The sequence below is a fragment of the Oceanicoccus sp. genome, assembly GCF_029238675.1.
In the GTDB taxonomy this organism is placed as follows: domain Bacteria; phylum Pseudomonadota; class Gammaproteobacteria; order Pseudomonadales; family Dasaniaceae; genus Oceanicoccus.
On sequence record NZ_JAQWFR010000002.1, the window covers coordinates 173,015 to 230,685 of the forward strand.

The following is a 57,671-nucleotide window of genomic DNA, read 5'->3' on the forward strand; positions in this document are numbered from 1 at the left end:
CGAATATCTCTAATTTGATGGGCGTCTTCGCCATTGGCAATACGGTGAGCAATGTCAATAATTGCACGCTCGGCATTGCCATAAACTAACAGATCGGCTTTGGAGTCCATTAATACCGAGCGACGGACTTTATCGCTCCAGTAATCGTAATGGGCAATACGGCGCAAGCTGGCTTCTATCGAACCGATAATTACCGGTACGCCTTTAAAAGCTTCCTTACAGCGTTGGGAGTAAACCGCCACAGCGCGGTCAGGGCGCCTGCCACCTTCATCATTGGGAGAGTAGGCATCGTCATGGCGCAGTTTACGGTCAGCCGTATAGCGGTTGATCATAGAATCCATATTACCGGCGGCTACACCAAAGAAGAGATTGGGTTTACCGAGGCTTTGAAAGGCATCTTTAGAGCGCCAGTCTGGCTGGGAGATAATACCCACCCGAAAGCCTTGCGCTTCTAACGTTCTACCTATAACTGCCATGCCAAAGCTGGGATGGTCCACATAGGCATCGCCGGTCACAATGATAATATCGCAGCTATCCCAGCCCAGTTCGTCCATCTCCGCCCGTGACATGGGTAAAAAGGGCGCGGGCCCATAGCATTCCGCCCAGTATTTGCGGTAGGAGAAAAGGGGTTTGGCGGTTTGCTGGTTTTGCTTCATTGGCAGGTAGGGCTAAATGATCGATTGCGGCGCAGTATACGCGATTTGTGCATTATTTGCGCCTTTAGTCCAACTTTGTCATATTGTTGTCATAAAACCTGTTTCTAATAAGTAGAAATTGTTAAAGAAGGTCAGCAGTACAATGCAAGATAAAACGATACTCATAGTTGATGATGAGGCGGCGATTCGCGAGATGATCCGTATGTCGCTGGAAATGGCTGGTTACGACTGCAGTGAGGCAGGGGATATCCAGCAGGCCTATAGCGCTATTGTTGATGATATTCCCGATTTGGTACTGCTGGATTGGATGCTTCCGGGAGGCAGTGGTGTTGAGCTACTGCGTCGCCTGCGTAAACATGAAATGACTGCCGACCTACCAGTTATTATGCTGACCGCCAAAACCGAAGAAGACAATAAAATCCAGGGCCTGGACGTAGGCGCTGATGACTATGTCACCAAACCTTTTGCCCCCAGGGAGCTGCTTTCAAGAATTAAAGCGGTGATGCGCAGGGCAGGCCACAGCGAGCAGGAAAAGCCGATTGAAGTGCTGGGCTTAAAACTGGACCCATCCAGCCACCGTGTTTATGTTAATCAACAGCCTGTTAATATGGGGCCAACTGAATTTAAATTGCTGCGCTTTTTTATGACCCACCAAGAGCGAGCCTATAGCCGTGGGCAGTTGCTTGACCAGGTCTGGGGCGGTAATGTGTATGTTGAAGAGCGTACGGTCGATGTCCATATTCGTCGTTTGCGTAAAGCTTTGGAAACAGAGGCTGCGGACTACGGCAATTTAGTGCAAACTGTACGCGGTACGGGTTATCGCTTTTCTGCAGATGGTTATTCTGCTGAGGCGGCAACTAACCCTTGATCCCTGGTCTTTGACCAGCAACATCTTGAAACCGCTGAGTAAACTAACGCATGCACAATGTCGATTGGAAAATCGAATGCCGTAATTTGGGTCTTATACTGCTGCTGGCAGGGCTCGTAGGTTGGGCTGTTGGTTTACTGCCGTGGTTGTTGTTCTTTTCTTCCCTTGCCTATATTGGCTGGACACTGTTTCAATTACAGCGTATTCAATCCTGGCTGTCCCAAAAAGCGGATACTTACCCCCCCGAAAGCAAAGGCCTTTGGGGCGATGTATTAGATGGTATTTATCGACTGCAACGGCAGGGCCAGGAAGAGCGCTTACGCTTACAGGCCGCAGTAGACTATTTACAGGATTCTTTCGCCTCGCTGGATGATGGTGCCGTGATGATTGATAAGCGCGGTAATATTGAATGGAGCAATGTAGCGGCGGAGAAATTATTAGGCCTGCGTTACCCCGATGACCAATCCCAGCAATTAGTAAATTTAATTCGCTCCCCTGAGTTTATTCGTTATTTTGAAGGGGATGAATACAGCAACTCGTTATTGATCGACTCTCCCCACAATAGCCACTATCAATTGCAGATCAGTATTTCTTACTTTGGCCGTGGCAGCCGGCTATTGTTTGCCCGTGATGTGACTGAAAATAATCGCCTGCAACAAATGCGTAAGGATTTTGTGGCCAATGTTTCTCATGAGTTGCGTACACCATTGACGGTGATAAATGGTTATCTTGAAACCCTGTCGGAGAATATCGGCAACCAGGGCAATGTACAAAGTATCGATATTACCCCCAATGAATTGCGTTGGCGGCGGGCGGTAGACCAGATGCTTAACCAGTCCCGCCGAATGGAGGGCCTGATTAAAGATTTAATAGCGCTATCAAAACTGGAGTCTATACCGGAAGATAGCAAAGATATGCCGCTAGAGGTTGAGCCCATGCTGCAGGCTATTAGAGAGGAAGTGCTTACGGCCTTTAAAGGCAAGCGAGAGATTAATCTCGAATGTGACTCTAGCCTGCGCTTGGTAGGCAATAGCGATGAGTTGCGCAGTGCTTTTGCCAATTTGGTGATGAATGCTGCCAAATACAGCTATGGTGGTGGTGTCATAACCATACGCTGGTATGGCGATACCCGACACTGTTATTTAGAGGTTGAAGATAACGGGGAAGGGATTGATGATATCCATTTACCGCGCTTAACCGAGCGTTTTTACCGGGTTGATAAAAGTCGTTCCATTGAAACCGGCGGCACCGGTCTTGGCCTGGCCATCGTAAAACATATTTTACTGCGTCATCAGGCTGAACTTAAGATAAGAAGTACTTTAGGTGAAGGTAGTACCTTTACTTGTGAATTTCCCAGCATGCGTGCACTTGCGCAGCCCCATACGGCATAAGCCCGAATATTTCACTTCCTTCCAAAAAAATGTCATACAAATGTAACAATTCATTTATATAGTCACCCCATCGATGACGAGCTATTACTTTTAAATCATGGGAGAGACTGATGAAATTAAATAAACAACTAAGAACTACAGCACTTGCAGTGGCTATGGCCGGTGCAAGCCTTTTATCCGTTAATGCGACAGCGGCTGCCAAAGTCGATGCTGACTTGCCGGTTTATGAAAAGGCCAGCGGTGTATCAGGCAACCTGTCTAGCGTTGGTTCAGATACTCTGGCTAACCTGATGACGTTATGGGCGGAAGGTTTTAAGCGTTTTTACCCAAACGTTAACATTCAGATTCAGGCTGCCGGTTCTTCAACAGCGCCACCAGCATTGACTGAGGGTACTTCAAATATCGGCCCTATGAGCCGTAAGATGAAAGATAAAGAGCTGGCTGCTTTTGAAACCAGATACGGTTATAAGCCAACAGCGGTTCCAGTAGCGATTGATGCTTTGGCGGTTTATGTACACAAAGATAATCCAGTAAAAGGTATGTCTATCCAGGACGTTGATGCGGTTTTCTCTTCAACTCGCAAGTGTGGCGGCGCTACCGATATCGACACTTGGGGCAAGGCTGGCCTAACCGGTGCCTGGACTAACCGCGACGTTCAGTTATTTGGTCGTAACTCTGTATCGGGTACTTACGGTTACTTTAAGAAGAAAGCTTTATGTAAAGGCGACTTCAAAAACACTGTAAACGAGCAGCCAGGTTCTGCTTCTGTAGTTCAGTCTGTAGCGACTTCTATTAACGGTATCGGTTACTCGGGTATTGGCTACAAAACTTCAAGTGTTCGCGCTGTGCCATTAAGTAAAAAGCCTGGCCAGACACCTATTGCCGCGACTCCAGAGAACGCCGTTACCGGTGAGTACCCTCTATCTCGTTACCTGTACGTTTATATCAACAAAGCGCCTAATAAGCCTTTATCGCCTTTAGATCGCGAGTTTATCAAGCTGGTATTGTCTAAAGCCGGTCAGGAAGTTGTGGTAAAAGATGGTTATATCCCGCTTCCAGCAAAGGTTGTTGCAAAGCAATCGGCTAAGTTAGGTCTTTAAGCAGGTCTCTTGTTCTAACCCCTCCAGGCTTGTATTAACCACGGTATTTACCGTGGTTTTTTTTGCCCTCCTATACGTCATTCCCGCCCCCGACAAATAAACTGCCCTCCCTAATACTTAACTCCAGAAGTCCGTATGACATTTGTAGTAAATAGGGGGTTGTCACATAACTGTAATATTTCTTACATACAATACGCTCCATGCCAAATACAGATACCCTACAGCCCCAATCCGCAGCCAAGAGCAGCATCTTTGACGACAGCCTTGGTGGCTGGCGTAAAGCCAAAGATAGACTGGCCAACTTCACCATTACAGCAGGTGGAATGGCGGTTTTGCTCGCTATCTTATTGATTTTCTTCTACTTATTGTATGAGATTATACCGCTATTCAAGAGCGCCAGCCTGAAGCCGGTGAGCAGTTATAGTCTGGAAGACAGTAGGGGAGCAGGTTCAGAGCCCCTCTATCTGGCGATGGAAGAGCAGGCCGAAGTAGCGGTTCAGCTTAGGTCTAATGGCCAGATAGACTTCTTTGCTGCCAATAGCGGTAAAACAGTCAAACAATTTCAGCTGCCATTGACCGCTGAATTAACCGCTTTTAGCCTCCATTCTGAACAACAACCCCTATTAGCGATGGCCACCGGCGGCGATGTCCTGCTGGCCAAGCCAGTCTACAAAATCAGCTACCCCAATGATAAGCGTTTGATCACCCCGCAGATTGAGTACCCCTATGGCGAAGAAGGGATTTCAGTCAGTGAGGGCACCATTAATAAAATCGCCGTTCGCGATACCGAAGAGCAGCTATTGTTGCTGGCAGAAGTGGATGGCCAGCTGGAAGGTATACGTTTAGTTAAAGAAGAAGATTTTCTTACCGAAGAAATCCTGCTGGAAGAAGAGATTCTTAATCTGCCTGAAATTGATATCAATATTGAATGGCTGTTAGTAGGCCCGGACCAGCGCTGGGGTTATGTTGTTAGCAAGCGGGGCGACTATCGGGTTATCAACCTGAATAGCGAAGAGATTGTTGATAGCGGCCGTTTAATTGCTAAAGGCCAAGTCACCAATGTACGTTTTCTACTAGGTGAAATCTCCCTAATGATTTCCAGCGACCAGGGTGAAATCCAACAGTGGTTTATGGTGCGCGCTGATGGTGAGCCACCACGCTTGCAAAATATTCGCAGCTTCCAGGGTAGTGACAGTGCGATTAAGTTAACCGCTCCTGAACACCGTCGCAAAGGCTTTTTAGCGGTTGATAGCGACAATACCTTAGCCGTTTACCATACGACTTCTGGCCGCCAGTTACTTTCACAATCTATTGCCGATGCCTCATCCAATATTACTCAGCTAGCTATTTCCCCTCGTGCCAAAGCCTTGCTAACACAAAATGAAAAAGGCGAGTTTAGCTACTGGAAACTGGATAACGAGCACCCTGAAGTTTCCTGGCAAGCCCTATGGGAAAAAGTCTGGTACGAAAGCTATCCTGAGCCAGATTATATTTGGCAGTCCTCCGCATCCAATAACGACTTTGAAGCCAAGTACAGTTTTACGCCCTTAGCCTTTGGTACCTTAAAAGCTGCTTTTTATGCAATGTTAATTGCAACACCGTTGGCCTTATGTGGTGCTATCTACACGGCTTACTTTATGACTCCAGTGGTTCGCCGCAAAGTTAAACCGCTGATTGAATTAATGGAAGCACTACCCACCGTTATTTTAGGTTTCCTTGCGGGTTTATGGTTGGCGCCGTTTATTGAAAAAAATCTTCCCGGTGTGTTTAGTATCTTTTTACTCATGCCCGTTGGTGTTTTGTTGTTTGGTTTTTGCTGGAGCCGGCTGCCGGACAGCTTAAGGTTGCGAGTTCCCGATGGCTGGCATGCCGTGTTACTGATTCCTGTGGTAATGTTTATCGCCTGGGCCTGCGTGGCCGCCAGTGGCAATCTGGAACTGTTGTTTTTTGGTGGCGATATGCGTGCCTGGCTAACCTATGACCTGGGCGTTTCCTATGACCAGCGTAATGCGATGGTAGTCGGTGTAGCGATGGGCTTTGCCGTAGTGCCAACTATCTTCTCTATTGCAGAAGACGCTATTTTCTCTGTGCCCAAATCATTGAGCTATGGCTCATTGGCATTAGGCGCAACCCCTTGGCAAACACTGGTAGGTGTGGTTATTCCTACCGCCAGTCCCGGTATCTTTTCCGCCTTAATGATTGGTATGGGCCGAGCCGTAGGTGAAACCATGATTGTATTAATGGCCACGGGTAATACACCGGTAATGGATGCCAATATCTTTGAGGGTATGCGTACCCTGGCGGCCAATATTGCGGTTGAAATTGGTGAAACAGAAGTAGATAGCTCCCATTATCGGGTTCTATTCCTGGCCGCGTTTGTCTTATTCCTGTTTACCTTTGTTGTAAACACCATTGCAGAAATTGTGCGTCAAAGTTTACGCAAGAAGTATGGTTCTTTATAAATGACTTTAGATAAAGATAAAAAATTGTCCGTTAGAGATTGGGTTCGCAATGGCGACCCCTTTATCTGGATTAATGCCGCCGCAGTCAGTATTAGTGTTGTTGCTGTTATCGGTATTCTGGTGCTATTGGCGGTACGTGGCTTTGGTCACTTTTGGCCCTCCAATGTATTGGAAGCCAACTATGCCCAGCCGGGCTTGGCTGCCCAAAGAATTATGGGTGAAATTGTTGAAACCGAAAGTATCCCCCTTGAGCAATTACTATCGGCCGGTGTAAAAATCGAAACCGATAAAGCTTTTGTTGACCGCACCCTGATAAAGCAAGGTAATCGCGACGTAACCGGTACAGATTTTGTTTGGGTGATCGAAGATTTTATTGGCGATAGAAAATACCCTGAAGCCATTATGACCATTGAGCGCCGTGAGTGGGGTAACTTTTACGGTTATTTACTCGGTGTTAAAGAACAAGGGCAGCCTGTTCAGACCGATGATAATTGGGCTGAATTTCAGCGCCGCATTGAGCGCGCTTTAGATTTACATGGACAAATAGAAGGGATTGAAAAAGGCGCTATTGGCGCGATTAACTACGAGTTAGAGCGCTTGCGTTTAAGTGAGCGGGGCCTGGACCTGAATAAAGGTTTAAGCTCAGCTGAGCGGGCCACCCGTATGGCGGACATTAATGCTGATCGCGCGGTACTGGATCAAGAATACAGTGTGCTGCAAAAGCAATTGGCTGAGTTATACCAGCAAATTAACCGCGATAGCATTACTGCCAAAGCTATAAATGGTGCCGAGGTAGAAATCCAATTAGCTATGGTGGTTCACGCGAACCAACCGAATGGGATGGGCTTGGGTGAAAAAGCGTTTGCCTATCTTCTCAAGTTTTGGGAATTCCTAACCGACGAACCCCGTGAAGCTAATACCGAAGGGGGTATCTTCCCGGCAATTTTCGGTACCGTGATGATGGTGTTGTTAATGTCGGTAATGGTGACGCCCTTTGGTGTCGTCGCGGCGGTCTATTTAAGAGAGTACGCCAAACAAGGTGTACTGACCCGTACTGTAAGAATCGCAGTCAATAACCTCGCTGGTGTTCCCTCGATTGTTTACGGTGTATTTGGTTTGGGTTTCTTTATTTACTTTCTTGGTGCAGAGATTGACCGGGTCTTATTTGAAGCGGCTTTACCGGCCCCTACCTTTGGTACTCCCGGTTTATTGTGGGCTTCATTAACTTTGGCCTTACTAACCCTACCTGTTGTTATTGTGGCAACAGAAGAAGGTTTGGCCCGTATTCCCCGCGCACTACGTGAAGGCAGCCTGGCACTGGGTGCCACAAAAGCTGAAACACTTTGGCGAGTGGTTTTACCAATGGCCAGCCCCGCGATGATGACCGGTTTGATTTTGGCTGTAGCCCGCGCCGCCGGTGAAGTAGCGCCGTTAATGTTAGTGGGTGTTGTAAAACTCGCCCCGTCATTACCCGTTGATGCCAATTACCCTTATTTACACTTAGACCAGAAATTTATGCATCTGGGCTTCCATATTTACGATGTGGGTTTCCAAAGCCCCAATGTTGAAGCGGCCAGGCCACTGGTTTACGCCACAGCCTTATTGTTAGTGGTTATTATTGCCTTATTGAACTTTAGCGCGGTAGCCTTACGTAACCATCTGCGTGAAAAGTACAAATCACTGGAAATGTAGCCTGGAAATGTAGCCGCTGGAAATATAATAGAATTTAAACGATTGATGACAAGAGATAAGACTACCGTGAAAACGCATGCAATAGATTTAGAGACCATGGGACGTTCTGGCCAGGCGCTGGATATTGCCAATGAAGAAATCAGCCTATCAGTAGAAAACCTGAACCTGTTTTATGAAGGTGGCAAGCAGGCACTTCACGATATCAGCCTGGATATTCCCAAGCAGCGTGTAACTGCATTTATCGGCCCTAGTGGTTGTGGTAAATCTACGCTATTGCGTTGCTTTAACCGCATGAACGATTTGGTTGATGGTTGTGAGATCGATGGAAAGATCCTGTTGGACCGTGAAGATATTTATCAGCGCGGTGTCGATGCTGCGTCATTGCGTCGTCGCATTGGTATGGTGTTTCAAAAGCCAAACCCTTTTCCAAAAACTATTTATGAAAATGTGGCCTACGGTTTACGTATTCAGGGCATTAATAAAAAGCGTGTATTAGATGAAGCGGTAGAGAAGTCTCTGCGTCAGGCAGCGTTATGGGATGAGGTTAAAGATCGCCTGCACGACAGTGCATTAGGTATGTCAGGCGGTCAGCAGCAGCGTTTGGTGATTGCCCGTACCGTGGCTATTGAACCGGAAGTGCTATTATTAGATGAGCCTGCATCAGCACTGGACCCCATTTCGACATTAAAAATCGAAGAGCTGATCAATGAGCTAAAATCGAAATACACCATTGTGATTGTCACCCACAATATGCAGCAGGCGGCACGGGTTTCCGATTACACTGCCTTTTTATATATGGGCAAGCTGATTGAGTTTGATAGTACGGATACATTATTTACTAACCCAGCCCAGAAACAAACCGAAGACTATATAACCGGCCGTTACGGTTAACGACTAAGGATAAAACCATGATCGATAAAGACGTACATAGCCATCATATCTCGCAGCAGTTTAATGCCGAGCTGGATACCGTCAAAACCCATATGCTGGAAATGGGTGGGCTGGTAGAGCAGCAGGTTCGCGATGCGATTACCGCCCTGATCGAAGGTGATAGCCAGTCGGCGGAAACGGTTAAGGTGAACGATAAGCAAATCAATTCCATGGAAGTGTCGATTGATGAAGAGTGCACCCGTATTCTTGCCAGACGGCAGCCGGCTGCCAGTGATTTACGTCTGGTTATTGCTATCAGTAAAGCGGTTATCGATCTTGAGCGTATTGGTGATGAGGCCGGTAAAATTGCTACCCAGGCCATTCAGTTATCAGAGAGTGGTGAATCCCCACGGGGCTATAAAGAAATTCGCCATATTGGTAACCATGTAGGCTTTATGGTGCGCGATGCCCTGGATGCGTTTGCCCGCTTTGATGTGGATATGGCCTTGGCCGTAGCCAAAGAAGATAAGTTGGTTGATGAAGAGTACGGTACAGCGGTAAGAAGTATTATTACCTTTATGATGGAAGACCCCCGTACCATCAGCCAAATGATGAATGTGATTTGGGCACTGCGCTCACTGGAACGAGTGGGTGATCATGCCCGCAATATTGCCGAGCATGTGATTTATTTGGTGAAGGGTAGGGATGTTCGTCATTTCGGTATTAAGGAAATGACCGCAGAAGTGCAGGATAATCAATAGTAGCTATTGAGGAATAAAGATTCCTGCCCCCGGCCCTAGCGGCCAGTCCATCACAATCCAGACTAGTAGTAATAGCGACCAGCTTAGTAAAAACGCCAGCGAGTAGGGCAGCATGGTCGCTATAATCGTTCCAATCCCAGCCTCCTTGTCATAGCGTTGCACAAAGGCAACGACCACCCCAAAGTAAGGCATTAACGGCGTAATAATATTGGTGGTGCTATCGCCAATTCTAAAAGCCATTTGCGTTGCTTCCGGGCTAATCCCCAGTAATAAAAACATCGGTACAAAAATAGGCGCAAACAGTGCCCATTTAGCGGATGCGCTACCAATCAGCAGATTAATCATTGCCGCCATCACAATAAAACTCACCAATAAGGTGGGCGCGCCTAAGCTTAATGATTTTAAAAAGCCTGCGCCGTTAATAGCGGCAATAGCCCCTAGCTGGCTCCAGCTAAAATAACTGACAAACTGTGCGGCAAAAAACATTAACACTAAATAGCTAGCCATGGTCACCATGCTCGATTCCATGCCTTTAATAACATCATTCTTATGGCTAAAGCTGCCGCTGACCTTGCCGTAGATATAACCGGCAATAGCTGCGTAACTGGCAATAATAATGACGATACCTGTGATAAAGGGTGAGCGTAGGATGGTATTGTCCGCGTCTCGTAGCAAACCGTGGTCGGGTAATAAGCCCCAAAGTAATAAGCCGATAACAATCAGGCTAAACCAGCCGGTTGCACGCAAGGCGGCCTTTTCTTGCGGGAGTAGGGTAGTACTAACAGATGAGTCATGGTTTGTTGTGTAACTGCCAAGACGGGGTTCAACAATTTTTTCTGTAACCCAGGTGCCGACCAGACTAATGACAACGGTTGAGATAATAAGAAAATAATAATTACCTGCCGCGTTTACTTCGTAATCACTTTGAATTAAGGCCGCCGCCTCGGTGGATATGCCAGCTAATATGGCATCGACAGGGCCGATAAGAATATTGGCACTGAAGCCCCCGGATACCCCGGCAAAAGCGGCAGCAATACCGGCCAGGGGATGACGTCCTGCTGAGACAAACACCAAAGCTGCTAAAGGTATTATTACGACATAGCCAGTATCCATCGCCAAACTGGAAAGCACGCTGGTTAACACCACAAATAAACTGAGCAACTGTCTGGGAGCTTTTAATACCGTAGCTTTTAACACGGCCCCAATTAACCCGGAATGTTCAGCAACGCCAATACCCATAATAGCGACTAACACACTGCCTACCGGGGCAAAATGGGTAAAGTTGGTGACGGTTTTAGTGAGGATAAGGTGCAAGCCTTCTTTGCTCAGCAAGTTCACGCTATTGATCGTGTCACCGCTAATTGGGTGTACGGCCGATAGGTCCAGCCAGCTACTGATGGCGGAGATCACTAGAATGATCGCGCATAAAGCCATAAATAAAATGGTGGGGTTGGGCAGTTTATTACCTGCCTGTTCAACACGCTGCAGCAAAGAGTTAAGTAGCATGGGTAGGGCTCAGTGGTGTGTTTTGATGAAGTGGATTCCCGTCTTCGCGGGAATGACGAAATAGTTGGTTATCTTGAATAATGCCTTAAGTAATGAGGCTCTTCTTCGATGCCCAATAGGTCGCGGCGGATTAAATCCAGCGTTGTCGCCATCACCATTTTTTGAAACCATTGCCGGGAGGCGTTAAAGCGCAGTCTGCGGGTATTAAGTTTGTACCTGTTGCCCCATGCGATCCATACGGTGCCTACGGGTTTTTCTTCGCTGCCGCCATCGGGGCCTGCTATACCGGATACGGCAATTGCATAATCAGCGCCGCTGTTTACCATCGCGCCATTCGCCATGGCAACTACTACCGGCTCACTGACAGCGCCTTGCTCAAGCAATACTGCGTTATCAACGCCGACCATAACGGCTTTCATGGAGTTGGAGTAGGTAACAAAGCCGGCTTCAAATACTGACGATGCGCCTGCAATTTCCGTAATCGACGCAGCGATTAAGCCACCGGTGCAGGACTCTGCTGTAGTTATTTGAGCGTTTTTCTCTTTTAACAGCAGAATAACAGCCTCAGCCAGAGTGGTGCTTTGCGGCCCGATAATATAATCGCCTATCAGTGCGCTTAAGCGTAGATAGCATTGCTGTTGCAGTTGTGAGTGGTTGGCATCGTGAATAGTTAATTTGATTTCCAGTAAAGGCATACCGGACCTAAAGCCCAGTTCCACTTCTTCGGGCCAATCACTCAATTGATTATTAACCAGTTGCTGCAAAGTAGACTCACCAAGACCGAAGGTCTGGAAACGGATGGTAGATGGCTCTTTATTGTTAGGGAAGCGCTGGCAGATCATATCGACTATGGTCTGCTCCATCATAGGCTTTAGTTCGTTGGGTACGCCGGGGGTGCAAATAATTAAGCAGTCGTTGTGGTTAATTGAAAAACCAACCGCACTGCCAACAGGGTTGGGGATGACTTCAACGCCAGCGGGCAACAGGGCTTGTTTAAGGTTGGCATCATTGAGTGCCAGCCTGTGCCGCTGGCACCAGTTAATCAGGTGCTCTTTGGCAATAATATTTTCTTCTATCACCTGCCCTGTCAGTTCACTGAGGATTTGTGCCGTAAGATCATCAATGGTGGGCCCTAAACCGCCATTTACAATAAGCACATCGCTGGCTTGAGATTGTTGCTTCATTTCTGCCAATAATTCAGCGCTGTCATCGCCAACGGTAACCTTTCTGGCAATGCCATAGCCTTTGGCGGCTAATTGTTGGGCAATCATGGCCGAGTTAGAGTCAACTGTATGGCCTGACATTAGTTCATTGCCGGTGAGGAGTAATTGTATTTTCATAAGAGACTTCTGGAATTTTAGTTGTTGTCTGTTTGCAGCGTTGTTAATCTAGTGTCTTATTGAGCATCGCCACTGATTGCCGATAATACACCATAAACAGGATAGCTTATGACTGATATTTCCGAGCTGGATTTCCATGATTTCCACCTTCAGGAATTGCCACGCCGGCTGGCGGCAGGCCATGGTCAGTTAGCAGCTGTGGCTGCCCGCGAACTCCCTGCTATTTGTTTCCGAATTAAAGACACCGATAATGCTTATACCTTACAGCCCCAGCCTGACACTATTGCGATAGTGGCTGGCACCGAGGCTGAAACAGTGGTTGAGCTTGATGACTCTGAATGGCAAGGGTTGATAAGGGGTGGACCTATACCGGCTGTGTTAGGTGATGCGGACCTGTCTATACGATGGGAGTCAGTATTAAAAGCGATGGTTTACGGAGAAGATGTCATTCCCGCCCCCCACCGTCATTCCCGCCCCCCCCCGTCATTCCCGCGAAGGCGGGAATCCAATGCTGTAGATTTCCGCTTTAGCGGAAATAACAGCATAAGCGTGCAGGCTGGATTCCCGCCTTCGCGGGAATGACGGGGGGGGGCGGGAATTGACGGTGAGGGGGGCGGGAATGACGAGAGGGGTTCGGGAATGAGATATTATTTAACCAGGGGTTTATAGCAATGAAATTAATGAAAGTCTTATCGGTTCTACTAATCGTGATTGCGGTGGGTGTTTTTTATGTCGTGAGTAATATTAACACCGTAGTTAAGGATGCCATCGTACAGGTGGGTTCTGATACGTTAAAAACAACGGTGACCCTGGACAGTGTAGATATTCTATTATTAAGTAGCCGGGCTCGGCTTTCCGGTTTGGTGATTGCCAACCCTGCTGGCTTTAGCGCACCGTCATTATTTGAAATGGATAATATAGTGGTCGACCTGGATGTGATGTCACTGCTGGATAGAGTGATTGATATCCAGGAAATAAGCATCGATGGCGCCAGGGTAACGGCGGAGCAAAAGGGCGCAACAACCAATGTACAAGCCTTACTGAAAAGCCTTGAGAGTGGGGCTTCTCCCTCGACACCCGTACCGGAACAGCCTGCCGAAGAACCTTCAGCTCCAGTTGATGTGCTGATCAAGGTAGGGCAATTTGACTTTGTTAATAGCGCCACTGAATTGGTGACGGAGAAGTGGGGAGCGAAAGACGTATCGATACCGGCTATTAAGTTAAGCAATATTGGTGGCGAATCCGGTGTACCTCCTGAGGGTCTGGCCAATGCCATTATCAAACCCTTGCTGAAGCAATTAAATAAAGCACTTAAGGATCGGCTGCAGGAATTACTGGAAGATGAAGCCAAAGCTAAAGCGAAAGAAAAGCTGAAAGAAAAGGAAGACGAGCTAAAAGCAAAAATAGATAAGAAGCTGGAGGAAAAAATAGGCGACAAGGATACCGTTGATGCTCTTAAGTCACTATTTTCTAAATAACAACTTTAACGCTTCTATAGAGGCTCGGGGCAGTAGTAATGTAGCGCTGCCTTGCTACCTTTGTTGCAAAATCTTGCTGTAAATAGCTGAATAAGGGAGAGTGATATGGGTGAAATCAGACGTGTCGTGCAACCAATTGAAGTCAACTATATTTGCGACCAGTGCGAGCACGGCATGATGCATAAAGTAGGCGAGATGGATGAAAGCACCGGTGATATTCCACATAAGTGTGTGATCTGCGGCCACCAGCAAACTTTTCAGTGGGTCAGTTACCCCCGTATCGATTATACCGATGAAGGCGCCAGCCTTTAATCACTGCTAACCGCCATAAAGCCAGCGGTCTGTTCATGATAAGTTTAAAGGCAAAAAAAAACCGCATATTTCAATGCGGTTTTTGTCAGCCATTTGGTTGCTAGCGCTTGCTGAGTTCAGTGAAATCACGCTGCGTAGGCCCAGTGTAAAGCTGGCGAGGTCGACCGATACGAGAGTTATCGGCAATCATTTCATTCCAGTGTGCAATCCAGCCTGGTGTTCTACCAAGGGCAAAAATCACAGTAAACATGCTGGTGGGAATGCCCATAGCTTTGAGGATAATACCTGAGTAGAAATCAACATTCGGGTAAAGCTTCTTGGAGATAAAGTAATCATCTTCCAGGGCAATCTGCTCTAAACGCTTGGCAATCTTAAGTAGAGGGTCATTATCCAGACCTAGTTCACTCAGTACTTCATCAGCGGTTTGTTTCATAACTTTGGCGCGAGGATCAAAGTTTTTATAAACACGGTGACCAAAGCCCATTAAACGGAAAGGATCGTTCTTGTCCTTGGCTTTAGCAACAAACTCATCAATACGACTTTCATCGCCGATTTCGTTGAGCATATCCAATACCGCTTCATTAGCACCACCGTGTGATGGCCCCCAAAGGGCAGAAATACCAGCGGCAATAGCGGCAAATGGGTTAGTGCCTGTTGAGCCGGCCAAACGAACAGTAGAAGTAGAAGCATTTTGCTCGTGATCAGCGTGAAGGATAAAGATCTTATCCATGGCCTTGGCCAGGGTCGGGCTGATTTTGTACTCTTCACAAGGGGTGCTGAACATCATGCTCAGGAAGTTTTCTGAATAGTTCAGGTCGTTGCGAGGGTAAACAAAAGGTTGACCGATAGAGAATTTATAGGCCATTGCTGCCAGGGTTGGCATTTTGGCGATCAGGCGAATAGCAGAGATATTGCGGTGCTTTTCGTTAGTGATATCCAGTGAGTCATGGTAGAAAGCTGACAGCGCGCCAACAACACCACAGAGAATAGCCATTGGGTGTGCGTCGCGGCGAAAACCTTTAAAGAACGAGGTCATCTGGTCGTGAACCATGGTGTGCATGGTGATCTTTTCTACAAAATCTGCTTTTTCAGCTGGGGTTGGTAATTCGCCATTCCACAATAGCCAGCAGGTTTCTAAAAAGTCAGATTCGTTGGCCAGTTGCTCAATAGGGTAGCCGCCGTGTAGTAATACCCCTTTACCACCATCTATATAAGTGATCTTGGATTCACAGGCTGCAGTAGAAACAAAACCCGGGTCATACGTAAACATGCCTTGCCCTGTCAGTGCGCCAACATCGACTACGTCGGGGCCGATACTGCCGGAATAGATAGGGAGGTCAATGGCGTCTTTGCCTGGGATGGCCAGAGTCGCTTTTTTATCAGACATGTAAAACTCCTAACGTTTTGATTTTCTGAGTGATTCCAGTACTGGTCGCCGGCATTGCGTTATGCTGGCCGCCGTTTTGCATTTTGCTGTATAGAGGGTGGACAATCATAGAGTTTTGGTGGTTTTTGTCAATGGGGAATTTAGCTCCTGATCTTATAATATGCTGTTAAATCAAAGCTTTTCGAGATTTTTAGCAGCCGATCGGACGGTATTACAATTTTTCTTCTTTTAAATAGCGTAATAAAGTGGATTTATTCTTGAGGGGGGGTGTTAGCGTTTGTAATCTTATATCGATATGCCTATAATTCGCCGCGGATTCCAAGGGCTGTCTGTGGGGCTAAGTCTAACGCTGGCTTAGTTTTTTTCTCAAATTGCTCTCTTGATCCCAAGCGCTTCGCTAACCTTTAACCGCCTGCTTACCTGGTCGCCGATTATAGTCGCCGAATAGATAAGGGGCCTGACAAGTGTGATAAAACCGTGACTGATAAACGACCTGTAAATCTTGATATCGGCACCATAGACCTGCCGTTACCTGCATTGGCGTCGATTACCCACCGTATTACCGGTGTGATTCTCGTAGCTGGTGCCGCCGTTCTGCTTTGGCTATTGGATGAATCCCTGGCCAGTGAAGAGGGCTTTAACACCGTTAAAACCCTGGCTGATTCCTTTTTAGTAAAACTGATTGTGTGGGGCGTTTTGTCTGCACTGATTTATCACTCTGTAGCGGGTATCAAACACCTGATTATGGATCTGGGCATTGGTGAGACCCTTGAGGGCGGCCAGACTGGAGCCAAACTGGTTTTAATCGTCTCTGCTGTGTTAATTATTCTGGCGGGAGCGATGGTATGGTAACTTCAGTAACGAATTTTGGTCGCAGCGGCCTCTCAGACTGGTTAATGCAGCGTGTCACCGGTGTGATTCTGTTAGCTTATACCGTCGTAATCGCTGGTGTTTTATTGCTGTGCTCCCCTGACTACGCTCAGTGGAAGGCTTTGTTCGATGAGACCTGGATGAAGACCTTTACCCTGGCGGCAATTCTCTCTATTGCTTCTCATGCCTGGATTGGATTGTGGTCTGTTTCTACCGATTATCTCGTAAGACATGTACTGACTATTAAATTAGGGCCCGCCGTTGGTGCTCAAGCTAACCTATTGCGTTGGGCCTTTCAGGCTGCCAGTGCGGTTGTCCTGTTCACTTATGTTGTCTGGGGCATCCAGATCCTTTGGGGTTAATCAATAATGACTATTAGAACTATTTCATTTGACGGTGTAATCGTCGGTGGTGGCGGTGCAGGTATGCGCGCCGCATTGCAACTTTCCCAGTCTGGTTACAAGACTGCGGTTATCTCTAAAGTATTTCCTACTCGCTCACACACAGTGTCCGCCCAAGGCGGTATTACCTGTGCAATTGCGTCTAACGATCCCAATGATGATTGGCGCTGGCATATGTATGACACCGTAAAAGGGTCAGACTATATTGGTGACCAGGACGCTATCGAATATATGTGTAGCGTGGGCCCGGAAGCGGTTTACGAATTAGACCATATGGGTATGCCGTTCTCTCGTACTGAAGAAGGCCGTATCTACCAGCGTCCTTTTGGTGGTCAATCTAAAGGACCTGACAATCCAACTCAGGCTGCTCGTACTTGTGCTGCGGCTGACCGTACTGGTCACGCGCTATTGCACACCCTTTACCAGGGCAATATGAAGAACGAAACGGTGTTCTTTAACGAGTGGTACGCAACCGACCTGGTTAAAAATGAAGATGGCGCTGTAACCGGTGTTATCGCTATCTGCATCGAGACTGGCGAAGTTGTTCATATCAAATCAAAAGCGACCGTATTAGCCACAGGTGGTGCCGGTCGTATTTATGCTTCTACGACTAATGCGCACATTAATACTGGTGACGGTATTGGTATGGCATTGCGTGCCGGTGTGCCGGTTCAGGATATTGAAATGTGGCAGTTCCACCCAACCGGTATTGCCGGCGCGGGTGTGCTTGTGACTGAAGGTTGTCGCGGTGAAGGTGGCTATCTGGTCAATAAAGACGGCGAGCGCTTTATGGAGCGTTATGCACCTAACGCAAAAGACCTGGCGGGCCGTGATGTTGTTGCCCGTTCTATGACTTTAGAAATCCTTGAAGGCCGCGGTTGTGGTCCTGATGGCGATCACGTTTACCTGAAGCTTGATCACTTGGGTGAAGAAGTACTTGAAAGTCGTCTGCCTGGTATCTGTGAATTATCACGTACCTTCGCACACGCTGACCCGGTTAAAGAGCCGGTGCCAGTAATACCAACCTGCCACTATATGATGGGTGGTATTCCAACTAACGTTGATGGTCAGGCGATTACCGTTGATGCTGATGGCAACGACCAAATTATTCCAGGTCTGTATGCCTGTGGTGAGGTTGCTTGTGTATCGGTGCACGGTGCTAACCGTTTGGGTGGTAACTCACTGCTTGACCTGGTTGTATTTGGCCGATCTTCGGGTCTGCATATTGAGAAGTCGCTTCGCGAAGGTATCGATATGAAAGATGCTACCGAAGCAGAAATTGCCAAAGCAGCTTCACGCTTAACCAGCCTGAACAATACGACTGGCGGCGAAGGCGTTGCCGCCTTGCGTAAAGAGCTACAAACCATTATGCAGAACTACTTCGGTGTATTCCGTCGCGGTGACTATATGAAGGAAGGTATTAAAAAGCTGGCTGAATTACGTCCTCGTATTGAAAATGCGCATCTTGCAGATAAGAGTAATGCTTATAACACGGCTCGCATCGAAATTTTGGAACTTCATAACTTGTTTGAGGTTGCAGAAGCCACAGCGATTGCCGCTGAAGAGCGCAAAGAAAGCCGCGGCGCTCACGCCCGTGAAGATTTTGAAGATCGTGACGATGAGAATTGGCTGTGTCACTCCATGTACTTCCCTGGCGACAAGAGTGTCGGTAAGCGCGGTGTAAACTTTACCCCGAAAACCGTTGATACTTTCCAGCCGAAAATACGTACCTATTAACAGTGAAATGAAGTAACAGCAAAATCAAAAACAGCCAGTTGAGCCAAAGATTAAGAGGCTAGAAAAATATGTTGAATGTTAGTATTTATCGTTACAACCCGGAAACAGACGCCGAGCCGTATATGCAGGACCTGGAAGTTGATACCGCTGGTAAAGACTTAATGGTACTGGATGTCCTTGAGCTGATTAAGGCCGAAGACACAACTACTTCTTACCGTCGTTCATGCCGTGAAGGTGTGTGTGGTTCTGATGGTATGAATATCAATGGTAAAAACGGCCTGGCCTGTATTATGCCATTATCTGAAGCCATGAAAGGCGGCAATAAGCTGGTTCTGCGCCCGTTACCGGGCCTGCCTGTTATCCGTGACCTGGTTGTGGATATGAGCTTATTCTACAAGCAGTATGAAAAGGTTAAGCCATTCCTCATTAATGATACCCCGGCGCCAGCCATTGAACGTCTACAGTCACCTGAAGAGCGTGAGAAGTTAGACGGTCTTTATGAGTGTATCCTGTGTGCTTGTTGTTCTACCGCTTGTCCTTCATTCTGGTGGAACCCGGATCGCTTTATCGGTCCTTCGGGTCTGTTACAGGCTTACCGTTTCCTGGCGGACAGTCGTGATACATCAACTGAACAGCGCTTGGCTGATCTGGATGATCCATTCAGTGTTTTCCGTTGCCACGGTATCCAAAACTGTGTCAGTGTTTGTCCTAAGGGCTTGAACCCTACCAAAGCTATCGGGCATATTCGCAATATGCTTTTAACTAGCGCAACATAAGCGTTAGGCATAGCAGCAAAAATAAGCCAAAAGCTTGTTTTTTTTGTTGTTTGAATACGGTGTAAGTGTCAGATTCGTCTACACTTACACAGTGTTCCAGGCATTACATTTTTTATATTCAATTATCGTGATGCGGGATATGGTGATGGCACTTACCAGTGCATCTTATTAACTGCTATATCCAACAAGTATAAGCTCTGTCACTACCATGGCAGGTCTTCGTTATCTCAGGGTTTAAGCAAAGCCTTGCGTAATGTTAACGCGCTTGTTGCAGAGGCCCAAAGACATGCAAAAAGACTCAATGGAGTTGTTATGGGGTAGCTCCCATATTTCAGGTGGCAATGCCACCTATGTAGAAGACCTCTACGAAACCTATCTACAGGACCCTAATAATGTGCCGGAAGAGTGGCGCACCTACTTTGAAAAACTACCCCAGGTCAATGGCAATGTGCGGCAGGATATTCCGCACTCTACGATTCGCGACCACTTTACCCAATTAGCCAAAGCTAAAATTAAACCGCTATCTGTTGAAAGTGATAGTGGTATTACCGAGCATGAAAGAAAACAGGTTCGGGTTATCCAGCTTTGTAGTGCCTATCGTCAACGTGGCCACCAGCAAACCAAACTGGATCCGTTAGGCCTGGAGGTTCGCGCGCCTGTTCCCGATCTCGACCTTCACTACCATAAATTATCCGCTGCTGATCTCGATACCGTCTTTCAAACCGGCAGTCTGTTTATTGGTAAAGACCAGGCCACCTTAAAAGAAATTGTTGATTCGTTAGAGCAAACCTACTGCAACACTATCGGTGCTGAGTTTATGCATATTGTTGCCACCGAAGAGCGACAGTGGATTCAGCAGCGGATGGAAAGTGTTCGCTCTAAACCCTCTTATGGCGATGATGTGTTATTGCATTTGCATGAGCGTCTTACAGCCGCAGAAGGCTTGGGTAAAGTACTGGCTTCAAAATACCCCGGTGTGAAACGCTTTGGTCTGGAAGGGGGGGAAAGCCTGATTCCGATGATGGATGCGATGATTCAACGCATCGGTTCATACTCTGCCAAAGAAGTGGTTATCAGTATGGCCCACCGTGGCCGGTTAAATGTACTGGTCAATGTATTGGGTAAAAATCCCTCGGAATTATTTGATGAGTTTGAAGGCCGAGCCGAATATCAAGGCTCCGCTGATGTGAAATACCATCAGGGCTTTTCTTCTACTGTTGAAACTCCAGGTGGCGAAATGCACTTGGCCTTAGCCTTTAATCCGTCCCACCTCGAAATTGGTGCGCCGGTTGTAGAGGGCTCAGTACGTGCCCGCCAGGATCGCCGTGAAGATCCTGTGGGTAAAAAGGTTGTACCTTTGATTCTACATGGTGATGCGGCATTTGCAGGACAGGGTGTGGTGATGGAAACCTTCCAGATGTCACAGACCCGCGCCTATAAAACCGGCGGTACCATTCATCTTGTTATTAACAACCAGGTTGGTTTTACCACTAGTAAGCGAGAAGATTCTCGTTCAACAGAATACTGTACCGATGTGGCCAAAATGGTACAGGCCCCTATCTTCCATGTTAATGCTGATGATCCTGAAGCGGTTTTATTTGTTAGCCAAATGGCCGTCGATTATCGCCAGCAATTTAATAAAGATATTGTTATTGATTTGGTATGTTACCGTCGCCGTGGTCACAATGAAGCGGATGAACCCTCTGGTACCCAGCCATTAATGTATCAACAAATCAAAAAGCAGCGGACTACCCGTGATTTATATGCGGATAAGCTGATTGCCCAGTCTTTAATCACTAAAGATTACGACACTGAAGTGATTGAAAGTTATCGTCGCGCTTTAGAGAGCGGCGAGCATGTGGCCAAGAGTTTAGTCCATGAGCCCAACGAAAAGCTGTTTGTCGATTGGAATCCTTACCTGGGTCACGATTGGGATTGCCCCTGTGATACCCGTATCGACCTGAAAAAATTACAGGAAGTGGCGGCAAAAATTAATGCTATCCCTGAAGGCTTTCCTATCCAGCGTCAAGTTGGGAAAATCTATGAAGACCGTCATAAAATGGCCGCCGGTGCGACGCCGATTAACTGGGGGTTTGCTGAAACTCTCGCCTACGGCACTTTGTTAGATGCAGGCAACCCGATTCGTTTAACTGGCCAGGATGTTGGTCGCGGAACCTTTTCCCACCGCCATGCGGTTTTGCATAGTCAAAACGATGCTTCTATTCATGTGCCTTTACAGCATATTGCAGAAGATCAGCCAACCTTTACTATCCACGATTCCCTATTATCAGAGGAAGCGGTATTGGCTTTTGAATATGGTTATGCCACTACCATGCCGAATGTGATGGTGATTTGGGAGGCGCAATTTGGTGATTTTGCTAACGGTGCCCAAGTGGTTATCGATCAGTTTATTACCAGCGGTGAACATAAGTGGCAGCGTTTATGTGGTTTAACGATGTTGCTGCCCCATGGTTATGAAGGGCAGGGGCCAGAACACTCCTCGGCTCGTCTTGAGCGCTTTTTACAGCTATCGGCTGAACATAATATCCAGGTTTGTGTGCCAACCACTCCGGCACAGGTCTTCCATATGTTGCGCAGGCAGTCTTTGCGCCCCTTGCGTAAACCATTGATTGTTATGTCACCGAAAAGCTTACTGCGTCATAAAGAAGCGGTTTCAACTCTTGAGGAATTGGCGGATGGCCAGTTCCAAAATGTACTTGGTGAAACCGATCAGCTCGATCCGAAAAAAGTAACGCGCGCTGTAGTTTGTAGCGGTAAGGTCTATTACGATTTACGTGAAACTCGCCGCGAAAAAGCAATAGACAATGTTGTTATTATTCGTTTGGAGCAACTCTATCCATTCCCTGAGCAAGGGCTGGAAGAGGCATTAGCTCCTTTCACCGAGTTACAAGAAATCGTCTGGTGTCAGGAAGAGCCAATGAACCAGGGCGCCTGGTACTCCAGTCAGCACCATATGCGTCGTGTAATTCATAAACATAAGAGTGCCTTGTATCTTGAGTATGCGGGGCGTGATGCTTCGGCTTCACCTGCGGCGGGTTATATGGCTCTGCATGTTGCGCAGCAACAAAAACTGATTGCCGAAGCATTGGGTTTGGAATAAGACTTTACTAAGAATTAATTGTTCGTTCTGTTTGAATTTGAATGAAAGGAAAAACTATGACCATCGAAATAAAAGCACCGACTTTTCCCGAATCTGTTGCCGACGGCACCGTTGCCACCTGGCATAAACAGCCCGGTGAAGCGGTTTCTCGCGATGAATTATTGGTAGATATAGAAACCGATAAAGTCGTGCTGGAAATTGTAGCGCCTGCCGATGGTGCTATTAGTGAAATTATTAAAGCGGAAGGAGATACCGTTTTAAGTGATGAGCTAATCGGTCATTTTGAAGAGGGTGCCGGTGCTGCACCTGCTCCAGAAGCTGCACCTGCCGCTGCGGCAGAACCCGCTGCTGCGAGTGCTGAGATAAAACTAAGCCCAGCGGCCCGTAAAATGGTTGATGAAAATAATCTGACCGGTGTTGCCATTGTCGCTACGGGTAAAGGTGGGTTGGTAACAAAAGAAGATGTGGTCAAACATTTAAGTCATGCAGCACCAGCAGCTCCGGCTGCAGCCGCACCTGCTGCCCCAGCGCCTATTATGGAAATGGATACCGGTGACAAGATTGAAAAGCGTGTGCCTATGACGCGTTTACGTAAGCGCATTGCTGAGCGTTTGCTGGAAGCCACATCAACTACCGCCATGTTAACCACCTTTAACGAAGTGAATATGGAACCGGTAATGACGCTGCGTAAGCAGTATAAAGACCTTTTCGAGAAAACCCATAACGGCGTACGTCTTGGTTTTATGGGTTTCTTTGTTAAAGCTGCCTGTGAAGCCTTAAAGCGTTACCCGGCGGTCAACGCTTCTATTGATGGTGACGATATTGTTTATCACGGCTACCAGGATATCGGCGTTGCCGTATCGTCAGATAAAGGTTTGGTGGTACCGGTGTTACGCGATGTCGAAAATATGGGCTTGGCAACAGTTGAAGATACTATTCGCAGCTATGGCTCACGCGCCCGTGATGGCAAATTAGGTTTGGAAGAAATGCAGGGCGGTACTTTCACTATTACCAATGGTGGAGTATTTGGTTCTTTGCTTTCAACGCCAATTTTAAATCCACCACAAACCGCTATTTTAGGTATGCATAAGATTCAGGAACGCCCCATGGCGGTGAATGGTGAAGTGAAGATTCTGCCAATGATGTATCTGGCGCTATCTTATGATCACCGTTTAATTGATGGCAAAGAAGCAGTGCAGTTTTTGGTCTGTATTAAAGAGTTATTAGAAGATCCCGCACGTATTCTTCTTGAAATATAAGAGATTGATTAGGAAATTTTTATGTCTAAGTATGACGTCGTAGTTATTGGTTCTGGCCCCGCTGGTTATGTTGCAGCTATTCGTGCGGCCCAGTTAGGTTTAAATGTTGCCTGTTTGGAAAGAAGCACGAATAAGCTGGGTAAAACCGGTTTTGGTGGTACCTGCCTGAACGTAGGTTGTATTCCTTCAAAGGCTTTATTGGATAGTACGCACAAGTTTGCTGAAGCGCGGGATGATTTTTCTATTCATGGTATTTCTGCCAAAGAGCTTTCGATTGATATTCCACAGATGATTGCCCGTAAAGACCAAATTGTTGGCCAGTTAACCGGCGGTATTGGTCAGCTATTTAAGGCTAATGGTGTTACGGCGATTAAAGGCTCCGGTAAAGTATTGGCGGGTAAAAAAGTCGAAGTGACTGCCGATGATGGCAGTGTTGAAACGCTTGATGCCGATAATATTATTATTGCGGCCGGTTCGTTGCCGATTAATATTCCCCCTGCACCTATTGATCAGGATGTGATTGTTGATTCAACCGGTGCATTAGAGTTTTTAGAAACTCCCAAGCGCTTAGGTGTTATCGGTGCCGGTGTTATTGGTCTTGAGTTAGGTAGTGTCTGGGGTCGTTTGGGTGCTGAAGTGGTTGTGCTTGAAGCTATGGAAGATTTTCTTCCCAATGTGGATAAGCAAATTGCCAAAGAAGCGAAAAAAATCTTTACTAAAAAGCAGGGTATGGATATTCGCCTCGGTGCGAGAGTTACTGGCTCTGAAGTCAAAGATGGTCAGGTAACCGTAACCTATGCCGATAGCGATGGTGAAAAGCAGGAAGTGTTTGATAAGTTGATTGTCGCCGTTGGTCGTCGTCCGCAGAGCGAAGGCTTATTGGCCGGTGATTGTGGCGTCACTATGGATGAACGTGGTTTTGTTTACGTTAATGATTATTGTGAAACCGATGCGCCGGGTATTTATGCGGTGGGCGATATTGTTCGTGGTCCTATGTTAGCCCATAAAGGCTCTGAAGAAGGGGTGATGGTAGCTGAGCGTATTGTTGGCCAAAAAGCCGCAATGAATTACGACACAATCCCCAATATTATTTATACCCACCCTGAAATTGCAGCAGTCGGTCAAACCGAAGAGCAGCTTAAGGCAGATGGTGTTGATTACAAAGTAGGGGTGTTCCCTTTTGCGGCCAGTGGCCGTGCCATGGCTGCTAATGATACCGCCGGTATGGTGAAGATGATTGCCGATGCGGAAACCGACCGTATTCTGGGCTGCCATATTATCGGCCCAAGCGCTGCGGATTTAGTGCAACAGGTGGTTATAGCTATGGAGTTTGGTTCCAGCGCCGAAGATATTGGTTTGACCGTATTTGGTCATCCAACCTTGTCAGAAGCGGTGCATGAAGCAGCACTGGCGGTTGAAGGTCATGCAATCCATATCGCCAACAAGAAAAAGCGTAAATAAAATCCCCCACGCTACACCAGCCCGGATTGGCATTCCCGCCCGGCTTGTCATTCCCGCGAGGGCGGGAATCCAGACTCCCGCCCTCGCGGGAGTAACCCGTTTTTTGTATAAATTATAAGCACCCTATAGCCTTCAAGTCTCTATTTGGTGCGGCGTGTAACATCCTGGTGAGGCAATTTGGGCCACCCGCTATTTAATCGAATAATTTCCGCTATTTGGCCCATTTATATTTGCGGTTCTGCCCGAAATTCGGGAAAATACGCCACCGAATTTAGCCATAAACAGGTTTCCAATGTTTTCAAGCCTGACAGCTAGCAACGGCCAAATCGAAACGGTAATCAACCTCTTCCAAACTGATTACCATGACCTTCACAGACCAAGACGGTATACAACATGAACCTTCACGAGTATCAGGGCAAACAGCTGTTTGCTGAATACGGGTTACCTGTGTCAAAAGGCTATGCCTGTGATACACCCGAAGAAGCAGCGCAAGCTGCTGATCGTATCGGCGGCGACAAGTGGGTCGTTAAAGCTCAAGTACACGCTGGCGGCCGGGGTAAAGCGGGCGGTGTTAAGCTGGTAGAGAACAAAGAAGATATCAAAGCCTTTGCCCAAAACTGGCTAGGTAAAAACCTGGTGACTTACCAGACTGACGAAAACGGTCAGCCTGTTGCCAAGATCCTGGTTGAGTCCTGTACTGATATTGATCAGGAACTTTACCTGGGTGCTGTCGTCGATCGTTCAACTCGCCGCATCGTGTTTATGGCTTCAACTGAAGGTGGTGTTGAAATCGAGAAGGTGGCTGAAGAGACGCCTGAAAAAATTCTTAAAGCTGAAATTGATCCTATGGCAGGTGCACAGCCTTACCAGGGTCGTGAGTTGGCTTTCAAACTGGGTCTGGAAGGTGTTCAGATCAAGCAGTTTGTAAATATCTTTTTAGGTTTGGCTAAATTATTCCAGGACCTGGATTTGGCGTTAATCGAAATTAACCCTCTGGTAATCACTGATGAAGGCAACCTTCACTGTCTGGATGCCAAGTTAGGTGTTGATAGCAATGCAATGTACCGTCAGCCTAAGCTAAAAGAAATGCACGATCCTTCACAGGAAGATGCTCGCGAAGCACAAGCTGCCCAGTGGGAATTAAACTATGTAGCACTGGATGGCAACATCGGCTGTATGGTTAACGGTGCTGGTCTGGCGATGGGTACTATGGATATCGTTAAGCTACACGGCGGCTCTCCGGCTAACTTCCTTGATGTTGGTGGTGGTGCGACTAAAGAGCGTGTATCTGAAGCGTTTAAAATTATTTTGTCAGACGACACCGTACAGGCCGTATTGGTCAATATCTTCGGTGGTATCGTACGTTGTGACTTGATCGCGGAAGGTATTATCGGCGCGGTTGAAGAAGTCGGCGTTGAAGTCCCTGTTGTTGTTCGTCTTGAAGGCAACAACGCTGAGCTGGGTTCCAAGATTCTAGCCGAGAGTGGCTTAAACATTATTGCCGCCACCAGTTTGAAAGAAGCTGCCGATGCAGTGGTTAAAGCAGCGGAGGGCAAATAATGAGTATTTTAATCAATAAAGATACTAAGGTAATCTGTCAGGGTTTTACCGGTTCTCAAGGTACTTTTCACTCTGAGCAGGCGATTGCTTACGGCACTAAGATGGTAGGTGGTGTTACTCCGGGTAAAGGCGGTCAAGAGCATTTAGGTTTACCGGTATTTAATACGGTTGCTGACGCTGTTGAAGCGACGAATGCTGAAGCTTCTGTTATTTATGTCCCCGCGCCTTTCTGTAAAGACTCTATTCTTGAAGCAGCTAACGGTGGCATTAAGCTGATTGTTTGTATTACTGAAGGTATTCCTACCTTGGATATGCTGGAGTGTAAGGTTCGCTGTGATGAGTTGGGTGTTCGTTTAATTGGCCCTAACTGTCCAGGTGTTATCACTCCGGGTGAATGTAAGATCGGTATTATGCCGGGTCACATTCACTTGCCAGGTAAAGTCGGTATCGTTTCTCGTTCTGGTACTTTGACTTATGAAGCGGTTAAGCAGACTACTGATTCCGGTTTTGGTCAGTCTACTTGTGTAGGTATCGGTGGTGACCCAATTCCCGGTTCTAACTTTATCGACGTTTTGGAAATGTTCCAAAATGATCCTGCTACTGAAGCAATTGTAATGATCGGTGAGATTGGTGGTACTGCGGAAGAAGAGGCGGCTGCCTTTATCAAAGCGAATGTTACCAAGCCGGTTGTCTCTTATATTGCGGGTGTGACTGCACCTCCAGGTAAGCGTATGGGTCACGCTGGTGCGATTATCTCTGGTGGTAAAGGTACGGCTGATGAGAAGTTCGCTGCGCTGCAGGATGCAGGTGTTAAGACGGTTCGCTCCCTGGCTGATATTGGTGAAGCTTTGGCTGAGCTTACTGGTTGGTAGGTTTAAGTGAGTTTGTTAAAAAGGAGATGCTTTTTGCATCTCCTTTTTTTGTCTGCATTTTGACGGCCCCGGAAAGACCACCCCACCTCTGCTCTTGGCATCACGTTTAAGCTGTTTTTCTATTGTTTTATGGGGGCTTGTTAGGTTTTAGTCCTTGAATGACTGCGAAAACTTGCAGCGTCCCCTAAAAACCAACCCCTCGCTTACCCCGCACCCATACTACTTGGCTGTTAAAACCTCCCCCTCAAACTCAATCCCACCCCAACCAAATTCCATAAACGCCCGAATATTCCCATGATTATCGGCATCCGGCTGCCCCAAGACTTCTTCACGATAAAATTTACCAAAGCAAGCCAGTGTCGTAGCTTCATCCAGTCCCATTAACTTCGCAAAGGCAAAGATCTTACAAGACCCTTCATTAGTCCCAGCTTCATTACGAACATTAGGCCCATTAGTAAAAGCACTGGGTGTGTAATCAAAATACTGCCCAATCACATTCATAGTTTGATCAAACTCAATGCTGTTAGGGTGTTGTTTAACTTGCTCAGTAAAATGTTCGATGTTCATTGTTTCACTCTTAAATATTAAGTTGATTGGTTTTGTCGTAAAACTAATAGGCCGCCGCTAACTACCAGCAAAATACCAAGGATGGTAATGCCAGTAATACACCCATTGCTATACCTTTGATTAAATTTTGTTCAGGGGGCTGCGTGGGGCCTTGTCGCCATAAGAAGAAGGCGGCAATTGTACCCAGAGGGTGAAGAAAAAGCCCTTGAAATGTCATTACCAGCCCCCATATCCCGTATATCTTTTAGACCTATCCATAAAATAGGCCATTCAACGTCCAAATTCAGGAGCTTGTACACGATGACCACAGCAACGGATAAAGAAACTCTAGGCTTTCAGACAGAGGCCAAGCAACTGCTGCAACTGATGATCCACTCTCTTTATAGTAATAAAGAGATCTTCCTGCGTGAGCTGATTTCAAACGCCTCGGATGCCGCCGATAAGCTGCGCTTTGAGGCTCTGTCAGATGGGACTTTGTATGAAGATGACCCTGAGCTCAGAATCGCTATCGATTTTGATAAGGATGCCAAAACCATCACCATCGCCGATAACGGTATTGGTATGTCGAAAGAAGACGTGATTAACCACTTGGGCACCATCGCCAAGTCTGGCACCGCGGAGTTTATGAGTAAGTTAAGTGGTGACCAACAAAAAGATTCACAACTTATCGGTCAGTTCGGTGTAGGTTTCTACTCCGCCTTTATCGTCGCTGATCGCGTCGAAGTTAAAACTCGTCGTGCTGGTCTTGATGCCTCTGAAGGTGTTCACTGGGAGTCAGAAGGCGAAGCAGAATTCAGTGTTGAGTCGATTGAAAAAGAAGGTCGTGGTACCACCATTATCTTGCACCTGAGAGAAGATAGTGCCGATTTTGCCGATGATTTTCGAATTCGTTCAGTTGTTAAAAAATACTCAGACCATATCTCTCTACCTGTGATGATGGAAAAGCAAATCACTCCAGAATATGACGAAGAAGGTAAAGAGAAGCCAATAGAAGAAAACCTTGAGCCAGAGTTTGAGGCCGTCAATGACGCCACAGCTCTTTGGACCCGTTCGCGTAGCGAAGTAGAAGATGACGAGTACAAAGAATTCTACAAACACGTCTCCCACGATTTTCAGGATCCACTAACCTGGAGCCATAACAAGGTTGAAGGCAAGTTGGAATACAATAGTTTATTGTATGTACCGGCTAAGGCGCCTTTCGATATGTGGAATCGCGATGCCACAAGAGGTTTAAAACTCTACGTACAGAGCACCTTTATTATGGATGATGCTGAACAGTTCTTGCCATTGTATCTACGCTTTATAAAAGGTGTAGTTGATTCCAACGATTTATCACTCAACGTATCCCGTGAAATCCTTCAGCAAGACCCCGCTGTTGATTCCATGAAAAGTGCCTTAACCAAGCGTGTATTAGATATGTTGTCAAAAATGGCGAAGAAAGATGCCGAGCAGTATCAAGCCTTCTGGGATGAATTTGGTCAGGTATTAAAAGAAGGTCCCGCCGAAGATTTTTCGAACAAAGAAAAAATCGCCAAGCTGTTCCGTTTTGCTTCTACCCATAGCAATAGTGAAGTGCAAGACCAATCGCTAGAAGACTATATTAGCCGGATGAAAGAAGGTCAGGAAAAAATCTACTATGTGGCTGCAGAAAACTACACCACTGGTAGCAATAGCCCGCACTTAGAAGTTTTCCGTAAGAAAGGTATCGAAGTACTAGTATTATTTGATCGCGTTGACGAGTGGCTAATGGGCCATATGATGGACTTCGACGGCAAAGGTTTCCAGGATGTTGGTAAAGGAGAGCTCGACCTTGGCGACCTGGAAGACGAAGCCGACAAACAAGAGAAAGAAAAGCTGGAAACCGAAAACAAAGACTTGGTTGAGCGTGTTAAAACAGTACTGGAAGCCAAAGTGGAAGAAGTGCGTGTGACTAACCGCTTAACCGATTCACCAGCGTGTTTGGTGGTAGGTGATGGCGATATGGGTGCCCAGATGCGTCGTATTCTGGAGCAGGCTGGTCAAGCCATGCCAGAAAGCAAGCCGATTCTGGAGCTTAACCCAGAGCATTCTCTAGTGCAGAAGCTTGACCAGGAAAGTGATGAAGATCGTTTCTCTGATTTAGTTGAAATCTTGTTTGATCAGTCAACATTGGCAGAAGGTGGTCAGCTAGAAGACCCCGCTGCTTATGTTCACCGCTTAAACAAGTTGCTATTAGAACTAAGCAAGTAAACGTAGGGTGGATTAAAATCCACCATCCCATACTGCAAAGGTGGATTACGCTAAGCTAATCCACCCTACAGTATGCTACAATTTCGGCCAGTTTTACTTCTATAATTATAAGGCGGTCTCTATGACTCAGCGCCACCAAATAGCAGTATTAGGCGGAGGTAGTTTTGGTACTGCCATCGCAAATATTATGGCGGATAATAACCATGAGGTTTGCCTGTGGCTTCGCAACCAGCAACGTGCGGATGAAATAAACCGCGACCATATAAATAGCGCCTATCTTCCCGATTACCCCTTAAATCCGGCACTAAGAGCCAGCACTGATTTAGTCGAATCCGTGACTGGTTGCGATATAGTCTTTATGGCTGTTCCCAGCTCTTCTTCTCGCGAAGTGGCGGCGGAGGTCTCGCAACATATCAACAATAATGTCATTGTGGTTAGTACTACCAAGGGAATTGAGCACGACGGCTTTAAGTTAATGAGTGAAGTGCTCGCTGAAGAAATGCCACAGGCACGTATTGGTGTTTTAAGTGGGCCTAATCTCGCCAAGGAAATTGCCGCCAAACAAATTACCGCTACCGTTGTTGCCAGCAAAGACGAAGACCTTAATGAAATTGTGCAGGCTTTGTTGCACTGCGGTAATTTCCGGGTTTATGCCAGCTCCGATGTGCTAGGGGTTGAGTTAGGCGGGGCCTTAAAAAATGTCTATGCGATTATAGCGGGTATGGCTGCCGCCCTGGGTATCGGCCAAAATACCATTAGTATGTTAATGACTCGGAGTCTGGCAGAAATGAGTCGTTTCGCCGTGCAAAAAGGCGCAGACCCGATGACTTTTTTAGGTTTGTCGGGAGTAGGTGACTTAATTGCGACCTGTTCCTCACCCTTAAGCCGTAACTATCGTGTTGGCTATGAATTAGGTCATGGTAAAAATCTGGATGAAATCGTTACCGAGTTGGGGCAGGTGGCAGAAGGAGTAAATACCTTAAAACTACTTAAACAACAGGCTGAAGAGCTGGGCATTTATATGCCTTTGGTTAACGGTCTTTACGATATTATCTATACCCCTAAAAGCATTAACGATGTTGTGGGTACTTTGATGTTTGCGGAACAAAGCCGTGATGTTGAGTTTGCGGTTAAATAGGCCGCTATGAAGATTGTAATTCTACGCCATGGTGAAGCAGAGATTTATGCAGATAGTGATGCGCAGAGAAACCTTAGCGATTATGGTCATGAGCAAGCGAAGTCAGCGGGTTTATGCCTTAAGAACCTTGCTATAGAGTTCGAGCAGGTATGGGTGAGCCCTTATTTACGCGCACAACAAACCGCCGATGGGGTGCTCTCTGAACTGGGCGATATACCCCGGGAAACACTGGATGGCCTAACCCCGGAAAGCTCGCCAAGCCAGTTAGCGGAGGCATTGGCAACTTATCGTGGTGGCGATTTATTACTGGTTAGCCACCAACCCCTGGTAAGCGCCTTAGTTGGTTTGTTAGCCAATGCCGATCACCGTGCTGGCCCTCCTATGTCACCGGCAAGCATGGCAATGCTGAGTGCAGATACTTTATTAGCCGGCTGCTGTCAGCTGCGTTGGTTGCGCCATGCGCCAACCTTTGAGGCGACAGTCTAATGCAGGAACGCACATTTTTTGTTAACGGCTATCAGTTGGCGGCTAAAGAATGGAATCAAGACGCTCCCATAAAAGTGATTGCCTGTCATGGCTGGTTGGATAACGCCGCCAGTTTTGATGTGTTGGCACCGCTGCTTGGCCACTGCCATATTATTGCTCTCGATATGCCCGGTCATGGTTTAAGCGACCATAAATCTCCGCAAGCCAGTTACAATATCTGGGACGACTTATTAGACCTGTTAGCGGTAGCTGATGAAATGGCTTGGCAATCGTTTAATCTCCTGGGTCACTCCCGTGGTGCTATCATCAGCTTGATATTATCCGCTTCAATGCCAGAGCGTATTAATGCCTTAGTTATGCTGGATGCGGTATTGCCCATGCCAGTCGATATTTCTGAGACGCCAAAACAACTGAATAGGTTTTTAGTGGAGCGGCGTAGAGCTTTGCACAAAAGACTGCCCAGATATTCCTCGGTTGATGAGGCAGTAGAGGCTCGTTGCAAGGCTGCTTCGATGAATGAGGACAGTGCCCGCCCGATTGTTGAGCGTGGTTTATATACTAAGGGCGATAGCTATCATTGGACAAGCGATGTCCGTCTAACAACAGCTTCTGCCTTTAAGTTATCGGCGGAGCATAATAAGGCGATTATAGAGTCGATAACCATGCCGAGTCTTTTATTATTAGCAGAAGGTGGTATGGGGGAGAGAAAGGAGTTTCTTAATTTCGCAGAAAACCATTCGACACTAAATTGCCAAATGCTGCCGGGCAGTCATCATTTTCATATGGAAGAACAGGCAGGGGACATTGCAAAAATTGTAGAGAGGTTTTTTAGAAAATAACTATCGTCATTCCCGCCTTCGCGGGAATGACGATAGTTAGAGTGTTTTAGTCGGGGGCGGGAATGACAGAGTTATCTGGGATTAACCAAAGATAAAAATTCCGCACGGGTTTTATCATTATCCCTAAACGATCCCATCAAAGACGATGTTCTCATCACGGAGTTTTGTTTTTCAACACCACGCATCATCATGCACATATGCTTGGCTTCAATAATTACACCCACCCCGGCAGCACCGGTCACGTCCATAATAGCCTGGCCAATTTGAGTGGTCAGGCTTTCCTGTATTTGTAAGCGACGGGCAAACATATCCACAATACGCGCGATTTTAGATAGTCCCACAACTTTACCGTTAGGAATGTAAGCTACATGGCACTTGCCAATAAATGGCAACATATGATGCTCACACATGGAATAAAGCTCAATATCAGAAACCAATACCATTTCACTGGCATCTGACTCAAACAGCGCACCGTTAACAATCCCTTCAACGGTTTGGTCATAGCCTTTGGTCAAAAACTGCATGGCTTTCGCTGCACGTTTAGGGGTATCCAACAAACCGTCCCGGCTTAGATCTTCTCCTACACCATCAATAATCTGCGCAAAGGCAGTTTTCATAGTTTCAAGAGTGTCTTCAGGGTTGGTGGTTGTCGCTTTTTTAATAGGTTGGCCCACAATGGCTCCAGGCGGTTGTTTATAGGACGCTATAGTTGCTTGCATGTTATCAATCACCTCGTTTAAAAGAAAGTGTACGGCGGTGATTTAATTTTTGCTGATAACAGGTAACATGTTTGTTTTCAGAAGGTTAGTGTTAATAACCTTATTGCTTACAGGGAGATGCTCTATCTCCAGAGATTATGATCTACAGGTTTGTTATGGAATCCGGGGAATCAGTCGCACAACAATTAACGACCATCAGGGATTATATTCGCTGGGCGGTAACACGTTTTAATAAGGCGGATATCTACTTTGGCCATGGTACTGATAACGCTATGGATGAGGCCTTGCGCCTGGTGTTATTTGCTGTCGGTATCCCTTTAGGCAGCCAGGCTGATTTTCTCGATGCAAAACTGACTGGGCAAGAACGTTTAGCGGTATTAGCGCTAATTGACCAGCGTGTTGAGCAACGTATGCCATTGCCTTATTTGCTTGGCGAAGCCTGGTTTGCGGGTCTGTCCTTTAAGGTTGATAGTAGAGTGCTTATCCCGCGTTCACCGGTTGCGGAGCTTATTCAACAGGGTTTTGAACCCTGGTTACCTTATCAGGCGGTCGGCCGTATATTAGATCTATGCACTGGTGGTGGTTGTATTGGTATTGCCTGTGCTCATTATTTTGCAGAGGCCAGCGTCGATTTAGCTGATCTCTCGGAAGGAGCGTTAGAGGTTGCCAATGAGAATATTACTAGCTACGAATTAAACCATAGGGTCAAGACAGTTCAGTCCGACCTGTTTAACGGTTTGGCAGGGCAGCAATATCAGCTGATTGTCAGCAATCCTCCCTATGTCGATAGTGAAGACCTGGCCGCGATGCCAGCAGAGTATCAGCATGAGCCTGCAATGGCGCTGGGTTCCGGCGATGATGGCTTGGATATTACTCGCCGTATCCTCAAGCAAGCTGCTAATTACTTAACGGATAAAGGTCTTCTTGTGGTGGAGGTGGGCAATAGCGGTATCGCCCTTGAGCAAGCCTACCCCGATGTGCCTTTTACCTGGATAGAGTTTGAACAGGGTGGCCATGGTGTCTTTATATTCTCAAAAGCAGAGTTGTTAGAGTACTTCAGAACAGACGTCATTCCCGCGAAGGCGGGAAACTAGATTCCCGCCTTCGCGGGAATGACGTATAATCACCGGCTATTAACACAGATAATCATTATTGGGACCCTCCATGTCAGGAAATACCATCGGCAAGCTTTTCACAGTCACCAGCTTTGGCGAAAGCCACGGTAAAGCCCTGGGCGCTATCGTTGATGGCTGCCCTCCGGGGTTGGCTATCTCTGAGGAAGACTTACAAGTTGATCTGGATCGGCGTAAGCCCGGGACCTCAAGATATACTACCCAGCGTCGTGAAGGGGATGAAGTTAAAATTCTATCGGGTGTGTTTGAAGGTAAAACGACGGGTACCTCAATCGGTTTGTTGATTGAAAATACCGACCAGCGTTCCAAAGACTACTCCAAAATTAAAGACCGTTTTCGACCCATGCATGCGGACTACACCTATGCCCAAAAATACGGTGATCGCGATTATCGCGGCGGCGGTCGCTCTTCGGCCCGTGAAACGGCTATGCGCGTTGCTGCCGGTGCTATTGCCAAGAAATATTTAAAACAACAGGGCATAGAAGTGCGGGGCTACTTATCTCAACTTGGCCCAATCAAAGCTGAAAACTTTGATTGGAGTGTGGTAGAAACCAATCCATTCTTCTGCCCCGATGCCGACAAAATCCCGGAAATGGAAACCTATATGAATGCACTGCGTAAAAGTGGTGATTCGGTAGGGGCCAAAATTACGGTAGTCGCAACCGGTATGCCACCGGGTTTAGGTGAGCCAGTGTTTGATCGCCTGGATGCGGATATTGCTCATGCCTTAATGGGAATTAATGCTGTTAAAGGCGTAGAGGTCGGTGCAGGTTTTGACTGTGTTGATGCACTGGGAAGTGAACATCGTGATGCGCTAACCCCCCAGGGCTTTAGCTCTAATAATGCGGGCGGTGTACTAGGTGGCATTTCCAGCGGCCAGGATATTGTGGCGCATATGGCGCTTAAGCCAACCTCCAGTGTGTTGATCCCGGGAGAAACCATTGATGTTGAGGGTAACTCAACGGAAGTGATTACCACGGGGCGTCACGATCCTTGTGTCGGAATTCGTGCAACACCGATTGCTGAAGCTATGTTGGCCATTACCTTAATGGACCACCTATTACGCAACCGTGGCCAAAATGCCGATGTACAGTGTTCTACCCCGGTCATTCCAGCTAGCGCACCTTAGCGTCATCGTTAGTGATGTTTAGCAGTAGCGCGTCAGTCCCTTACTGGCGCCTTTCCAGTTTCTACTTTTTCTACTTTGCCTTAGTCGGTGCATGGATGCCGTTCTGGCCCTTGTATTTACAGGACAGCGGTTTTAATCCCGCGGATATTGGTTACCTTGCCGGTATTTTGATGGCCACAAAAATTGTGGCACCGAATATCTGGAGTTGGTTGGCCGATAAAACCGGGCAGCGAATGACTATTATTCGCTCGGGCTGCCTGATCGCCTTAGTGATTTTCTTAGGTTTATTCTGGAATCTGGATAGCTTCTGGTGGATGGCTATCATTGTTGCGGGCTATAGTTTTTTCTGGAATGCTGTGCTGGCGCAGTTTGAAGTGGTGACCCTGTCTCATTTAGGCGCTCGTTATCAGCGTTATGGCCAAATAAGAGTTTGGGGCTCGATAGGTTTTATTATTGCTGTGACCCTGCTTGGCTATAGTTTTGATGTTATTTCTATCGTCTGGTTACCCTGGGTAGTTGTGTTTTTATTGCTGGGTATTTGGTTGAGTAGCTTAACGGTTAATGAAAAACATGATTGGCAAACTCATCAGCGTGAACGTCGCTCTTTAAAGGGTGTTATCAAACAACCTGCTGTTATCGCCTTTTTTGTTGCCTGCTTTTTATTACAAGTTTCCCATGGCCCTTATTACACATTCTTTAGTGTTTACCTTGAAGATTATGGTTATAGCCGAACAGTTACCGGTTTACTGTGGTCCTTAGGTGTTGTCGCTGAGGTTTTCGTTTTTATTGTTATGTATAAATTGCTGCAGCGATTTAGTTTGCGGCAGATTATGTTTACCAGTTTAATTTTTTCCGTTATTCGCTGGTTGTTATTGGGTTTCTATGTAGACGACTGGTTAATTGTGGTTATCGCCCAAATTCTGCATGCGGCTTCATTTGGCAGTTATCATGCCTTTGCCGTTGAAATGGTAAGACGCTTTTTTAACGGCGGTCTTGAAGGGCAGGGTATGGCGATGTACAGCAGCCTTAGTTTTGGTGCCGGAGGTGCTGTAGGGGCGGTGTTAAGCGGTTGGGTGTGGGAGATAAATCCAACCATTACCTTTGTAGCTGCAGCTCTGGCCTGCGTGCTGGCAACAATTATTTCATACTGGGTAACCGAGTAGGGTGGATTATAATCCACCTTTCCATCTATCATGCCCAAAGGTGGATTATAATCCCCCCCTACGCGTTATAAGCTTAAGGAGCAGGAATGTCCCAATTAACCCATATCAATCAATCCGGCCAGGCCGAGATGGTGGATGTTACGGAAAAATCGGTAACCCAGCGTGAAGCCACCGCTGAATCCACTATTACCATGCTGCCGGAAACTTTACGGTTGATTGTTGATGGCGGCCATAAAAAGGGTGATGTCTTTGCCGTGGCCAGATTGGCAGGCGTGCAAGCGGCTAAAAAATGCTCCGACCTTATCCCGCTATGCCATCCATTGATGCTGACGTCTATAAAGCTGGACTTAGAAGCCGATGAAGCCAAAAGCCGAGTCATTATCCGCGCCACGTGCAAACTGGCCGGCCAGACTGGTGTAGAAATGGAAGCGTTAACCGCCGCTTCAGTTGCTGCCCTGACCATTTACGATATGTGTAAGGCCGTGGACAAAGGTATGACTATTGGCGATATTCGCTTGCTGGAAAAAACCGGCGGTAAGTCTGGCCACTGGCAGGCGCAATCTGTGAGTGAGGCAGAATAAAGCGATGGTTACCGTATTATTCTTTGCCCGAATTCGAGAGCAGCTAGGCATTGATCGCCTGTCTCTTATTTTACCTCAAGAACCAATGACCGTAAGCCGGCTTAAGCAGCACATAGTGGATATCCATAACCCCGATTGGTCAGATATTCTAATGGCTGACAATGTGATAAAAGCCGTTAACCAGGAAGTGGTTGATGATAACCACAGCCTAAAAGAGGGGGATGAGATTGCTTTTTTCCCTCCGGTTACCGGTGGTTGAGATGACCGCAAATTTCTCAGTCAGTGTCCAGCAGCAAGACTTTGATGTCAGCGCTGAATTGACATTGCTACGAGAGCAAAGCTCGCAAGTGGGGGCTATAGCCAATTTTGTTGGTGTGGTGCGGGATATTAACGATCAACAAAACGTCGCCACATTAGAGCTGGAACACTATCCGGGTATGACCGAGAAGAGCATCAGCGATATTATGGCCCAGGCTGCTGAACGCTGGCAGCTACTGGGTGGAAGAGTTATTCACCGTATCGGCAAGCTATCCCCCGGGGACCAGATTGTACTGGTCGCGGTAAGCAGTCTACATCGTGGTGAAGCTTTTGCCGCCTGTGAGTTTATTATGGACTATCTCAAAACTCGCGCCCCGTTCTGGAAAAAAGAGCTAACCCCGGATGGGGAGCGTTGGGTGGATGCCCGCGATTCAGATCACTCAGCGGCGGAGCGGTGGAATTATTCTTTTTAAGCGGTTCAAGTGTATAATGCGCCGCTTGTACCTTTCTATAATGAGTCACAACGTTTATAACAAACAAGGTCGTTTTATGAGTCTTGGTAGTGTTAGCAGTTTTGATAGCCTCGAATTTCGCAATGCCCTGGGAACATTTGCCACAGGGGTTTGTGTGGTTACAGCCAACCCTGAAGGGTATGAGCCTTTTGGCATGACGGTAAATTCTTTTGCCTCTGTCTCTTTAGATCCTGCACTGGTGCTTTGGAGTTTGCAGAATAATTCCGAGTGCTTTTCTGTTTTCGAAAAGGCCGACAAGTTTGCTGTAAATATTTTGGCATCCGACCAGATAGATCTATCCAATCTATATGCCCAAAAAAATAATCATGTACTGGCGCCTAAGCACTTCCGTATTGGCAAGTCCGGTTTGCCAGTTGTGCGTGGTGTTGTGACTAGCTTTGAATGTAATGTCTGGGCCCGCTACCCGGGTGGCGATCACGTTATTTTGGTGGGTGAAGTCACCGAGATGGAAAATAACAGCAATAAAGAGCCTCTGTTATTTAATGCCGGCCAATACCGCGAACTGCGCTAAGGGCTACAATGAAATATTGCAGTGAATGTGGGCAGGCCGTCAGCAAAAAAATTCCCGAAGGGGATGACCGGCTGCGTTATATCTGTACTAGCTGCGATACCATTCATTATCAAAATCCCCGTGTTATTGTTGGCACATTGCCTGTCTATGGCGAGCAGGTTTTGCTCTGCAAACGAGCCATAGAACCCCGCAAAGGTTTCTGGACCTTACCGGCGGGTTTTATGGAAAATGGCGAAACCACATTGGAGGGTGCAGCGAGAGAAAGCTGGGAAGAAGCCCGTGCCACACTCACTCATGAAAACCTCTACCGCTTATTCGATCTACCCTATATTAATCAGGTCTATATGTTTTATTTGGCTGATTTGGTGGACGGGAGCTTCTCCGCAGGCCCCGAAAGCCTGGATGTAAAACTCTATGATGAAGCGGATATCCCATGGGATGAAATTGCCTTCGCTGTTGTTGCAGATACTTTGAGAGAGTATTTTGAGGATAGAAAGAAGGGTGTTTTCCCTATCAGAATTTCCAGTACCGAACCTGTTCGGCATAAATAGAGGAACTGTTAGTGGAAATGTCACCGCCCATCATGATGTCGATTATTGCCGTTGCCAGTTTGGTGCTCGGTGTCGTTGTAAGCCTGCTAGTTAGCAAAAACCGACAGCAGCACTCCCTTGCTGTGCAACAGGCGGTACATCAACAGGCCTTGCAGCAGTTGCGGCAGCAAATAGCCGAGCTTCAGGCCCAGCAGCTTGTATTGGAAAACCAGAACCAGAATAAAGCTGAGCAGCTGGCCAAACTTGAGGCTGAGCTAAGTGTCAGGGATCAATCCCTTACAGCATCTCAACATCGTGCTACTGAGCAGGCGGCTCAAGTAGCTGCCTTAGGTACCGAGTTGGAGCAGCAGCGGGAGTCCGCTGAAGACAAAATTAAAACCCTGGAAGAAACCCGCCAGCAATTGGGCCGTGAGTTCGAGTTGCTTGCCAATCGTATCTTTGAAGAAAAAACCGAGCGTTTTAATAAGAACAGTAAATCTACCCTGGATACAGCCCTTAGCCCCCTTAAGGAGCAGCTCAAGGACTTTAAACAGAAAGTTGAAGATGTCTACGACAAAGACAGCAAGGAGCGAATCTCCCTGGCTGCTGAGTTGGGGCAGTTAAAGCAGCTTAACCAGCAAATGAGTGCCGATGCCCTCAACCTGACCAATGCCTTAAAAGGTGATAATAAAGCCCAGGGTAACTGGGGTGAGGTTATCCTGGAGCGGGTGCTGGAGGAATCCGGCCTGCACAAGGGCAGGGAATATGAAACTCAGGTCAGCTTGAAGGCCGATGAGGGTCGCAACCAACAACCGGATGTGATTATTCGGTTGCCAGAAAACAAAGACCTGATTATTGATTCCAAAGTGTCATTGGTACATTACGAGCGTTACTGTAATAGCGAAGATGACCTTGAACGGGAGCAGTCACTCAAGGAGCATATCAGCTCAGTACGCTCCCATATCAAAGGACTGAGTATAAAAAACTATGAGGGTCTGGAAGGCCTGCGCACGCTGGATTTTGTATTAATCTTTATCCCTATAGAGTCGGCTTTTATGGCCGCTTTTGAACACGACCAGGCCATGTTTCGGGATGCCTATGAAAAGAATATTATCGTTGTAGGACCAACAACCTTGCTAGCCACCTTAAGAACGATTCAAAGCATTTGGCGCTATGAGCGCCAGAATAAAAACGCCGAGGAGATTGCCAGGCAGGCGGGGGCGATGCATGACAAGTTTGCAGGTTTTATCACTGATCTCGATAAAATAGCGGACCACCTCGATAGAGCAGGCCAGGCCCACCAAAGCGCAATGAATAAATTAAAAACCGGCAAGGGCAACCTGGTAGGAAGTACCCAACGGTTGGAAAAGCTGGGCGCAAAAGTGAAAAAATCCCTACCTGACTCGGTAAGCTTGGTCGAATTGGAAGCAGATAGTGATATAGATAGTGATATAGATAGTGATCCAGAATAATTAAACAACGTAAAAAAATTTAAACCATCTATTTATTATAAAGAGTACAAAGAGGAGTTAGTTTCGTGGCGCATCCAAAAATTGGCAATATGGCCCCTGCATTTTCATTACAAGATCAGGACGGTAACAAGGTCAGCTTAAAAGACTTTAAGGATAAAAAGAATGTTGTACTTTATTTTTACCCCAAAGCTATGACCCCGGGTTGTATTACCCAGGCCTGTGGTATTCGCGATAGCAAAAAAACCTTTGCCAAGCTCGATACCGTCGTATTAGGTGTTAGTCCTGACCCCGTGAAAAAGCTCGCCCGGTTTATCGAGAAAAAAGAACTTAACTTCACCTTATTGTCGGATGAAGATCATGCCATTGCCGATAAATACGGCTGCTGGGGTATGAAGAAATTTATGGGTAGGGAGTTTATGGGCTTGATCCGTACCACCTTTATTATCGGCAAAGATGGCCGTTTATTGAAGGTTATGGATAAATTCAAAACCAAAACTCATCACGATGATGTATTGGCTGAACTAGCTGAGCTCTTGTAGCGAGAGACTATTCACCATCAGGGGGACTATTATGCATCAACTCGACGATTGTATTTTTTGCCAGATTGCCCAGGGCAATGCCCCGGCTTATAAAATCCATGAAGATGAACTGACCCTCACTTTTTTAGATATCTTTCCCGCCACGGCTGGGCATCTACTTATTATCACCAAAGAGCATTTTACTGATATTTTTGAAGCCAGGCCTGAAGCCCTGGCGCGGGTGGCCAGTAACTCTGTGCTTATGACCAAGGCTCTGGAAAAAGTTATTGCGCCTGATGGGCTTGGGATCTATCAATTTAACCGAGCCTGCGCGGGGCAAACGGTTTTCCATTACCATATGCATTTAATCCCGCAGTTTGAAGGCAAAGATATTGGCATCCATTCAAAGCAGGCGGGTGACCCTGAACAATTGGCAGCAATGGCTGAGCAGTTAAAAGCCGCTATACAATAATGGGGCTGAGAGTTAAGCGGCGTTTATCTGGCCTTTGGTTTCTTGCCAGTTATCAGGCACCTTACTGATGCCTAAAGAAGAAACGGATTTACGCAAAACACCTTCTAAATCCAGAATGCCTTCTTGCCCCATAGCGGAGGTGTATTCGGCAATGACTTCATCAACAATTTCCATACTATCATTCACAAGGACCACGCCCTGTTCAGTCAGTTCGATGATTTTGGCGCGCTTATCGCTTTCATCAATATGGCGTTTAACATAGCCAACCCGTTCCATTTCTTTAACCAGCTTACCCATGGCTTGTTGGGTAATACCGGCGCGTTCTGCCAGTTCGGTTAATCTGACGGCTTCAAACCCTAAATTAGAGAACAAGGATGAATGTGAACGGCGTATCTTAGTGTGGCCACGCTCATGACACTTCTTTAGTGACCGATGATTGAAATCCTTGGCTAAATCTAACAGTAGTTTGCTGAGGTTATTGGAGAGTTTTAAGGCGGCATCGATTTTAGGGATTGAATTCATAATGCACTACTCTAATAGTTGGTTAACAGGTTAAATAGTTCTGTTATGTCTAAGTACGTAAATCTACCTAGTGATGCATGTACGGCTACACCATATATATGGATCAACTCAATGTCTACTCTCCAAAATGTTATTATTAACATTGGCTTTTTTCATATAAGCTATTGATATTGTTGGTTTTAATTAGGGTATCTTATCTGTAAGTGATATAGGATGAACGTTGATAGCAGGCAAAAAGCCGTTGGCAGGTGATGTGCCCGGATATTGACCGCCTCGTGCCAAACAGACAATAAGCCTGTACCATGCGGCGCTGATTTATGTCTTACTTCGGACCCCATTAATGAAAGTTATAACCGTCAATACCAATGGTATACGCGCCGCCGCCCGCAAAGGCTTTTTCGACTGGTTAAAAAAGCAAGATGCGGATGTGGTTTGCATCCAGGAAACCAAAGCCCAGATAGATCAACTGACTGACCCTATGTTTCACCCCGAGGGTTATCATTGCTATTACTACGACGCGGAAAAGAAGGGTTATAGTGGAACGGCCCTGTACTGCAAGAAAAAACCCAAGAAGGTTATACGAGGGTTGGGTTTTGATATTGCCGATACCCAGGGCCGCTATATCCAAGCGGATTTTGACGGTGTGAGTGTGGCCTCAATCTATTTACCCTCCGGCTCCAGTGGTGATGAAGCCCAGGCCCGCAAAGATGTGTTTCTCGACAAAATCATGCATCACTTTAAGGCTATGCGCCGTAAACGCCGTGAGTTTATTTTTTGTGCCGACTGGAATATCTGTCACAAAGAAATCGACCTGAAAAACTGGAAACCTAACCAGAAAAATTCCGGCTTCCTGCCCCATGAACGGGAATGGTTAACAACTTTGTTTGACGACGTAGGCTATGTCGATGCCTTTCGCGAGATCAATCAGCAGGAGGAGCAATATACCTGGTGGTCAAACCGAGGCCAGGCCTGGGCCAATAATACGGGGTGGCGTTTGGATTACCATGTAGTAACACCGGGCTTGGTGGATAAGATTCAGTCAGCCTCCATTTACAAAGAGGAGCGCTTTTCCGATCACGCCCCCTTTATCATGGAATACGATATAAAGTATTAACAGCAACGTGGTTCCCTGGCGATATTGTTGCCACTTTCCACCAATCCAGTTAAAGTACGCGGCGATTTTAGTCAGCAATTAATAAAAGGTTATCCCCATGAATTTTATCTCTTCAGCCCATGCTCAAGCAGCCGGTCAAGCCCCACAAGAAGCGGGCATTATGCAGCTGGTCCTGATGGTCGGCCTGTTTGTCATGTTCTACTTCATCGCTATCCGTCCCCAGCGTAAGCGCCAAAAAGAACATGCCGAATTAGTGACTAACCTGGCCAAGGGCGATGAAGTCATTACTACCAGCGGTATTCTCGGTAAGATCTCAAAATTGGATGACAACTACCTGATACTTCAAGTGGCTGATAATGTTGAGCTAAAGTTTCAGAAGTCATCCATTCACGCCGTTCTGCCCAAGGGCACATTAAAGTCTATCTAAACGGTAGGGTGGATTATAATCCACCTTTTTTGATGCCGGTTTTTTGGTGGATTGCAATCCGCCCTACGAAAGCCGGTATTGATTCACCCCCATCTTCCGCTAGACTGCTGTTATTGTTTTGACATCCAACAGGCTTAGCTGATGATATTTTCTTATCCGCCCCGTTTAAAGCTCGCTCAAACTCCAACTCCGTTAGAGCTTTTATCCCGTTTTTCGGCTGAAATTGGCGGCCCCCGTATTTGGGTGAAGCGCGATGATATGACCGGTAGTGGTGTCAGCGGCAATAAAATCCGCAAGTTGGAATTTAGCCTGGCCAAAGCCTTGCAAGATGGTTGCGATACGGTGATCACCTGTGGCGGTGTGCAATCCAATCACTGTCGAACCACAGCGCTGTTATGCGCCCAGCTGGGTTTACGTTGTCATCTAATTCTTCGCGGTAGCGAGAATAGCGAGACCGATGGCAATCTGTTACTCGACCGTTTAGTCGGCGCAGAAATCAACTTCTATACCAATACCGAATTTCAACAACGGGGCGACGAAATTTACCAACAGTGGGTTGATCACTACGCGGCTAAGGGCAGCAAAGCCATGGTTATCCCCGTAGGTGCCAGCGATGGTATTGGTCTCTGGGGTTATATCGCTGCCTGTGAAGAGCTTAAAACTGATTTCGCCCGTGAAAATATCGAGCCCAAACATATTATTTGTGCCACCGGTTCCGGTGGTACCCAGGGCGGTCTAACCGTGGGTAATACTCTCTATGATTTGGGCGCCACCGTCTGGGGCATTAATGTTTGTGATGACGAGGCCTACTTCCTTAATAAAGTCTCTGAAGATATCCGGCAGTGGCAGCAATGGTACCCCGAAAATATCGATGCGGGTTTTAACCCTAAGCAGCTTGGGATCAATGTCATTGATGGCTATGTAGGGGCAGGCTACGCTAAGGCCTCAGAAGATATCTTTAATACTATAAAAAAAGTGGCAACACTCGAGGGCTTGATTCTCGACCCGGTTTATACCGGCAAGGCATTTTACGGTATGCTTGATCAGATCAAACTGGGCCTGTTTGATGATACCGAGGATATTATTTTTATTCACACCGGCGGTATTTTTGGTTTGTTCCCACAAAGAGAGCAGTTGCATCTATAACTAAAACTGATGTCACTCCCGCCTTCGCGGTAATGACGTATATAAGAGACCCACTATGGAATTTCTAACCAGCACAGTACAAACCCTTAACGGCATTGTTTGGGGCCCGTTGATGCTAACCCTGATTTTGGGTACCGGCTTTTACCTGATGGTTGGTCTTAAACTCTATCCGGTGCGCAATATAGCCAATGCCTTTCGCCTGTTGCTTCGCGGTCGTCACCCGGAAGATACCCACGATGAAGATCGAGGCCAGATTACCCCCTTTAATGCCTTAATGACTTCTCTGTCAGCCACCATTGGTACCGGTAATATCGCCGGAGTTGCCACCGCCATTACTATCGGCGGCCCCGGCGCTTTATTCTGGATGTGGTGTACTGCTTTAGTCGGTATGGCCACTAAATATGCCGAAGCCGTTTGTGCTGTCCATTACCGCGAAGTAGACGAAGATGGTAACTACTGCGGCGGCCCCATGTACTACATCAAAAATGGGCTGGGCGAAAAGTGGAAATGGCTGGCCGTAGCCTTTGCCTTTTTTGCCGCCATTGCCGGTTTTGGTATGGGCAATACCGTGCAGGCCAATTCTGTAGCAGATGTGATGGAAAGTACTTTTTCCATTTCACCGACCATTACCAGTGTGGTGATGGTGGTGCTGGTTGGTTTAGTGCTATTGGGCGGTGTGAAGCGTATTGCTTCAGTTGCCGGGTTTTTAGTACCCATCATGGCTGTGAGCTATATACTGCTGGGTCTGGTGATATTGGTGCTCAATATTGCTGATATCCCGGCAGCTATCGCACTTATTGTTGAAAGTGCCTTTACCGGTACTGCGGCCCAGGGTGGTTTTGCTGGCGCAGGTATTATGTTGGCCATTCAATTCGGTGTGGCTCGAGGTGTATTTTCCAATGAGGCGGGTTTAGGTAGTGCGCCCATTGCTCATGCGGCGGCGCAAACAGATAATCCTGTGAAGCAGGGTACCATTGCAATGTTAGGTACTTTTATTGATACCTTAATTGTTTGTAGTATCACGGGCCTGGCGATTGTACTCACCGGTATGTGGACAACCGGTGAGGGTGGGGCGTCTCTTACCGCAGCGGCATTTTCTGCAGTAATCCCCAAAGGCGATGTACTCGTGTCTGTCAGTTTATGCTTTTTTGCCTTTACCACGATTCTCGGCTGGAGCTATTACGGTGAGCGTTGCGCTGTATACCTGTTTGGCACCGGGGCTCTTGTGCCTTTCCGTGTGTTATGGGTGGCAGCTATTCCTTTAGGCGCTATGGCACAGCTCAACTTTATTTGGCTACTGGCGGACACCTTAAATGCGTTGATGGCCTTGCCCAACCTGATGGCCTTATTATTATTAAGCCCCATCATATTTAAACTCACCAAAGAGGCACGCTCCCAATGAGTTGTAAGGTTTACATCGTTAAACCTTTGTAGGTTTTTTATGGTGACTGATTGAACTAGTTATCATTATTCGTTCAACTGAATAGTTACGATACAAGTAGTTGTATTACAGTGTGCTGTTCTATGAATCATTTAATAGAATTTTTTGGTCAGTAATCGAAAATTGCCAAGAGTTATTTATTATTAATAGTTACCTAAGGTTACTATTTGACAGGTACCATTTGACAGGTACTATCTTACAGGGCACATGGAGTATTTATGGATGTTCATTTATTTACCGGTAAAAGTTATCTTTGGCGTATCTTGTTGGTTTCGGAAGTTAAAGGTATTACCTACAACGAAAACTCAAAGAGACAAGCTTGTTCCAATCATCAAGAAATAAACTTTGAAGATTATTTCTCTCTTTCCCCACAACAGATGCAAGCTTCCGGCAAGGAAAATGAAATATTGCTGGTTGAGTCCATGTCGATGATTGGTTATCTGGAGAAGCATCATCCGCTACCGCCGGTACTCGGCGCAACCAGGCAGGATAAGGAAGAAATTCTGGATGTGATTCTTGAGTTTGACCTCAATGTGGTTGCTAATCTGGCTTACAGGATTATGACACCGATTATTTTGGGTGTGACTCATAACAGCTCAATTCAATCAGCTATCGATCAGGCGCATCGTGATTTGATGTGGCTTGAGCATTTGTTACAAGATAAAACCTGGCTGGTCGGTGGCCGAGTCAGTGCTGCAGATATTACGCTGTATACTATTGTCGCGCCGTTCCTTCGGTTTATCGGTAACTTACAGCAAGGTGTTCTCGATATGGGGTTTAGTGAAATCACCAAAGGCTATCCAGCTGTAGAGGACTGGATGAAAGCGATTAAGGGATTGAAAGGCTACCGACGGGCTACGGAAATTGTCTGGAAGGGTGAGGATCAATTTGCTGAGGACTTTTTACCTACCAGCTGAAGGTTCTTTATCTACCAGCTGAAGGCTCTTTACCTACTAGCTGAAGGCTCTTTACCAGTGATTTATAAGAAATTTAGTAATGACTGGTCAGTGGCGGCTATGTATAGTGGCCTTTGACTTTGCACCGATTGGATTTGCTATGCCCTCAGGTTTTGGAAACAAACTGGTTATTGCCATTTCATCTCGCGCCCTGTTTGACCTGGATGACAGCCACCAGGTATACCAGGATGAGGGCTTGGCCGCTTATGCGCAATATCAAATCGACCGGGAAGATGAAGTGCTTAAACCGGGCGAAGCTTTTCCCATGGTGCAAAAGTTGCTGCGCATAAACGACCGTCTTGAAGGGGAGTCGAGAGTAGAAGTACTGTTGCTTTCGCGCAATAGTGCTGATACTGGTCTGAGGGTTTTTAATTCCATTGAGCACTACGGTCTAAATATCACCCGCGCTGCTTTTAGTGGGGGAGATAGCCCCTATCGTTATGTATCGGCCTTTGGTTGTCATCTGTTTCTATCAACGGATGCTGAAGATGTGCGCTCAGCACTGGAGAATGGCGTAGCCGCTGCTACCTTGATGTCCTCTTCTTCACCCCAGGGTGATGATGGCACACCGTTAAAATTTGCCTTTGATGGCGATGCTGTACTGTTTTCCGATGAGTCTGAGCAAATCTATAAATCCCGTGGTCTTGAAGCTTTTACCGAGAATGAAAAGTCCTCTGCCAAGCAGCCACTGACAGGGGGCCCTTTTAAAGCCTTCCTTTCCGCTCTACATGGTTTGCAAACAGAGTTTGAAGCGACTGCGTCACCTATTCGAACAGCTCTGGTTACTGCTCGTTCAGCGCCCGCGCATGAGCGAGTGATTAGAACCTTGCGTGCGTGGAATATCCGCATTGATGAGTCGTTGTTTTTGGGAGGTTTGGAGAAAGGTGAATTCCTTAAAGCCTATGGTGCGGATGTCTTCTTTGATGACCAAAAGCTGCATTGTGACTCCGCCGGCCAGCACGTAGCAACTGGTCACGTTCCCCATGGGGTAGCTAATAACTAGCATTCCCTCAGCCCCTCACCCCCCCCCCAAAAAAAAGCAACGGCATTCCCGCGAAGGCGGGAATCCAGCGCTGTAGATTTCCGCCCTGGCGGAAATAACAGCATAAGCATGCAGTCTGGATTCCCGCCTTCGCGGGAATGACGTTGTTTTCAGAGTGGGGCGACGGTATATAGTTTATTTTAGAACCACCTCACAATTCCCCTAATTCCCACCGGCCAAGTCCGTATTTGTTGCTATATTGAAATCACGCCGTTGTTGTAGAGCGTTATTATAATAATTTCAGGTGATGCCTTTTATGATTCAAACTATCCTCTTTGCTACTGACATGGGCCTGCATACCCACTATCTATTGCACCATGTTAATAACCTTGCCAGCCAGTATGACGCCAAAGTGATTGTCGTGCATGCGATGGAACCGCCGGGCCACCTGGGTGATGCGGTGGTTGAAAGCTACCTTTGTGACGAAACCCGGGAAGAATTCAAGCAAGAGGGTATTAGCCGTATCATCGATGGCGTAAAGTCCCGTATTGTGGATGTACTGGAAGATGAGTTTATTGACGGTCAGCAAGGCCTTTCCAGTATTCGCGATGTCCGTGTGATTCCTGGTAAGCCAGTTGATGTGATTATGGCTCAAGCTATAGATTGCAGTGCTGATATGTTGATATTAGGCAGTCATGGTGATGGGACAACCAGCGCCAACATGTTAGGTTCAGTGACATCCAGAATCCTGCAAATGTCCCGCGTTCCCGTTTATATGGTGCCGCTGGTTCGCAACCTGATGGAACACGCCAAAGCCAGCTAAAACAAAGCCAGCTAAAATACCCCCCATTGTTTTAAAACCTTTAGGCTGATTTCAACTTAAACTAGGCGAAATTGGTTATATGGGCTATTGTTTTTATAGAAGACAAAAAGCCTGTAAAACCAAGGTTTACCTTTACTTTAAGTTATTTTAATAACTTATTGATATATATAGAGAAACGCGCCATCCGGAGGGCTGTATGAAGCTTCAGCAATTGCGTTATATCTGGGAAGTTGCCCACCACGATCTCAATGTGTCTGCAACAGCCCAAAGTTTATATACCTCTCAACCTGGCATCAGCAAGCAAATCCGCCTGCTGGAAGACGAGTTGGGCGTAGAGATATTTTCCCGCAGTGGTAAGCATCTTACCCGTGTAACGCCGGCCGGTGAGGCCATTTTAAAAACTGCCGGTGAGATTCTGCGTAAAGTGGAAAGCATCAAGCAGGTTGCCCAGGAATTTAGTAATGAAAAAAAGGGCAGTCTGTCTATTGCTACCACCCATACTCAGGCGCGTTATGCGCTACCAAATACCATCCATAATTTTATTGAACAGTATCCGGATGTATCGCTGCATATGCATCAGGGCACACCGATGCAGATTTCTGAGCTGGCTGCAGATGGCACAGTGGATTTCGCCATTGCCACCGAGGCTCTTGAATTGTTTAGCGACTTGATAATGATGCCCTGTTACAAATGGGACCGGGCGATTATCGTTCCTAAAGATCATGCCCTGGCGCAAAAGTCAGAATTAACTCTTGAAGATATAGCGGCTCACCCAATCGTGACCTATGTCTTTGGTTTCACTGGCCGTTCAAAACTCGATGAAGCTTTTATCGAGAAAGGCTTGGCACCAAAAGTAGTCTTTACTGCCGCTGATGCCGACGTTATCAAAACCTATGTCCGTTTAGGTTTGGGTATTGGTATCGTCGCAAAAATGGCTTATGACCAGGAGTTGGATAGTGATTTGGTGGCCCTGGATGCCAGTCACTTGTTTGAAAGTAGTGTGACCAAAATTGGTTTCCGTCGCGGTACTTTCCTGCGTGGCTTTATGTTCGACTTTATCCAGCAGTTTGCACCGCACTTAACCAAAGAAGTGGTGGAAGAGGCCTACCAGCGCCATACCAAGTTAGAATTGGATGAACTATTCCAGAATATTGAGCTGCCGGTTTATTAATCTCCCCCCTCCGTCATTCCCGCGAAGGCGGTAATCCAGTGTTGTAGATTCCCGCCTTCGCGGGAATGACGGAACAGGGTGAATAGCAAAATAAAAACTTTTATTTCTGTCCCCCCTGTTTCTCGCGTACAATCCGCGCCCATGACTGCATACACCCTATTAGCGCTATATTCCGCCATTATCATTCTGGTCTCCCTGTTGGGAGGCTGGCTGCCCTCAAAGATCAAACTGACCCATACCGGCACCCAGGTGATGATGAGTTTTGTTGCTGGCTTAATGCTGGGTATCGCCTTTTACCATTTGCTGCCCCATGCCATTTTCACTTTGCCGGAAGAGGGTGGGGTAGATACCGCTGTCTGGTGGTTAATGATCGGCCTGCTTTTTATGTTTGTTTTGCTGCGTACTTTCCACTTCCATAACCATGGTCCCCAGGATGATGACCACCATGGACCTGATCATTCGCATCATAGTGCCACTCCTATCAGTTGGGTGGGCGTGGCGCTTGGGTTGGCGGTACATACCTTGATTGATGGTGTTGCCCTGGGGGCTGCTATCCAGACAGGTGTTATGGGCGATGCGCCGTTAGGGCTTTTGGGCTTGGGGGTGTTCGTTGCTATAGCCCTGCATAAACCTTTAGATGCTATGTCTATTACCTCACTGATGATGGCGGGTGGCTGGAATGCCAGATCCCGCTTTATAGTCAGTGTACTGTTTTCTATTATGTGTCCGCTGGGTGCATTGTTATTTTTTATTGGCATGGAACAGTTTGATGCTGGTACATCGGTAGTGGGTATTGCGCTGGCCTTTTCTGCCGGGGTATTTATCTGTGTCTCCCTGAATGATTTATTGCCTGAAGTGCAATTTCATTCCCATGACCGTGCCATGCTCACTGTAGCTTTGTTGGCAGGGATTATCACCGCTTACGGTATTGGCTTGTTAGGGCCAGAACACGCCCACCAGAACCACGATGCTCATAGCCATACTCATAGCCAAGGTCATAGCCAAGCCCATCACTAGCGAGTCGGCGCTCGTTGCTAAACGCGGTTTTTCCCTGTAAATTGTGCCGCCTCAAGATCTATATCAAAATAACTAATGCTGGAGTTCATCGTGGAATTAGCTTGCCTGGATTTGGAAGGGGTTTTAATACCCGAAGTCTGGATTAACTTTGCCGAGAAAACCGGCATAGAAGAACTGAAGCGCACTACCCGCGATGAGCCTGATTATGATGTGTTAATGAAATATCGACTCGATATTCTTAACAAGCATGGCTATGGCATTGATGATATTCAGGCTGTGATTGCCACCCTTGAGCCTATGGAAGGTGCCCTGGAATTTTTAAATTGGCTGCGTGAGCGTTTCCAGGTAGTGATTTTGTCAGACACTTTCTATGAATTTGGCATGCCGTTTATGAAGCAGTTGGGTTACCCCACCTTGCTATGTCATAAACTGGAAGTGGATGAAAACGGCAAAGTAGTGGACTATAAGTTGCGCCAGGCCAACCCCAAGCGTCAAGCCGTGATTGGATTTCATTCCATGTATTACCGCACCATTGCAACCGGTGATTCCTATAACGATACCACGATGCTGGCTGAAGCCCATGCGGGTATTTTGTTCAAAGCGCCGGACAACGTGATTGCTGAATTCCCGCAGTTTCCTGCGGTGCATAGCTACGAAGACTTAAAGAAAGAGTTTATCAAGGCCAGCGAGCGCAACCTGACCTTATAACCTGCTGTCATTCCCGAAGCATCCCCGTCATTCCCCCCCCGCCCCGCTCGCCCGTCATTCCCGCGAAGGCGGGAATCCAGCCTGCATGCTGATGCTGTTATTTCCGCTAAAGCGGAAATCTACAGCACTGGATTCCCGCCTTCGCGGGAATGACGGGTGGGGCGGGAATGACGGGCGGGGGGGGAATGACGGGGTTTATAGTTTTCTCAGGGTGTCTAGCAATCGCTCCACTTTTGTCAGGCACTCCTGATACTCGCTCTCACATTCAGAGTCAGCCACCACACCACCTCCTGCCCAGCAGTGAATAGTATTCTGTGCACACACCATACTGCGTATCGCAATATTGGTATCCATTTGCCCATCGCAGCTGATATAACCAATAGAGCCGCAATACACCGAGCGGCGGTGGGGTTCCAGCTCGTCAATAATCTCCATGGCTCGGACTTTAGGGGCTCCGGTAATAGAGCCACCAGGGAAACAGCCCGCCAATAAATCCAAGGCATCTTTATCCGCAGATAGCTGTCCTCTAATCGTGCTGACCAAATGATGCACTGTTTCAAAACTCTGCAACTGAAACAGCTCATCCACCTGAATACTACCCGGCTCACAGGACTTGCCTAAATCATTGCGCAACAGATCCACAATCATCAGGTTTTCAGCTCTGTCTTTGGCGCTATTGAGTAATTGTTGGGACAGTCGCTCATCCTCAGCCTGGCTTATGCCCCGCTCAATAGTGCCCTTAATCGGAGAAGTGGTGACCCGTTGGTTGGCACTGTGCAACAGGCGTTCTGGCGACAGGCTCAATATAGCGCTGTCTTGCTGTTGGATATACCCGGAGAAGGGCGCGGCGGCGGTTTTCCGCAGCGCTAAATAGGCGCCCCATGGATGGCCGCTATAGCTGGCACTAAAACGTTGCGCCAAATTGATTTGGTAGCAATCCCCAGCCTGAATATAGCGTTGGACCTGCTGGTAAGCTTTGGCATACTCGGACTTGCTCATATTCGCCTGAAAATCAGAGCTCAGTTGAAAAGCGTCAATAACAGGGGCGTCCGCTTGTAGCCGGGTTTTCACCTCGGCTAATAAAGCCTGCTCAGTGCTTGGGTGAGCCACCAGCATTGAGCGCTGCTGACGATGGTCAACAACTACGGCCCAGCTATATATACCGACACAGGCATCGGCCAGGGCCAGATCTTTACAGGCATGACTGGGCAGTTCTTCCAACTGCCTGCCCAGATCGTAACCAAAATAGCCCATAGCGCCACCCACAAAAGGCAGGTGGTAGTCATTATTAACACTGGGAGTCAGCTCCTGGAGCGCCTGCCTTATATTGTCAAAGTAGTTTAGGTTTGGTTTATAACTTGCTGTATTATATAGCTTTTTATTTTCGGATTTGATAATTGATAGCGGCTGGGCGCTAAAAATATCGTAGCGCCCACGGGACGAGAAGGCCGCCGAGCTGTCCAGATAAACCGCTTGATCCATATCGAGAAATCGCGCGAACAAAGGCGCTGTATCCACCCGATAGGGAAGTTCCTCAATGGTGAGTTGGTTTGTCAAAGTTCGGTCTCGTTTGTAGCGCCGATGTAGTGTATACGTGGCGCCGAATAACAGCTTGGTCAAGGGCGCCGATTGTAAGGTTATTGAGAGCCCAAAAGCCAGTATTATCTGCCTTTGATCAATGACTTAGAGGTCTTTAAACCGGTGATAGTGGCCGGTTTTGTCATTGACATAGGCCGCTCGTGCAATTACATTATTTGCCGATTTTAACGGGGATCCCATAGCTGAAAAACAGGCCCTGTAAGTCAGAGCTATAATGCCAACCCAGATCCGAGCCTCCAAAATAATGGCAAACGTGCTATGCAGTTCAAGCGTGAGCCAAACTTATATCAGTACATCATGTAATTGGAAACGTTGAGATACTTTATCTCTGGATAATAACTCTATGACTAATGACGCCAAGCTAGCCCCAACACTGGACAACCCTTTTGAAGAAGCCAAATACCAGGAATTTACCGTCCCTGGCCAAATAAACTATGAGCCCGGTTTGTATGAGCAAACCCTGCAGGCCGGTCAGGACTTGCTGGATCGCCCTAAAACAGCGGCGGGTGTGGTAAGCATCGAGAAGCAACACTTAAAAAACCGTATGACCGTCTGGGAGCGTCTGGAAGTTCTTTCAGATAGGGGTACAGAGCCAACCGTACTGTTTCAAAACTGGGGGCCCAACCTCGATGGCGCTTCACTGGTTACAGCCATAGTAAAAATCAATGGTCGCGATGTAGCGGTATACGGTCACGACTTTACCGTCCGTGCAGGTTCAATGGATGCCACTAACGGTAAAAAGCTGGCGCGCTTATTTGAATTAGCAGGCAAACGAAAAATTCCACTAGTCGGTATGAACGACAGTGCCGGTGCTTATGTCCCCGCCGGTGTTGGCGGCCTGGACGGTTATGCAGAAGCCTTTACTGGCCTGCGCAAAATCAGCGGCGTAGTGCCATCGGTTATGTGTATGTTTGGTTTTAACGCCGGTGGTGGCTCTTATCTGCCGCGTCAGGGCAGTTTTGTTATCCAGCCTAATGACACCTTCTTCGGTCTAACCGGCCCCGGTGTTGTTAAGTCAGTACTCGGTGAAGACGTAACACCTGATGAGCTAGGTGGTCCCGGTGTTCATAGCCAAACCGGTGTAACCGACTTTGTGGTACCTGATGAAGTCGCTGCACTGCAAAAAGTAAAACAGCTACTGAACTACTTACCCGCCAATAATGCAGAGTTAGCGCCATTCCAGCCAACCTCTGACCCTATCGATCGCCAAACATGGGATATCGATATTCTATTGCGCAAAGCCTTTAATTCACCCACAGGTTTTAACACCCCGCTAGATATCAGCATTCTGATTCAACAGTTGTGTGACCACGGTGACTATTTTGAAATTCAACCAGAGCGTGCTCGCAACACTATTTGTGCGTTAGGGCGTATGGGCGGCAACGTTATCGGTTTTGTCGCTAACAACTCTGCTGTGGGTTCCGGTCAAATTGATATCGACGCAGCTTATAAAAATGCCCGCTTTATCCGCTTCTGTAATCTCTACAATATCCCCATCATCTTTATGGAAGACACCACCGGTTTCTTACCCGGTCGTGAGCAAGAAGGTAACGGTATCGTACAAGCCGGTCGCGCTATGCTGGATGCAATTGTCGATCTGCGTACTCCACGTTTCCTATTGCTAGTCCGTAATGCCTTCGGTGGTGCATACGCTTCCTATAATAACTACCCAACAGGCGCGGACCTTGTGGTTGCATTGCCGACTACCCGTGCAGCGGTAATGGGGCCTGCCGGTGTTGAGTTTGTTTACAAAAAGGAACTGCGTGAAATTCGCGGCTCAGTGGCCAAGCGAGTAGCGGCTGCGACACAAGAACAAGTGAATAACGGCCTGTCTGAAGCCGAAGCCAAAGAAGCCGCTGAAGCACAGGTAGCGGAATGGCAGAAGCAGGAAGAAGCGCTACTGGTTGCCCGTTATGAAAAAGAGTTGATGAACCCCAACGAAGCACTAAGCCTTGGGTCTATCTCGCAAATCGTTATGCCAAGCGATTTGCGCAAGGTATTGGCTGAAAATATGGCGTTCCATTTGGAACACTATAACCCAGAGCCATTGAACGCCGTTCAGCGTGAGTTCTTCTAATAAAGCGTATTAGAAATAACCAAGCCAACAGAGTTCTAAACAGGATTAACAGCGTGAAAACAAGCAACGATTATTATCTTAACAATGCACTAATACACAGCAATCGCAAGCTGAGTAATGCCCAATCAGAATGGGTACGCAGCTTTAGCTGTGAAGATGTAAAGCCTTTAATTATCTGTCGCGGTCCTATCCGTAAAGAAGCCATGGATGTTTTTGATGAAATGGGTATCCATGGTTACGGTATTCTTCTATCAGAAAAAGATTCAATTACCTATACCAATGCACTGGCCCCGGAACTGCGCAAATTAACCGACCCAGACCGCGTGCACCGTGTGCCTGATTATACTGGCGCCACCAAAGAAGAGCGTGCCGAGCGGATCCAACAAATTATCAATATTGCCCATACCAATGGATATAATGCCATCTTCGCTGGCTACGGCTTTATGTCAGAAGATGCCGAAATGGTTGAGGCGATGGAAAATGCTGGCCTGAACTTTATAGGGCCTTGTTCTTTTACCCAGCGCTCTGCGGGTATGAAAGACCAGGCAAAACGTACCGCACTGGAAACCGGTGTATCGGTAACTCCCGGTGTTAATAACGCCACTAGTCTGGCGCTATTTGCGAAGTACGGCAAAGACGGTTTAGAGCAGTGTGCCAAAGACAACAACTTAACCGTCGACTTTGCCAGCTGCAAAGACGATGAAGAAAAAGCCTTAGCGCTTTTGGCTGCTTCCTACAACGCCGGCATCGATATTATTGTTGCTGCCGATATCGGTTTAGCCCTACAGGTTGAAGCCAGGCGTATGCTGGCAGAAAAACCCAATAACCGTTTTCGTCTGAAAGCGATTGCCGGTGGTGGTGGTAAAGGCCAGCGTATCCTGCAATCTGCCAACTCTTACCAAGGCGCCACGCTGGAAGAAAAAGTTGAGAAAGCAGCTGAGAAAGTTCCTGCCTTGGTATTGGAGTGTTTAATCGAATTAAAAACCAACGGTGTTGGCGATAATAAAAACGTTCTGATCGAAATGAATATCGATACCACCCGTCACCAGGAAATCCAGGTGGTGGGTAATGGTGAGTGGTGCATGACCATGGGTGGTCGCGACTGTTCACTACAGATGCACGAACAAAAACTGTTAGAGGTTTCGGTTACCGAAGAGGAATTAAATACAGCCATTGCTGCCGCTGAAGCCGCTGGTAATGTAGCTGAAGTTGACCAGCTGAAAAAGGATTTGGAAATCCTGGCCAAAATGGAACACGAAGGCGCTGTATTCGGTAAAGCCGTTAAGCTGGATTCCGTAGGCACCTTTGAGTGTATCGTTGACGGCGAAGCTCACTACTTTATGGAAATGAACACTCGTATCCAGGTTGAGCACCGCGTTACTGAACTTTGCTACAAACTCAAATTTGTTAACCCTGATAACCGCAATGATTACTTTATTGCCGAGTCATTGGTTGAAGTCATGGTATTAATTGCCCATCACACTACACGGTTACCTGCACCTGTCCGTCTACCTCGTGAGGCGGCTTCAG

At 47.1% G+C, this 57,671-nt stretch carries 54 protein-coding genes (2 of these 54 running past the window's edge); 46 read left to right on the forward strand and 8 right to left on the reverse strand.

Annotated features, from left to right (window positions below):
• Window positions 1-656, reverse strand: the 5' portion of a protein-coding gene (locus P8H32_RS00995; RefSeq protein ID WP_297291668.1) for a YgiQ family radical SAM protein. Its footprint begins 1,552 nt before the window's first position; 656 of the gene's 2,208 nt are visible here — the first part of the coding sequence; its start codon is at window positions 654-656; its stop codon lies beyond the left edge, outside the window.
• Between the two features lie 142 nt (window positions 657-798).
• Between P8H32_RS00995 and phoB the strand changes: the two genes are divergently transcribed.
• From phoB to phoU, 7 genes are all read left to right on the forward strand, one after another.
• Window positions 799-1,524 carry a phosphate regulon transcriptional regulator PhoB gene (gene phoB, locus P8H32_RS01000; protein ID WP_301088223.1) on the forward strand — a complete coding sequence of 242 codons (726 nt, stop codon included), beginning with the start codon at window positions 799-801 and terminating at the stop codon, window positions 1,522-1,524.
• 50 nt (window positions 1,525-1,574) lie between these two features.
• Window positions 1,575-2,915 carry a phosphate regulon sensor histidine kinase PhoR gene (gene phoR, locus P8H32_RS01005; protein WP_301088224.1) on the forward strand — a complete coding sequence of 447 codons (1,341 nt, stop codon included), beginning with the start codon at window positions 1,575-1,577 and terminating at the stop codon, window positions 2,913-2,915.
• A 110-nt stretch (window positions 2,916-3,025) separates the two neighbouring features.
• Window positions 3,026-4,015, forward strand: coding sequence for a PstS family phosphate ABC transporter substrate-binding protein (locus tag P8H32_RS01010; RefSeq protein ID WP_301088225.1), 990 nt, complete (start codon window positions 3,026-3,028; stop codon window positions 4,013-4,015).
• Window positions 4,016-4,215: 200 nt separating this feature from the next.
• Window positions 4,216-6,477, forward strand: coding sequence for an ABC transporter permease subunit (locus P8H32_RS01015; RefSeq protein WP_301088226.1), 2,262 nt, complete (start codon window positions 4,216-4,218; stop codon window positions 6,475-6,477).
• Window positions 6,478-8,169, forward strand: coding sequence for a phosphate ABC transporter permease PstA (gene pstA, locus P8H32_RS01020; protein WP_297292472.1), 1,692 nt, complete (start codon window positions 6,478-6,480; stop codon window positions 8,167-8,169).
• 96 nt (window positions 8,170-8,265) lie between these two features.
• The gene (gene pstB, locus P8H32_RS01025; protein WP_297292476.1) at window positions 8,266-9,060 is read left to right on the forward strand and encodes a phosphate ABC transporter ATP-binding protein PstB; all 795 of its coding nucleotides are present in this window, start codon (window positions 8,266-8,268) and stop codon (window positions 9,058-9,060) included.
• Between the two features lie 17 nt (window positions 9,061-9,077).
• Window positions 9,078-9,800: a phosphate signaling complex protein PhoU gene (gene phoU / locus P8H32_RS01030; RefSeq protein WP_297292473.1), complete on the forward strand. Its 723-nt coding sequence runs from the start codon at window positions 9,078-9,080 to the stop codon at window positions 9,798-9,800.
• 3 nt (window positions 9,801-9,803) lie between these two features.
• On the opposite strand, the gene P8H32_RS01035 is transcribed toward phoU, so the two are convergent.
• Together P8H32_RS01035 and P8H32_RS01040 are read right to left on the reverse strand one after the other, a co-directional pair.
• Window positions 9,804-11,306: an AbgT family transporter gene (locus P8H32_RS01035; protein ID WP_301088227.1), complete on the reverse strand. Its 1,503-nt coding sequence runs from the start codon at window positions 11,304-11,306 to the stop codon at window positions 9,804-9,806.
• A gap of 68 nt (window positions 11,307-11,374) precedes the next feature.
• Window positions 11,375-12,646, reverse strand: a complete 1,272-nt coding sequence (locus P8H32_RS01040; RefSeq protein WP_301088228.1) for a CinA family nicotinamide mononucleotide deamidase-related protein — start codon at window positions 12,644-12,646, stop codon at window positions 11,375-11,377.
• 108 nt (window positions 12,647-12,754) lie between these two features.
• Here P8H32_RS01040 and P8H32_RS01045 point away from each other — a divergent pair, with 108 nt between their 5' ends.
• From P8H32_RS01045 to P8H32_RS01055, 3 genes are all read left to right on the forward strand, one after another.
• Window positions 12,755-13,228 (forward strand): hypothetical protein, encoded by a 474-nt coding sequence (locus tag P8H32_RS01045; RefSeq protein WP_301088229.1) that lies wholly within the window; start codon window positions 12,755-12,757, stop codon window positions 13,226-13,228.
• 89 nt (window positions 13,229-13,317) lie between these two features.
• On the forward strand, window positions 13,318-14,124 hold the full coding sequence (locus P8H32_RS01050) for an AsmA family protein (protein ID WP_297291269.1): 807 nt from the start codon (window positions 13,318-13,320) through the stop codon (window positions 14,122-14,124).
• Window positions 14,125-14,229: 105 nt separating this feature from the next.
• Complete coding sequence (locus P8H32_RS01055) at window positions 14,230-14,436, forward strand: type II citrate synthase (RefSeq protein WP_297291270.1); 207 nt, start codon at window positions 14,230-14,232, stop codon at window positions 14,434-14,436.
• A gap of 100 nt (window positions 14,437-14,536) precedes the next feature.
• Here the strand turns inward: P8H32_RS01055 and gltA are convergent, their stop codons facing one another.
• On the reverse strand, window positions 14,537-15,823 hold the full coding sequence (gene gltA / locus P8H32_RS01060) for a citrate synthase (RefSeq protein WP_297291271.1): 1,287 nt from the start codon (window positions 15,821-15,823) through the stop codon (window positions 14,537-14,539).
• A 477-nt stretch (window positions 15,824-16,300) separates the two neighbouring features.
• On the opposite strand from gltA, the gene sdhC reads away from it, so the two are divergent.
• The 9 genes from sdhC to sucD all read left to right on the forward strand — a co-directional run bounded on the left by sdhC (window position 16,301) and on the right by sucD (window position 27,880).
• Window positions 16,301-16,675 carry a succinate dehydrogenase, cytochrome b556 subunit gene (gene sdhC, locus P8H32_RS01065; protein ID WP_297291272.1) on the forward strand — a complete coding sequence of 125 codons (375 nt, stop codon included), beginning with the start codon at window positions 16,301-16,303 and terminating at the stop codon, window positions 16,673-16,675.
• Window positions 16,669-17,055: a succinate dehydrogenase, hydrophobic membrane anchor protein gene (sdhD, locus tag P8H32_RS01070; RefSeq protein WP_297291273.1), complete on the forward strand. Its 387-nt coding sequence runs from the start codon at window positions 16,669-16,671 to the stop codon at window positions 17,053-17,055. The genes sdhC and sdhD overlap by 7 nt, the downstream gene beginning before the upstream one ends.
• A gap of 3 nt (window positions 17,056-17,058) precedes the next feature.
• Window positions 17,059-18,831, forward strand: a complete 1,773-nt coding sequence (gene sdhA, locus P8H32_RS01075) for a succinate dehydrogenase flavoprotein subunit (RefSeq protein WP_297291293.1) — start codon at window positions 17,059-17,061, stop codon at window positions 18,829-18,831.
• A 68-nt stretch (window positions 18,832-18,899) separates the two neighbouring features.
• Window positions 18,900-19,607 carry a succinate dehydrogenase iron-sulfur subunit gene (locus P8H32_RS01080; RefSeq protein WP_297291274.1) on the forward strand — a complete coding sequence of 236 codons (708 nt, stop codon included), beginning with the start codon at window positions 18,900-18,902 and terminating at the stop codon, window positions 19,605-19,607.
• 286 nt (window positions 19,608-19,893) lie between these two features.
• A complete protein-coding gene (locus P8H32_RS01085; RefSeq protein ID WP_297291275.1) occupies window positions 19,894-22,728 on the forward strand; it encodes a 2-oxoglutarate dehydrogenase E1 component in 2,835 nt (944 codons plus the stop codon).
• Between the two features lie 56 nt (window positions 22,729-22,784).
• The gene (odhB, locus tag P8H32_RS01090; RefSeq protein ID WP_301088230.1) at window positions 22,785-23,987 is read left to right on the forward strand and encodes a 2-oxoglutarate dehydrogenase complex dihydrolipoyllysine-residue succinyltransferase; all 1,203 of its coding nucleotides are present in this window, start codon (window positions 22,785-22,787) and stop codon (window positions 23,985-23,987) included.
• A 21-nt stretch (window positions 23,988-24,008) separates the two neighbouring features.
• Window positions 24,009-25,448 (forward strand): dihydrolipoyl dehydrogenase, encoded by a 1,440-nt coding sequence (lpdA, locus tag P8H32_RS01095; RefSeq protein ID WP_301088231.1) that lies wholly within the window; start codon window positions 24,009-24,011, stop codon window positions 25,446-25,448.
• 393 nt (window positions 25,449-25,841) lie between these two features.
• Complete coding sequence (sucC, locus tag P8H32_RS01100) at window positions 25,842-27,008, forward strand: ADP-forming succinate--CoA ligase subunit beta (RefSeq protein WP_301088232.1); 1,167 nt, start codon at window positions 25,842-25,844, stop codon at window positions 27,006-27,008.
• The gene (gene sucD, locus P8H32_RS01105; protein WP_301088233.1) at window positions 27,008-27,880 is read left to right on the forward strand and encodes a succinate--CoA ligase subunit alpha; all 873 of its coding nucleotides are present in this window, start codon (window positions 27,008-27,010) and stop codon (window positions 27,878-27,880) included. The genes sucC and sucD overlap by 1 nt, the downstream gene beginning before the upstream one ends.
• A 219-nt stretch (window positions 27,881-28,099) precedes the next feature.
• On the opposite strand, the gene P8H32_RS01110 is transcribed toward sucD, so the two are convergent.
• Window positions 28,100-28,447 carry a HopJ type III effector protein gene (locus P8H32_RS01110; RefSeq protein ID WP_301088234.1) on the reverse strand — a complete coding sequence of 116 codons (348 nt, stop codon included), beginning with the start codon at window positions 28,445-28,447 and terminating at the stop codon, window positions 28,100-28,102.
• A gap of 300 nt (window positions 28,448-28,747) precedes the next feature.
• On the opposite strand from P8H32_RS01110, the gene htpG reads away from it, so the two are divergent.
• The 4 genes from htpG to P8H32_RS01130 all read left to right on the forward strand — a co-directional run bounded on the left by htpG (window position 28,748) and on the right by P8H32_RS01130 (window position 33,139).
• The gene (gene htpG, locus P8H32_RS01115; protein WP_301088235.1) at window positions 28,748-30,676 is read left to right on the forward strand and encodes a molecular chaperone HtpG; all 1,929 of its coding nucleotides are present in this window, start codon (window positions 28,748-28,750) and stop codon (window positions 30,674-30,676) included.
• A 121-nt stretch (window positions 30,677-30,797) separates the two neighbouring features.
• Window positions 30,798-31,814, forward strand: a complete 1,017-nt coding sequence (locus P8H32_RS01120) for an NAD(P)H-dependent glycerol-3-phosphate dehydrogenase (protein ID WP_297291281.1) — start codon at window positions 30,798-30,800, stop codon at window positions 31,812-31,814.
• 6 nt (window positions 31,815-31,820) lie between these two features.
• A complete protein-coding gene (gene sixA / locus P8H32_RS01125; protein WP_301088236.1) occupies window positions 31,821-32,300 on the forward strand; it encodes a phosphohistidine phosphatase SixA in 480 nt (159 codons plus the stop codon).
• Window positions 32,300-33,139 carry an alpha/beta hydrolase gene (locus tag P8H32_RS01130; protein WP_301088237.1) on the forward strand — a complete coding sequence of 280 codons (840 nt, stop codon included), beginning with the start codon at window positions 32,300-32,302 and terminating at the stop codon, window positions 33,137-33,139. Before sixA ends, P8H32_RS01130 begins: the two co-directional genes overlap by 1 nt.
• Before the next feature lie 71 nt (window positions 33,140-33,210).
• On the opposite strand, the gene folE is transcribed toward P8H32_RS01130, so the two are convergent.
• On the reverse strand, window positions 33,211-33,756 hold the full coding sequence (gene folE / locus P8H32_RS01135) for a GTP cyclohydrolase I FolE (protein ID WP_297291294.1): 546 nt from the start codon (window positions 33,754-33,756) through the stop codon (window positions 33,211-33,213).
• A gap of 257 nt (window positions 33,757-34,013) precedes the next feature.
• Between folE and prmB the strand changes: the two genes are divergently transcribed.
• From prmB to P8H32_RS01190, 11 genes are all read left to right on the forward strand, one after another.
• Window positions 34,014-34,952: a 50S ribosomal protein L3 N(5)-glutamine methyltransferase gene (prmB, locus tag P8H32_RS01140; protein ID WP_297291284.1), complete on the forward strand. Its 939-nt coding sequence runs from the start codon at window positions 34,014-34,016 to the stop codon at window positions 34,950-34,952.
• Between the two features lie 70 nt (window positions 34,953-35,022).
• Window positions 35,023-36,120: a chorismate synthase gene (aroC, locus tag P8H32_RS01145; RefSeq protein WP_297291285.1), complete on the forward strand. Its 1,098-nt coding sequence runs from the start codon at window positions 35,023-35,025 to the stop codon at window positions 36,118-36,120.
• Window positions 36,121-36,134: 14 nt separating this feature from the next.
• The gene (locus tag P8H32_RS01150; RefSeq protein ID WP_301088238.1) at window positions 36,135-37,283 is read left to right on the forward strand and encodes an MFS transporter; all 1,149 of its coding nucleotides are present in this window, start codon (window positions 36,135-36,137) and stop codon (window positions 37,281-37,283) included.
• 86 nt (window positions 37,284-37,369) lie between these two features.
• On the forward strand, window positions 37,370-37,864 hold the full coding sequence (gene moaC / locus P8H32_RS01155; RefSeq protein WP_297291287.1) for a cyclic pyranopterin monophosphate synthase MoaC: 495 nt from the start codon (window positions 37,370-37,372) through the stop codon (window positions 37,862-37,864).
• Window positions 37,851-38,123: a molybdopterin converting factor subunit 1 gene (moaD, locus tag P8H32_RS01160; RefSeq protein ID WP_297291288.1), complete on the forward strand. Its 273-nt coding sequence runs from the start codon at window positions 37,851-37,853 to the stop codon at window positions 38,121-38,123. The genes moaC and moaD overlap by 14 nt, the downstream gene beginning before the upstream one ends.
• Before the next feature lies 1 nt (window position 38,124).
• Entirely contained in the window at window positions 38,125-38,595 is a 471-nt protein-coding gene (gene moaE / locus P8H32_RS01165) for a molybdopterin synthase catalytic subunit MoaE (protein ID WP_297291289.1), read from the forward strand.
• Between the two features lie 76 nt (window positions 38,596-38,671).
• On the forward strand, window positions 38,672-39,166 hold the full coding sequence (locus P8H32_RS01170) for a flavin reductase family protein (protein WP_297291290.1): 495 nt from the start codon (window positions 38,672-38,674) through the stop codon (window positions 39,164-39,166).
• 8 nt (window positions 39,167-39,174) lie between these two features.
• Window positions 39,175-39,717: an NUDIX hydrolase gene (locus P8H32_RS01175; RefSeq protein ID WP_297291291.1), complete on the forward strand. Its 543-nt coding sequence runs from the start codon at window positions 39,175-39,177 to the stop codon at window positions 39,715-39,717.
• Between the two features lie 17 nt (window positions 39,718-39,734).
• Window positions 39,735-41,168 (forward strand): DNA recombination protein RmuC, encoded by a 1,434-nt coding sequence (gene rmuC / locus P8H32_RS01180; protein ID WP_301088282.1) that lies wholly within the window; start codon window positions 39,735-39,737, stop codon window positions 41,166-41,168.
• A gap of 65 nt (window positions 41,169-41,233) precedes the next feature.
• Window positions 41,234-41,707, forward strand: a complete 474-nt coding sequence (gene bcp / locus P8H32_RS01185) for a thioredoxin-dependent thiol peroxidase (protein ID WP_301088239.1) — start codon at window positions 41,234-41,236, stop codon at window positions 41,705-41,707.
• Window positions 41,708-41,738: 31 nt separating this feature from the next.
• Window positions 41,739-42,158: an HIT family protein gene (locus tag P8H32_RS01190; protein WP_301088240.1), complete on the forward strand. Its 420-nt coding sequence runs from the start codon at window positions 41,739-41,741 to the stop codon at window positions 42,156-42,158.
• A 12-nt stretch (window positions 42,159-42,170) separates the two neighbouring features.
• Here P8H32_RS01190 and P8H32_RS01195 read toward each other — a convergent pair whose 3' ends face one another.
• Window positions 42,171-42,680, reverse strand: a complete 510-nt coding sequence (locus tag P8H32_RS01195) for a MarR family winged helix-turn-helix transcriptional regulator (protein WP_297290988.1) — start codon at window positions 42,678-42,680, stop codon at window positions 42,171-42,173.
• A gap of 340 nt (window positions 42,681-43,020) precedes the next feature.
• Between P8H32_RS01195 and P8H32_RS01200 the strand changes: the two genes are divergently transcribed.
• The 10 genes from P8H32_RS01200 (at window position 43,021) to thrH (ending at window position 52,465) form a co-directional block, all read left to right on the forward strand.
• A complete protein-coding gene (locus tag P8H32_RS01200; RefSeq protein WP_301088241.1) occupies window positions 43,021-43,794 on the forward strand; it encodes an exodeoxyribonuclease III in 774 nt (257 codons plus the stop codon).
• A 97-nt stretch (window positions 43,795-43,891) separates the two neighbouring features.
• Entirely contained in the window at window positions 43,892-44,221 is a 330-nt protein-coding gene (gene yajC, locus P8H32_RS01205) for a preprotein translocase subunit YajC (RefSeq protein WP_297290990.1), read from the forward strand.
• A 141-nt stretch (window positions 44,222-44,362) separates the two neighbouring features.
• Window positions 44,363-45,367 (forward strand): 1-aminocyclopropane-1-carboxylate deaminase/D-cysteine desulfhydrase, encoded by a 1,005-nt coding sequence (locus P8H32_RS01210; protein WP_301088242.1) that lies wholly within the window; start codon window positions 44,363-44,365, stop codon window positions 45,365-45,367.
• 55 nt (window positions 45,368-45,422) lie between these two features.
• Window positions 45,423-46,769, forward strand: a complete 1,347-nt coding sequence (locus P8H32_RS01215; protein WP_301088243.1) for a sodium:alanine symporter family protein — start codon at window positions 45,423-45,425, stop codon at window positions 46,767-46,769.
• Window positions 46,770-47,026: 257 nt separating this feature from the next.
• Window positions 47,027-47,725: a glutathione S-transferase family protein gene (locus tag P8H32_RS01220; RefSeq protein WP_297292454.1), complete on the forward strand. Its 699-nt coding sequence runs from the start codon at window positions 47,027-47,029 to the stop codon at window positions 47,723-47,725.
• Between the two features lie 139 nt (window positions 47,726-47,864).
• On the forward strand, window positions 47,865-48,767 hold the full coding sequence (locus P8H32_RS01225; RefSeq protein ID WP_297292457.1) for a 5'-nucleotidase: 903 nt from the start codon (window positions 47,865-47,867) through the stop codon (window positions 48,765-48,767).
• 295 nt (window positions 48,768-49,062) lie between these two features.
• Entirely contained in the window at window positions 49,063-49,569 is a 507-nt protein-coding gene (locus P8H32_RS01230) for a universal stress protein (protein WP_297293610.1), read from the forward strand.
• A 196-nt stretch (window positions 49,570-49,765) separates the two neighbouring features.
• Window positions 49,766-50,740 carry an HTH-type transcriptional regulator CysB gene (gene cysB, locus P8H32_RS01235; protein ID WP_297293612.1) on the forward strand — a complete coding sequence of 325 codons (975 nt, stop codon included), beginning with the start codon at window positions 49,766-49,768 and terminating at the stop codon, window positions 50,738-50,740.
• Between the two features lie 141 nt (window positions 50,741-50,881).
• Complete coding sequence (locus P8H32_RS01240; RefSeq protein WP_301088244.1) at window positions 50,882-51,757, forward strand: ZIP family metal transporter; 876 nt, start codon at window positions 50,882-50,884, stop codon at window positions 51,755-51,757.
• A gap of 90 nt (window positions 51,758-51,847) precedes the next feature.
• A complete protein-coding gene (gene thrH / locus P8H32_RS01245; protein ID WP_301088245.1) occupies window positions 51,848-52,465 on the forward strand; it encodes a bifunctional phosphoserine phosphatase/homoserine phosphotransferase ThrH in 618 nt (205 codons plus the stop codon).
• A 195-nt stretch (window positions 52,466-52,660) separates the two neighbouring features.
• On the opposite strand, the gene pabB is transcribed toward thrH, so the two are convergent.
• Complete coding sequence (gene pabB, locus P8H32_RS01250; protein ID WP_301088246.1) at window positions 52,661-54,022, reverse strand: aminodeoxychorismate synthase component I; 1,362 nt, start codon at window positions 54,020-54,022, stop codon at window positions 52,661-52,663.
• Between the two features lie 385 nt (window positions 54,023-54,407).
• Here pabB and P8H32_RS01255 point away from each other — a divergent pair, with 385 nt between their 5' ends.
• Together P8H32_RS01255 and P8H32_RS01260 are read left to right on the forward strand one after the other, a co-directional pair.
• Window positions 54,408-56,141, forward strand: coding sequence for an acyl-CoA carboxylase subunit beta (locus P8H32_RS01255; RefSeq protein WP_301088247.1), 1,734 nt, complete (start codon window positions 54,408-54,410; stop codon window positions 56,139-56,141).
• A 53-nt stretch (window positions 56,142-56,194) separates the two neighbouring features.
• Window positions 56,195-57,671 carry the 5' portion of a biotin/lipoyl-containing protein gene (locus tag P8H32_RS01260; RefSeq protein WP_301088248.1) on the forward strand. 1,364 nt of this gene lie beyond the right edge of the window, so 1,477 of the gene's 2,841 nt are visible here — the first part of the coding sequence; the start codon lies at window positions 56,195-56,197; its stop codon lies off the right edge, out of view.

What these genes read in the sequence shown, in the direction of transcription:
- phoB (WP_301088223.1), top strand. Translation starts at nt 799, where the DNA reads ATGCAAGATAAAACGATACTCATAGTTGATGATGAGGCGGCGATTCGC.
- phoR (WP_301088224.1), top strand. Translation starts at nt 1,575, where the DNA reads ATGCACAATGTCGATTGGAAAATCGAATGCCGTAATTTGGGTCTTATA.
- P8H32_RS01010 (WP_301088225.1), top strand. Translation starts at nt 3,026, where the DNA reads ATGAAATTAAATAAACAACTAAGAACTACAGCACTTGCAGTGGCTATG.
- P8H32_RS01015 (WP_301088226.1), top strand. Translation starts at nt 4,216, where the DNA reads ATGCCAAATACAGATACCCTACAGCCCCAATCCGCAGCCAAGAGCAGC.
- pstA (WP_297292472.1), top strand. Translation starts at nt 6,478, where the DNA reads ATGACTTTAGATAAAGATAAAAAATTGTCCGTTAGAGATTGGGTTCGC.
- pstB (WP_297292476.1), top strand. Translation starts at nt 8,266, where the DNA reads ATGGGACGTTCTGGCCAGGCGCTGGATATTGCCAATGAAGAAATCAGC.
- phoU (WP_297292473.1), top strand. Translation starts at nt 9,078, where the DNA reads ATGATCGATAAAGACGTACATAGCCATCATATCTCGCAGCAGTTTAAT.
- P8H32_RS01035 (WP_301088227.1), bottom strand. Translation starts at nt 11,306, where the DNA reads ATGCTACTTAACTCTTTGCTGCAGCGTGTTGAACAGGCAGGTAATAAA.
- P8H32_RS01040 (WP_301088228.1), bottom strand. Translation starts at nt 12,646, where the DNA reads ATGAAAATACAATTACTCCTCACCGGCAATGAACTAATGTCAGGCCAT.
- P8H32_RS01045 (WP_301088229.1), top strand. Translation starts at nt 12,755, where the DNA reads ATGACTGATATTTCCGAGCTGGATTTCCATGATTTCCACCTTCAGGAA.
- P8H32_RS01050 (WP_297291269.1), top strand. Translation starts at nt 13,318, where the DNA reads ATGAAATTAATGAAAGTCTTATCGGTTCTACTAATCGTGATTGCGGTG.
- P8H32_RS01055 (WP_297291270.1), top strand. Translation starts at nt 14,230, where the DNA reads ATGGGTGAAATCAGACGTGTCGTGCAACCAATTGAAGTCAACTATATT.
- gltA (WP_297291271.1), bottom strand. Translation starts at nt 15,823, where the DNA reads ATGTCTGATAAAAAAGCGACTCTGGCCATCCCAGGCAAAGACGCCATT.
- sdhD (WP_297291273.1), top strand. Translation starts at nt 16,669, where the DNA reads ATGGTAACTTCAGTAACGAATTTTGGTCGCAGCGGCCTCTCAGACTGG.
- P8H32_RS01080 (WP_297291274.1), top strand. Translation starts at nt 18,900, where the DNA reads ATGTTGAATGTTAGTATTTATCGTTACAACCCGGAAACAGACGCCGAG.
- P8H32_RS01085 (WP_297291275.1), top strand. Translation starts at nt 19,894, where the DNA reads ATGCAAAAAGACTCAATGGAGTTGTTATGGGGTAGCTCCCATATTTCA.
- odhB (WP_301088230.1), top strand. Translation starts at nt 22,785, where the DNA reads ATGACCATCGAAATAAAAGCACCGACTTTTCCCGAATCTGTTGCCGAC.
- lpdA (WP_301088231.1), top strand. Translation starts at nt 24,009, where the DNA reads ATGTCTAAGTATGACGTCGTAGTTATTGGTTCTGGCCCCGCTGGTTAT.
- sucC (WP_301088232.1), top strand. Translation starts at nt 25,842, where the DNA reads ATGAACCTTCACGAGTATCAGGGCAAACAGCTGTTTGCTGAATACGGG.
- sucD (WP_301088233.1), top strand. Translation starts at nt 27,008, where the DNA reads ATGAGTATTTTAATCAATAAAGATACTAAGGTAATCTGTCAGGGTTTT.
- P8H32_RS01110 (WP_301088234.1), bottom strand. Translation starts at nt 28,447, where the DNA reads ATGAACATCGAACATTTTACTGAGCAAGTTAAACAACACCCTAACAGC.
- htpG (WP_301088235.1), top strand. Translation starts at nt 28,748, where the DNA reads ATGACCACAGCAACGGATAAAGAAACTCTAGGCTTTCAGACAGAGGCC.
- P8H32_RS01120 (WP_297291281.1), top strand. Translation starts at nt 30,798, where the DNA reads ATGACTCAGCGCCACCAAATAGCAGTATTAGGCGGAGGTAGTTTTGGT.
- sixA (WP_301088236.1), top strand. Translation starts at nt 31,821, where the DNA reads ATGAAGATTGTAATTCTACGCCATGGTGAAGCAGAGATTTATGCAGAT.
- P8H32_RS01130 (WP_301088237.1), top strand. Translation starts at nt 32,300, where the DNA reads ATGCAGGAACGCACATTTTTTGTTAACGGCTATCAGTTGGCGGCTAAA.
- folE (WP_297291294.1), bottom strand. Translation starts at nt 33,756, where the DNA reads ATGAAAACTGCCTTTGCGCAGATTATTGATGGTGTAGGAGAAGATCTA.
- prmB (WP_297291284.1), top strand. Translation starts at nt 34,014, where the DNA reads ATGGAATCCGGGGAATCAGTCGCACAACAATTAACGACCATCAGGGAT.
- aroC (WP_297291285.1), top strand. Translation starts at nt 35,023, where the DNA reads ATGTCAGGAAATACCATCGGCAAGCTTTTCACAGTCACCAGCTTTGGC.
- P8H32_RS01150 (WP_301088238.1), top strand. Translation starts at nt 36,135, where the DNA reads ATGTTTAGCAGTAGCGCGTCAGTCCCTTACTGGCGCCTTTCCAGTTTC.
- moaC (WP_297291287.1), top strand. Translation starts at nt 37,370, where the DNA reads ATGTCCCAATTAACCCATATCAATCAATCCGGCCAGGCCGAGATGGTG.
- moaE (WP_297291289.1), top strand. Translation starts at nt 38,125, where the DNA reads ATGACCGCAAATTTCTCAGTCAGTGTCCAGCAGCAAGACTTTGATGTC.
- P8H32_RS01170 (WP_297291290.1), top strand. Translation starts at nt 38,672, where the DNA reads ATGAGTCTTGGTAGTGTTAGCAGTTTTGATAGCCTCGAATTTCGCAAT.
- P8H32_RS01175 (WP_297291291.1), top strand. Translation starts at nt 39,175, where the DNA reads ATGAAATATTGCAGTGAATGTGGGCAGGCCGTCAGCAAAAAAATTCCC.
- rmuC (WP_301088282.1), top strand. Translation starts at nt 39,735, where the DNA reads ATGTCACCGCCCATCATGATGTCGATTATTGCCGTTGCCAGTTTGGTG.
- P8H32_RS01190 (WP_301088240.1), top strand. Translation starts at nt 41,739, where the DNA reads ATGCATCAACTCGACGATTGTATTTTTTGCCAGATTGCCCAGGGCAAT.
- P8H32_RS01195 (WP_297290988.1), bottom strand. Translation starts at nt 42,680, where the DNA reads ATGAATTCAATCCCTAAAATCGATGCCGCCTTAAAACTCTCCAATAAC.
- P8H32_RS01200 (WP_301088241.1), top strand. Translation starts at nt 43,021, where the DNA reads ATGAAAGTTATAACCGTCAATACCAATGGTATACGCGCCGCCGCCCGC.
- yajC (WP_297290990.1), top strand. Translation starts at nt 43,892, where the DNA reads ATGAATTTTATCTCTTCAGCCCATGCTCAAGCAGCCGGTCAAGCCCCA.
- P8H32_RS01210 (WP_301088242.1), top strand. Translation starts at nt 44,363, where the DNA reads ATGATATTTTCTTATCCGCCCCGTTTAAAGCTCGCTCAAACTCCAACT.
- P8H32_RS01215 (WP_301088243.1), top strand. Translation starts at nt 45,423, where the DNA reads ATGGAATTTCTAACCAGCACAGTACAAACCCTTAACGGCATTGTTTGG.
- P8H32_RS01220 (WP_297292454.1), top strand. Translation starts at nt 47,027, where the DNA reads ATGGATGTTCATTTATTTACCGGTAAAAGTTATCTTTGGCGTATCTTG.
- P8H32_RS01225 (WP_297292457.1), top strand. Translation starts at nt 47,865, where the DNA reads ATGCCCTCAGGTTTTGGAAACAAACTGGTTATTGCCATTTCATCTCGC.
- P8H32_RS01230 (WP_297293610.1), top strand. Translation starts at nt 49,063, where the DNA reads ATGATTCAAACTATCCTCTTTGCTACTGACATGGGCCTGCATACCCAC.
- cysB (WP_297293612.1), top strand. Translation starts at nt 49,766, where the DNA reads ATGAAGCTTCAGCAATTGCGTTATATCTGGGAAGTTGCCCACCACGAT.
- P8H32_RS01240 (WP_301088244.1), top strand. Translation starts at nt 50,882, where the DNA reads ATGACTGCATACACCCTATTAGCGCTATATTCCGCCATTATCATTCTG.
- P8H32_RS01255 (WP_301088247.1), top strand. Translation starts at nt 54,408, where the DNA reads ATGACTAATGACGCCAAGCTAGCCCCAACACTGGACAACCCTTTTGAA.